This is a genomic window from Pseudomonas vlassakiae (assembly GCF_014269035.2).
GTDB lineage: Bacteria > Pseudomonadota > Gammaproteobacteria > Pseudomonadales > Pseudomonadaceae > Aquipseudomonas > Aquipseudomonas vlassakiae.
In genome coordinates, this window is sequence record NZ_JABWRP020000003.1 from 281,171 (window position 1) to 338,359 (window position 57,189).

Genomic DNA, 57,189 nt, shown 5'->3' on the forward strand with positions numbered 1-57,189 from the left:
CGACGGCATCGCCCGTGTCGAACCGGCCCTGGCCGGGGTGAAGGACATCCTTGCCGGCGCCCTGCGCCTGCCCAACGATCAGACCGGCGACTGCCAGTTGTTCACCACCAAGCTCGCCGAAATGGCCGTGAACCTGGGCGTGGAATTCCGCTTCGGTCAGGACATCCAGCGCCTGGACTTCGCCGGTGACCGCATCAACGGCGTATGGATCGATGGCAAACTTGAAACCGCAGACCGCTACGTGCTGGCCCTGGGCAGCTACTCGCCGCAGATGCTCAAGCCACTGGGCATCAAGGCCCCGGTGTATCCGCTCAAGGGTTACTCGCTGACCGTGCCGATCACCGATGCCGACATGGCGCCGACCTCGACCATTCTTGACGAGACCTACAAGGTTGCGATTACCCGTTTCGACAACCGTATCCGTGTGGGCGGCATGGCTGAGATCGCCGGCTTTGACCTGTCGCTGAACCCGCGTCGACGCGAAACGCTGGAGATGATCGTCAACGACCTTTATCCTCGCGGCGGCGACCTCAGCCAGGCCAGTTTCTGGACCGGCCTGCGCCCGGCGACCCCGGATGGTACGCCGATCGTGGGTGCCACTGCGTTCCGCAACCTGTTCCTCAACACCGGCCACGGTACGTTGGGCTGGACCATGGCGTGCGGTTCCGGCCGCCTGCTGGCTGACCTGATTGCGCGCAAGAAACCGCAGATCAGTGCTGAGGGCCTGGACATCTCCCGGTATGGCAACAGCCCGGAAGTCGCCAAGCACGGTCAGACCGCGCCTGCCCACCAGCAGTAAGGTCGCCTGTACCGGCCTCTTCGCGGCTAAAGCCGCTCCTGCAGGTATGTGCAATCCCTGTAGGAGCGGCTTCAGCCGCGAAGAACCCGACACCGTTTTCAACCTGTGAATCACCATAAGGCAGCCGCCATGCGTCCCGCCCGCGCTCTGATCGACTTGCAAGCCCTCCGCCACAACTACCGCCTGGCCCGTGAACTGTCCGGTGCCAAGGCCCTTGCCGTGGTCAAGGCCGACGCCTACGGCCACGGTGCCGTGCGTTGCGCCCTGGCCCTGGAGCCCGAGGCCGACGGTTTTGCTGTGGCCTGCATCGAAGAGGCGCTGGAGTTGCGCGCTGCCGGCATCAAGGCGCCGGTGCTGCTGCTCGAAGGCTTTTTCGAAGCCAGCGAACTGGCGCTGATCGCCGAGCACGGCCTGTGGTGTGTGGTGCATTCGCTGTGGCAGCTCGAAGCGATCGAGCAGACCCAGATACACAAGCCACTGACCATCTGGCTCAAGCTCGATAGCGGCATGCACCGCGTCGGCCTGCACCCCAAGGATTACCACGACGCCTACCAGCGCCTGCTGGCCAGCGGCAAGGTTTCGCGCATCGTGTTGATGAGCCACTTCGCCCGTGCCGACGAGCCGGAGGCCGATGCCACCGAGCAGCAGATCGCCGTGTTCAACGCCGCCCGCGAAGGCCTGGCTGCCGAATGCAGCCTGCGCAATTCGCCCGGTGTGCTGGCCTGGCCGCAAGCCCCGAGCGACTGGGTACGCCCAGGCATCATGCTGTATGGCGCCAGCCCCTTCGAAGCCGACCAGCCCCAGGCCGCACGCCTGCAGCCGGTGATGACCCTGCAATCACGCGTCATCAGCGTGCGCGAGCTGCCTGCCGGGGAACCAGTGGGTTACGGCGCCAAGTTCGTCAGCCCGCGGCCAACCCGCGTTGGCGTGGTTGCCATGGGCTACGCCGACGGCTACCCGCGCCACGCCCCCACCGGCACGCCGGTGGTGGTCGCCGGCAAGCGCAGCCAGCTGATTGGCCGCGTGTCGATGGACATGCTCTGCATCGACCTGACCGACGTGCCCGAAGCCACCGTCGGTAGCCCGGTCGAGCTGTGGGGCAAGCAGGTACTGGCCAGTGATGTGGCCACGCAGGCCGGTACCATTCCCTACCAGATCTTCTGCAACCTGAGGCGCGTGCCGCTGGACTATCACGGCGAATAAGGCGCCGAAGCGGCCAGCTTGAGGGGCGGTGTGTTGTAAATACTGAACGGCATTGCCATGATATCGTTCACATTCACCCCGCCATCTCACCGTTTCAGGAGGCGCAAGCTTTGGACGTCGGCGAACGACTGCAAGCCATCCGCAAGCTCAAGGGCCTTTCCCAGCGGGAACTCGCCAAGCGCGCGGGGGTGACCAACAGCACCATCTCGATGATCGAGAAGAACAGCGTGAGCCCTTCGATCAGCTCGCTGCGCAAGGTGCTCAGCGGCATTCCCATGTCGATGGTCGAATTCTTTTCGGTCGAGCTGGAGGCGCAAAGCCCGGCACAGATCGTCTACAAGGCCCATGAGCTGATCGACATCTCCGACGGCGCAGTGACCATGAAGCTGGTTGGCAAGTCACACCCCAACCGCGCTATCGCCTTCCTTACCGAAGTCTACCCACCCGGTGCCGACACCGGTGCCGAGATGCTCACCCACGATGGTGAAGAAACCGGCATCCTGCTCGAGGGCAGGCTCGAACTGGTGGTGGGCAACGAGATCTTCATCCTCGAAGCGGGCGACAGCTATTACTTCGAAAGTACCCGCCCGCACCGTTTTCGCAACCCGTTCGACGCGCCTGCGCGGCTGATCAGCGCGGCTACCCCTTCCAACTTTTGATCCAGCGCAGTGCATTGCTTCGGCAATACCCCTTTCCCGAGTAGGGTCGTTCCACGGTATCCGGGTTCCCGCTATACTTTTCAACGCTCGCATTACCGTGGCCGCGGGCGTGATTAGCCACCATGAGGGTGTTCGCGTGAACCAAATCAAGAAGATGCTGGCCATACCAGCAGCCGTATTCGCCCTTTGGGCAATGAGCGCAACCGCAGCGACCAACGACGAGCTTGCCAAACGCCTTGAGCCGGTCGGCCAGGTGTGTGTGCAGGGCCAGGAATGCAAGGGTATGGAAGTGGCCGCCGCAGCCGGCGGTGGTGGGGCCAAGACCCCGGATGAGGTGATTGCCAAGCACTGCAACGCCTGCCACGGGTCAGGCTTGCTGGGGGCACCGAAGATTGGCGATACCGCCGCATGGAAAGAGCGCGCCGACCATCAGGGCGGCCTGGACGGGATTCTGGCCAAGGCCATTACGGGCATCAACGCCATGCCGCCCAAGGGTACCTGCGCGGACTGCTCGGATGATGACCTGAAAGGGGCCATCAAGAAGATGTCCGGGCTCTGAGCCACCATTGAATTGCACCAAGCCCGCCTATTCCGGCGGGCTTTGTATTTGTGCTGCCAGTGCCGGCCCTATCGCGGCTAAAGCCGCTGCTACAGGTACAGCGCCGCGTGAGGCCCCTGCAGGAGAGGCTTTGGCCGCGACAGGGCCGGCACAAGCAACCAACCCGCTTGAGCCCGTGTCCAACCCCTGACCCCATGGATGATTCAGGAGGCCCCGATGCACCTCTGCTCCATCGACCAGGCCGTCGAGCACGTCCTCGACAAGTTGCCGGCCCACATCCACATGGGTCTGCCGCTGGGCCTGGGCAAGCCCAACGCCTTCGTCAATGCCCTGTACGCCCGGGTCCGCGACCTGCCTGAGCGCCAGCTGACCCTCTACACCGCGCTGTCGCTGGGGCGCCCGGCTCTTGGCGATGGCTTGCAACGGCGCTTCCTCGAGCCCTTCGTCGAGCGCGTGTTCGCCGACTATGAAGAACTCACCTACCTCGCCGACCTGCGCAACGACAGCCTGCCGCCGAACATTCGCGTCGAGCAGTTCTTCATGCAACCCGGCAGCCTGCTGCACAGCGAAACCGCCCAGCAGGACTACATCAGCAGCAACTACAGCCACGCCGCCCGTGACATCAACGCCAAAGGCCTGAACCTGGTCGCCCAACTGGTCGCTGCCACGCCCGAGAAGCCCGTCCACCTGAGCCTGGCCTGCAACCCCGACATCACCCTCGACCTGCAGCCGATGATCGCCAAGCGGCGTGCGGCAGGGGAAACCATCCTCATGCTTGGCCAGGTTCACAGCGAGTTACCGTACATGCCGGGCGATGCCGAACTGCCGATCGATGCGTTCGACCTGCTGATCGACGAAGCGGAGCAGCGTCGACTGTTTTCTACCCCCAACATGCCAGTCACCACGCAGGATCACTGCATTGGTTTGCACGCAAGCTCACTGGTGCGTGACGGTGGCACGCTGCAAATCGGCATCGGCGCCATGGGCGATGCACTGGCGGCGGCATTGCTGGCGCGCCAGGGCGACAACGCGGGCTACCGCGCCTTGCTCGACGAACTGGATGTCGGCCCCTGGCGGGCGCTGATCGAGCGCGAAGGGGGCCTGGAGGCCTTCGCCCAAGGTCTTTACGGTTGCAGCGAGATGTTCGTCAACGGCCTGCTGGCGCTGGTCGAGGCGGGCGTGGTGCGCCGCCCGGCGGATGAGCAGGGTGTGCTGGTGCATGGCGGTTTCTTCCTCGGCCCGCAGGCGTTCTACCAGCGCTTGCGCGAGATGCCGCTGGAGCAGCGCGCCCGGTTCGGCATGACCCGCATCAGTTTCATCAACGAATTGTACGGGCAGGAAGGCCTCAAGCGCCGCCAGCGCCGCGATGCGCGCTTCGTCAACACGGTGTTCGGCATGACCCTGCTCGGCGCCGGCGTGGCCGACCAGCTGGAAGATGGCCGGGTGCTTAGCGGCGTGGGCGGGCAGTACAACTTTGTTGCGCAGGGCCACGCCCTGGAGGGTGGGCGCTCGATCCTGCTGCTGCGCAGCTGGCGTGAGTCGGGGGGTGAGGTGACTTCCAACCTGTTCTGGAGCTATGGCCACTGCACCATTCCCCGGCACCTGCGCGATATCGTGGTGACCGAGTACGGCATTGCCGACTTGCGTGGGCAGACCGACAGTGAAGTGATTGCGCGGTTGCTGGCGGTGAGCGATTCGCGGTTCCAGGGTGAGCTAATGGCGCAGGCCAAGGGGGCAGGCAAGCTGGCCAGGGATTTCCAGCTGGATGTGCGGTTTACCAACAATACGCCGCAGCGGCTGGAGGCCATCAAGGCGCGTCATGCGCGGTTGTTCCCGGAGTATCCGCTCGGTACGGACTTCACGGCTGAGGAGCGGGATTTGTTGCGCGCGCTGAATTGGTTGAAAAGCAAATTCAAGCTGAGCGAGGTGCTGGAGCTGGGCAAGGCGGCACTGGAAGCGCCAGGGCCAGAGGGGTTTGAGGCGCACCTGGCGCGGATGCAGCTGGATCGGCCGCAGGGGTTGAAGGAGGAGCTGTATCAGCGTTTGCTGCTGGCGGGGTTGCAGGCCACAAAATGAACCTGAAGGCTCACCGTCCACGGTGGGACTGGGTTAAACCGCGAATGCGATGGCACATGCGAAATCGCATTCGCGGGTAAATCGGATCGCCGCACCGCCGCTCCCACAGGGACCGTGTGTGGGCTTACTCGATGAAGCTGACCACGCCACCTTCCAGCGACTTCACCCGGGCCAGCGATTCGACGCGGTAGCCCTGGCTGTCCAGCTCGGCACGGCCGCCCTGGAACGACTTCTCGATGACGATGCCCAGGCCGGCAACGGTGGCTCCGGCCTGCTTGATGATCGAGATCAGCGCTTGCGATGCCTTGCCGTTGGCCAGGAAATCGTCGATCACCAGCACGCGGTCGCTGCTGTTGAGGTGGCGCGGCGAGATGGCCACGGTGTTCTCGGTCTGTTTGGTGAAGGAATACACCGAAGCGGTCAGCAGGTTCTCGGTCAGGGTCAGCGACTGGTGCTTGCGCGCGAAGATCACCGGTACGCCCAGCTTCAGGCCGGTCATCACCGCCGGGGCAATGCCCGAGGCTTCGATGGTGACGATCTTGGTCACGCCGGCATCGGCGAACAGTCGGGCGAACTCGTCACCGATCAGCTGCATCAGCGCCGGGTCGATCTGGTGGTTGAGAAACGCGTCGACTTTGAGAACCTGATCGGAAAGCACGATGCCTTCTTCGCGAATCTTCTGATGCAGTGCTTCCACTGTGGTATTCCTCGATGTAACAAAGGTGGCCGCTAAAAGCGGCGAAGTTAAAGAGTAATGGTTGATCAGCGTTTGAGCATCGCCCGGATATCGGCCAGGGCGTTGTTGCCGCGAGCGGCCTTCACCTCGACCGGCGCATCGTCCAGGCCTTCCCAGGCCAGGTCGTCGGGGGGCAGTTCGTCGAGGAACCGGCTGGGCGTGCAGTCGATGATCTCGCCGTACTGCTTGCGCTTGGCAGCGAAGGTGAAAGCCAAGGTCTGGCGCGCGCGGGTGATGCCCACGTAGGCCAGGCGGCGTTCCTCTTCGATGGTGTCGGCCTCGATGCTGGAGCGGTGAGGGAGGATTTCCTCCTCCATGCCCATGATGAACACGTAAGGGAATTCCAGGCCCTTGGAGGCATGCAGGGTCATCATCTGCACACCCTCGGCGTTCTCTTCCTCTTCCTGCTGGCGCTCGAGCATGTCGCGCAGCACCAGCTTGCCGATGGCGTCCTCGATGGTCATGTCACCCTCTTCATCCTTCTCGAGGGTGTTCTTCAGCGCTTCGACCAGGAACCAGACGTTGCTGATGCGGAACTCCGCTGCCTTGTCGCTGGCGGTCTGCTGGCGGATCCAGTTCTCGTAGTCGATGTCGCGGATCATCTCGTGCAGCGCGGCGATCGGGTCTTCCAGGGCGACTTTGTGGCGTACCCCGTCGAGCCAGTGCTTGAAGCGTTGCAGGCGCTCGGTGTAGCGCGCATCCAGGTGCTCACCCAGGCCCAGCTCCTCGCTGGCGGCGTACATCGAAATGCCGCGCTCGGTGGCGTAGTTGCCGAGCTTTTCCAGGGTGGTCGAGCCGATTTCCCGGCGCGGTACGTTGATCACCCGCAGGTACGCGTTGTCGTCATCCGGGTTCACCAGCAGGCGCAGGTAGGCCATGAGGTCCTTGACCTCCTGGCGGCCGAAGAAGCTGTTGCCGCCCGACAGGCGATACGGCACCTGGTGGTGCTGCAACTTCAGTTCGATCAGTTTGGCCTGGTAGTTACCGCGGTAAAGGATCGCGAAGTCGCTGTACGGGCGGTTGGTGCGCAGGTGCAGGGTGAGGATCTCCATGGCCACGCGCTCGGCCTCGGCTTCCTCGTTCTTGCAGCGGATCACACGGATCTCGTCGCCTACGCCCATCTCGCTCCACAACTGCTTTTCGAAAGCATGCGGGTTGTTGGCGATGAGCACGTTGGCGCAGCGCAGGATGCGACTGGTGGAGCGGTAGTTCTGTTCGAGCATGACGATCTTCAGGGAGGGGTAGTCCTCCTTGAGCAGCATCAGGTTCTCGGGGCGTGCGCCACGCCAGGCATAGATCGACTGGTCATCATCGCCCACCACGGTGAACTGGTTGCGCATGCCGATCAGCATCTTCACCAGCAGGTACTGGCTGGCGTTGGTGTCCTGGTATTCGTCCACCAGCAGGTAGCGCACGCGGTTCTGCCAGCGTTCGAGCACGTCGGGGTGCTCCTGGAACAGCTTGACCGGCAGCAGGATCAAATCGTCGAAGTCCACCGCGTTGAACGCCTTGAGCGTGCGCTGGTAGTGGGTGTAGACGATGGCGGCGGTCTGCTCGCGGGGGTTGCGCGCCTTTTCCAGGGCTTCGGCGGGCAGGATCAGGTCGTTTTTCCAGGCACCGATCATGTTCTTGATCTCGTCGATGCCGTCGTCGCCGGAGTACTCCTTCTGCATGATGTCCGACAGCAATGCCTTGATGTCGGACTCGTCGAAGATCGAGAAGCCCGGCTTGTAGCCCAGGCGTTCATGCTCCTTGCGGATGATGTTCAGGCCCAGGTTGTGGAACGTGCACACCGTCAGGCCGCGGCCTTCCCCCGGACGCAGCAAGGTGGCGACCCGTTCCTTCATCTCGCGGGCGGCCTTGTTGGTAAAGGTCATGGCCACGATGTACTGGGCACGGATGCCGCAGTTCTGGATGAGGTGGGCAATCTTGCGCGTGATGACGCTGGTCTTGCCCGAGCCAGCACCGGCGAGCACCAATAGAGGGCCGCCGACGTAGTCACGGGCTTCCTGTTGCCGGGGATTGAGTCGGGACATGCTAGAAACCGGGGGTCGCCAGAAAATAGCCGCGCATTCTAACAGGCATGGACCACTTGTGGCGCGACCGTCTGACGTTTGAGTCAGACTTTTGTTCAGGCATGAGCATTAGTGAAACTAATGCTATTCACTGAAAAAATCGTAATTGCCGGTTTGACGACTTTCGCGCAGGATGCACGTCAAAATGCGACGGGCGGCACTGTAGGCAAAGGATATGTCTAAAAGTGAAAATCATTTTCACTATGCAGTAGCATATCCGACCTCTAACGCTATACCTTTCGAGCCTTTAAGGAGCCCGCTTGTCCACGCCTGTCGAACCTTTGCGTTTGCTGCTGTTGGCTGATGAGCCGGAATGGGCCGCCTTATTACGCGAGTGCCTGCTGCCGCTGGACGGTAGCGCAGTATTGCTGACCGCGCCGAACTGGGCGGCGGTCGATACCCTGTTCAGCCATGATCGCCAGGCCGTGGTGCTGGCCACGCCGGCGTTGCAGCCTGCACCCGGGCGTTGCGAACTGCCGACCATCCTGTTGCTCGACCACGAACCAGACACGTCGCCAACGGGTGTCAGCGACTGGCTGGTACGTGACCAGCTGAACGTCGATGCCCTGCGCCGCTCGCTGCGCCATGTGCGCGAGCGCGGTGTGCTGGTGGCGACGTTGCAGCGCCTGGCCGAGCAGGACCCGCTGACCGGCATCGCCAACCGCCAGGGTTTCCAGGCCTTGCTGACCACGCGCCTGGCGGAGAACGAAGGCCGCGGCGTGGCCCTCGGCCACCTGGACCTGGACAACTTCCGTCATGTCAACGACGCCCTTGGCCATCAGTGCGGCGACCGCCTGATACTGCAGGTGGTCGCGCGGCTCAAGCAGCAACTGGAGGCCGGTGACCAGCTGGCGCGGCTGGGCAGCGACGAGTTTGCCCTGCTGATCGACACGCGCCGCGATGCCAACCGCGCCGAATGGATCGCCGAGCGTATCGTCGAGGCGCTGGCCGAACCCTACTGGATCGACGGCGAAAGCCTGCTGCTTGGCTGCAGCCTGGGCCTGGCCCACGCCCGCGCCCAGGGCGGCCCTGACCCGCTGATGTGGCATGCGCACATCGCCATGCGCCAGGCCAAAAGTAGCCAGGGTTGCACCTTCCACGTATTCAACGAACGCATCAACCGCAATGCGCGCAGCCTGGCCGACCTGGAAAGCGAGCTGCGCCGGGCGCTGCGCCGCGACGAACTTGAGCTGCACTACCAGCCGCGGCTGAACCTGGCCGATGGCCGCATCGTCGGCCTGGAGGCCTTGGTGCGCTGGCGCCATGCCGAGCGCGGCCTGCTGCCGCCGAGCGAGTTCGTGCCGCTGGCCGAGCAGAGCGGGTTGATCGTGCCGTTGGGCTACTGGGTGATTTCCCGTGCCCTGCGCGATATGCAGGCGCTGCGCGAACAGGGGCTTGCGCCGCTGCACATGGCGGTGAACCTGAGCTTCCGCCAGTTCCAGGACAGCCAGTTGCTGGCCACCCTGAGCCGGTTGATCATCGAGCACAGTGTGGATGCGCGCTGGCTGGAGTTCGAACTGACCGAAACGGCAGTGATGCGCCGCAACGAGCTGGTGCGCCAGACCATGGATGCCCTGGGTCGCCTGGGTGTGCGCTTCTCGCTGGATGACTTTGGTACCGGCTTCTCGTCCTTCGTGCACCTGAACAGCCTGCCGATCACCTTGCTCAAGGTCGACCGCAGCTTCGTCGCCGAGATGGAGATGCGCGAAGAGAACCGCAAGCTGGTGCATGCCATGATCAACCTGGCGCACAACCTCAACCTGGAGGTGGTAGCCGAAGGCGTGGAAAGCCAGGAGCAGATGGACTTGCTGCGCGGGTTCGGTTGTGACCAGGTGCAAGGGTTCCTGGTCAGCAAGCCGCTGCCGGTGGGGGAGTTGATCGACTACCTGCTGCAGGCGTCCGGCCGCCCCCTCTTGGCTGCCCTGTAAGGCCGCTTCGCGGCGTTCGATGCCTCGATAAACCCGCTCCCACAGACTCATGCAGTCCCTGCTGGAGCGGGTTTACCCGCGAGACGTCCTCAAGTCAGGCCGCAGCGGCAGCCCCCACCCCGGCCTTGCCCAGCAACCGCTTCATCCGCCACTCGAAGCCAATGGTCAGCGCCACCGCCGCACAGGCCAGCCCCAACGCCAGCCCCCACCACACCCCTACGGCCCCGCCGCCCAGGGTGAAGGTGAGCAGCCAGGCACTCGGCGCCCCCACCAGCCAGTAGCAGCACAGCCCGATCAGGAAGGTGGTCTTGGCGTCCTTCAAACCCCGTATCGAGCCCATGGCTATGGTCTGCATGCCATCGAACAGCTCAAACCATGCCGCCACCATCAGCAACTGCACCGCCAGCTGATAGATCGCGGCGAAGCCGGGGTCGCTGCGGTCGATGAACAGCCCCACCAGCGCCTCCGGCATCAGCAGGAACAACGCTGCAAAGGCAAACATGATCGTTGCGCCGAAGCCGATCCCCACCCGCCCGGCGCTGCGTGCGGCCAACAGATTGCCGGCGCCGTAGTACAGGCCAACGCGCATGGTTACCGCATAGGACAGCCCGGTCGGCACCATGAACGCCGTGGAGACGATCTGCAGGGCAATCTGGTGTGCCGCCAGTTGCGTGCTGCCCAGCACGCCCATGCACAGTGCGGCGAAGGCGAACAGCCCGACTTCCACCATGTAGGTGCCGCCAATCGGCAGGCCCAGCCGCCACAGCTCGCGCAGGGCCGGCAGCGAAGGGCGCGACAGCCCTTTGCGCAGCGGATAGGCGGCATAGGCAGGGTGCCAGCGGATGTACAGCGCCAGCGCGATGGCCATGCCCATCGACACCACGGCCGTGACCAGGCCGATACCCATCAGGCCGAGCTTCGGCAGGCCGAACATGCCTTCGATCAGGGCGATGTTGAACAGGTAGTTGAGCACCGTGCCGACCAGGCTGATGACCATTACCGGGGTCGAGCGCCCTAGCGCGCTGGTGAAGCCGCGCAGGGCCATGAAGGTCAGGTAGCCGGGCAGGGCCAGTGGCAGCAGGGTAAGGAACTCGGCTGCCGAATTGACGTTCTCCGGCTGCTGGCCGAACAGCAGCAGTACCGGTTTCAGGTTCCACAACACCAGCGCTGCCACCAGTGCCAGGCCCCAGGCCAGCCACAGGCCGTTCTGCGCCAGGCGCGTGGCGCCCTCGATGTCGTTGGCACCCTTGCGAATCGCCACCAGGGTGCCGACTGCGGCGATCACGCCCAGGCAGAAGATCGACACGAACGAATAGCTCGCCGCGCCCAGCCCGCCACCGGCCAGGGCCTGCGGGCTGATGCGAGCCATCATCAAGGTGTCGGTGAGCACCATCAGCATGTGCGCCAACTGCGAGGCGATCAGCGGCCCGGCCAGGCGCAGCAAAGCCTTGAGTTCTGTGGTGGGCGCGACGTGCATGGGTGAGGTCCTTGTGCCTGATGCTGTGAGCGAGGGACGATTCTGAGGCTTCGGTCAACTTTGCACAAAAGGATAAATGCGATGGTTGGCATGAGTTGAACTCATGCATATATGATTCAGTGCATTCCATTCCCGACCCCGTATGACAGGTGCCCCATGTCCCGCCAGCTGCCTCCCCTGTATGCACTGCGCGCATTCGAAGCGGCTGCGCGGCTGAGCTCGTTCACCCGGGCCGGTGAAGAGCTGTCGATTACCCAGAGCGCGGTGAGCCGGCATATTCGCACCCTCGAAGAGCATTTCGCCTGTCGGCTGTTCGTGCGCAGTGGTCGCAGCCTGCAACTGACCGAGGCGGCCCGGGTGCTGCTGCCCGGTGTGCGCGAAGGCTTTGCTGCGCTGGAGCGGGCCTGCGATACCTTGCGTGGGGAAGACGACATCCTGCGCATGAAGGCGCCGTCGACCCTGACCATGCGCTGGCTGCTGGCGCGGCTGAGCCGCTTCCGGCACCTGCAACCTGGCAACGAGGTGCAACTGACCAGCGCCTGGATGGATGTCGACCATGTCGACTTCAACCAGGAACCGTTCGATTGCGCGGTGCTGCTCAGCGACGGCATGTTCCCGGCGGATTGGGAGGTGCGTCGGTTGTTTTCCGAGCTGTTGATCCCGGTGGGTGCGCCGGACCTGCTGAAGGAGGGGCGGTGGGACGAGCGGCGCTTGGCGAGCATCGAGTTGCTGCACCCGACGCCCGACAAGCGTGACTGGCGCGAATGGCTGGAGCGCATGGGCCTCAGCGACAAGGTGTCGCTCAAGGGCGGGCAAGTGTTCGACACTTTGGAGCTGGGCATGATCGCTGCTGCGCGGGGATACGGCATTTCAATGGGCGATCTGCTCATGGTCGCCGAAGATGTGGCCCAAGGGCGCCTGAGCTTGCCTTGGCCGACGGCGGTACCCAGTGGCATGGATTACTACTTGGTATGGCCGCGCACCCGGCCTGGCGGGGAGCGGCTGCGGCGCTTGAGTGTGTTTCTGCAGGAAGAGGCGGCGGCGATGGACTTGCCAGCTGTGGAAATCCTGCCACCGCTTTGACAGCCAGCAAAAGGCGGTACAGAAAGGGAAAACGTTTGCGAATACCCCGGTCCGACACTCAAGTATTCAGGTACGACGCCGATCCAATGGCACCAGCGTCCCGGAAGAGGGCGCGATTTCCCGACTAAAACAAGCGGGTGGTCAGCGTGATCAGGATGATCCCGGCCTCTTGTCAGGAGCTTCATCATGTCTCAACCGCGTGCCCGAATTGCTTCGCAGCTCGGTGTCGCCCTCGCCATCGTGCTGGCGTTGGTGATTTCCGGGAGTACCCTGTTCGCCCTGCGTGCGCTGGATGACGCCAACCTCGCCACCCGCCAGGCCCACCTGGCCAGCGAGGCGCGACTGCTGGCCGACCAGCTCGATACCTTTCACGGGTCTCTCAAGGACAACACCCAGCGCCTGAGTGGCCTGTTCGAGCGCCGCTTCGCCTCGGGCCTGTCGCTGCACCCTGGCGAAACCGTGCAGGTCGCCGGTCAAGGTACGCCCGCCCTGTACCTGGGCGACCAGCTGCTGAACAACGACTTCCAGGTGGTCGACGAATTCCAGCAGATGACTGCCGGCATCGCGACCCTGTTCGTGCGCAGCGGTGATGACTTCGTGCGCATCAGCACCAACCTGAAGAAACAGGACGGCACCCGCGCCATCGGTACCCAGCTCGACCGTCAGCACCCGGCCTACAGCAAGCTGCTGGCCGGGCAGATGTACGTCGGCCGCGCCGTGCTGTTCGAGCGCAACTACATGACCCGCTACGTGCCCGTCAGCGACAGCAGCGGCCGGGTGATTGCGGTGCTGTTCGTCGGCTTCGACTACACCGACGCCCAGAATGCCCAGTTCGCCAACCTCAAGCGCTTCCGCATCGGGGCAACCGGTTCGTTGGCCATTCGCGATGACCAGGGCCAATGGCTGGTGCCGCCTGCCAACGCCGACCAGGACCTGTTCAGTGCCAGCGCGCCGTTCGCCGAGGGCCCCTGGACCGTGGTGGCGAGCATGCCCAAGGCGGAAATCCGCGAGGTGACCTGGAGCGTCGGCCTGCGTCTTGCCATCGGCAGCCTGCTGGCGATGCTGCTGGCCGTGGCCGCCACCCTTTGGCTGCTGCGCCGCAAGCTGCGCCCGCTGGATGACCTGGTGCGTCAGGCCGAGGCACTGGGTGCCGGCGACCTGAATGCGCGCCTGAATGTGACCAGCCATGACGAGATCGGCCAGCTGGCCCGCAGCTTCAACCAGATGGGCGAGGCGCTGGCGACCATGGTCGAGCACATCCGCAGTGCTTCCGAGCAGGTCAGCAGCCGTGCGCGTTCGCTGTCCGGGTTGTCTACCGGTGCCTGTGAAGGCATGGACCAGCAGTCCGGCGAGATCACCAGCATGGCTGGTGCGGTGGAGGAATTCAGCGCGACGTCGATGAACATCGCCGACAACATGGCGGGTACCGAGCGCATGGCCCGTGACAACGCCCAGCAGACCCGCATCGGCCGCAGTGCCATGGACGAAGCGTCGAGTTCGCTGCGCCAGATCGCCGAAGCGCTGGGTGGCACCGCCACTGTCATGGACAGCCTCGGCGCTCGTTCGCAGGAGATCGGCGGTATCATAAGCGTGATCACCGCGATTGCCGAACAGACCAATCTGCTGGCATTGAACGCCGCCATCGAGGCTGCCCGGGCCGGTGAACAGGGCCGTGGATTTGCCGTGGTCGCGGATGAGGTGCGTGGGCTGGCCGCGCGCACGCGTCAGGCAACCGATGAGATTTCCGGGATGATCACCAGTATCCAGCAGCAGACCGGGCACGCCATCCATACCCTGGAGCAGGGTAACCTGCTGATGCAGGAAGGGCTGGCGCGCAACGACAAGGTCGCCGAAGCGCTGGCGCGGATCGATGAGCAGAGCCGTACGGCGGGTGAGCAGTTTGCCGTGATCAGCACGGCGACCCAGGAGCAGAGCAGCACGGCCACCGTGCTCAGCCGCAACCTGCAGAGCATTGCCCAGGCCAACAGTGAGCAGCGTGATGTAGCCAATGAGCTGGCCTTGACCGCGCGCGAGCTGGAAGGGTTGGCGGCGCAACTGCGCCAGGAAGTGGACCGCTTCCGCTGAGATTGGACGGGGCCGCTTTGCGGCCCATTCGCGGGTAAACCCGCTCCTACAAGTAGAGCGCAAGCCTCCAGCCTGTGGTGGTCCTGGGGGAGAGCGCAAGCCTCCAGCCTGTGGTCATCCTGTAGGAGCGGGTTTACCCGCGAATGGGGCGCAGAGCGCCCCCGGCAATCCTGAGCCTTACAACGAACCCAGGTTCAGCGCCTGGGCGCAAGCCTGCAACGAGCGGCGCTCGCTCTGCGCATACAGCGCCAGTTCATCCTGCACCTGCAGCCCCAGCGCCGCCTCGAAGGCCTCGCGGTTGGCATTGCTGCCATACTCGGCCTGGCCCTCATCCCCCAGGTTCGACTGGAAGATTCCCGCCGCACTCACCGGCAGGAAGTCCTCGTACACCAGTGCCTCGTAGTGCACATGGCCGGCCGCGATCAGGCCTTCCAGGGTGGTCGGGCGATCCGCCTGCTCCCGCGCGGCCAGGCCCTCCTCGGTAGCAAAGTAACGGAAGTAAGCCAGCCCCTGCTCACGCATCTGCGCCAGGTCATCCGGGAATGCAGCGAAGCTTTCCTGCAACAGCGCCATGTAGCGCTCGGCATTGGCCTCGGCTGGCGCTCCTCCCAAGGCGGCGCGGGTGGCATCGAGCAGCGTGTCGTACAGTTGGCGGCCCTTCGGCGTCAGTGCCGCACCGCGCTGTTCGATTTCGCCGAAACGTGCGGTGTGGCTACCCTGGTGGTCGCTGAATGCAACCTTCTCCTGCAGCGCCTTGAAGCTGGTCTGGCGCAGCAGGATCGGGTGGCGGCGAGTGGGTGGCCCTTCGACCACGGCTTTCGGCGGGATGCCCTTGGCCGGCATGCCGGCCTGGATCGCGTCGATGTCCAGGGTGCGTGGGGTCAGGTGGTTGATGTGCGGGCCTTTGAAGGCCACCACGTCGGCAATCAGGCGGTGCTGGTCATGCAACTGCTGATACTGCTCGGCCGTGACCGTGGCGTCCTGGTGCCAGCGGAAGGTGTGCAGGGCTTCACCAACGAACTCGCCGGCATCGGCCTCGTTCAGGCCGCCATCGCGCTCGCATCGTGCAATCAGTTCGAGTACCCGGGGGGTGAAAATCTGACGCTTGGCCAGGATGCCCTGCGCCAGTTCGCGCAGCGCCAGGTTGTCGATCAGCTCCAGGCGCAGCAGCGAGGTGAACACGCGGAACGGGCTGACATGCAGCGACTGCTCATGCACAGCGCGGAACGCGGTGGAGTGCACCGGCACGCCAGCGGAGCTGAGGTCGTAATAGCCGACCGGCGCCATGCCCATCACCGCGAACAGCCGGGCGATGGTGGCCAGCTCTTCGGCGGTGCCGACGCGGATGGCGCCGTGACGCTCCTGGTCCAGGCGTTCGATCTCGCCGGTCCAGCGCAGCGCCTCAGCCAGCTTGGGCTGCTCGGCCAGGACCCGCTGGTTGATTTCGCTGACCAGCTCCAGCAGCGTGCCGTACAGCGGCACTTCCTGTTTGTACATGAGCGACATGGCGGCAGAGAACTGCGCACGGATGCTGTCGGGGCTGACGAAATCGTGGGCGGGCATCGCTAGCTTCCTGGGTTAGGTTTGGACGCTTACATGAAAGCTGGGAATGCACCTGGCTCACAAGCGAAAAAAAGTGAGTCAGTCATTCCATTTTTGATCGACCTCAAGGGCCTCTCGCGGCTAAAGCTCCTACAGGTACTGCACGGCATTGCTCAGTACCCGGTGGGGGCAGCTTTAGCCGCGAAGAGGTCCTCAAGCGTGAAGCTGCTCGCGAATCCATTCCACCAGGGCCCGTACCTTCGGCACCTCCGCCGCATGCTCGGCATACGCCAGGTAGTGCTTACCGGCACTGGGCATCGCATGATTCCACGGAATGACCAAGCTCCCTTCCGCCAGCTCCTTGGCCACCAGATACCGTGGCACCAACGCTACCCCGCACCCGGCCTGCGCCGCACTCAATGCCATGTAGAACGTATCGAAGCGCGGCCCGTGGTAGGCACTGACACTGTGCAGCCCCAGCTCCAGGAACCACTCATGCCAAGCCTCCGGCCGCGACGTGCTCTGCAGCAACACCATGTCCGCCAACTCACCGGCATCGCCCAGCTTGCGCCCGGCCAACAGCTCCGGCGCGCACACCGGCACCACCTGTTCACCGAACAGCTCCACGCAGGTGGCCCCCGGCCAAGTGCCCTGGCCATAGAAGAACACCACATCCGCCGAGCCCTGCAGCAAGGCAAACGGTTCCATCTCGTTGCGGATGTCGAGGTGGATGTTGGCGTGCCGTTTGCCAAAGCCCTTGAGGTGCGGGATCAGCCAGCGCACGCCAAAACTGGGTTGAGTGGCTACTTTCAATATCTCGGTCTGCTCGCCGTAGGTGAGCACGTAGCGGCTGGACATGTCGACCTGGGTAAGGATCTTGTTGACCTCGGCCAGGTACAGGCTGCCCGCAGGCGTGAGTTGCAGGCGCCTGCGGATACGCAGGAACAAGTGGTGGCGCAGCATCTCTTCGAGCTGTGCTACCTGCTTGCTGACCGCGCTCTGGGTCAGGTGCAGCTCTTCGGCGGCGCGGGTAAAGCTCAGGTGACGGGCTGCAGCTTCGAAGCACTGCAGGGCGGTCATGGAGGGCACCAGGCGTTTGGACATAGCGTTCTCTGCGGCTCAAATCATTACCTGACGGAATGATATGCGGAATAAAGGTCGTTTGTTGCACCGGTGTGATCGGATTAATACTGATCCACATCATTTTTCCACCCCATCACCCGATGTAGGAGAAGCACAAATGGTTGCTGGATTGCTCGAGCGCCTTGGCGTTGCCGCCGAGGCTTACACCCAGGGCGACTACCCTGTTCACACGCCGATCGACGGCAGCCAGATCGCTTCGGTGAAACTGCTCGGCAAGGCCGAGACCCTCGCCCGCATCGATCAGGCTCAGAGCGCCTTCGAAGCCTGGCGCAGCGTACCGGCCCCGCGCCGTGGCGAGCTGGTGCGCCTGTTCGGTGAAGTGCTGCGTGAGCACAAGGCCGACCTCGGCGAGCTGGTCTCGATCGAAGCCGGCAAGATCACCCAGGAAGGCCTGGGCGAAGTGCAGGAAATGATCGACATCTGCGACTTCGCCGTCGGCCTGTCGCGCCAGCTGTATGGCCTGACCATCGCTTCCGAGCGCCCGGGTCACCACATGCGTGAAACGTGGCACCCGCTGGGTGTGGTCGGCGTGATCAGCGCCTTCAACTTCCCGGTTGCGGTATGGGCCTGGAACACCGCGCTGGCCCTGGTGGCTGGTAACTCGGTGGTGTGGAAACCGTCCGAGAAGACCCCGCTGACCGCACTGGCTTGCCAGGCGCTGTTCGACAAAGCCCTGAAAGCCTTCGGTGATGCCCCGGCGGGCCTGGCCCAGCTGGTGATCGGTGGCCGCGAAGCTGGCGAAGCCATGGTCGACGACCCGCGTGTACCGCTGGTCAGCGCCACCGGCAGCACCCGCATGGGCCGTGAAGTCGGCCCACGTGTGGCCGCCCGCTTCGGCCGCAGCATTCTGGAGCTGGGTGGCAACAACGCCATGATCCTGGCCCCGAGCGCCGACCTCGACCTCGCCGTGCGCGGCATCCTGTTCTCCGCTGTCGGCACCGCCGGCCAGCGCTGCACCACCCTGCGTCGCCTGATCGTGCACCGTTCGATCAAGGATGAAGTGGTAGCCCGCGTCAAAGCCGCCTACGGCAAAGTGCGCATCGGTGACCCTCGCAAGGACAACCTGGTCGGCCCACTGATCGACAAGCAGTCGTTCGATGCCATGCAGGGTGCACTGGCCAAGGCCCGTGACGAAGGTGGCCAGGTATTTGGTGGCGAACGCCAGCTGGCCGAGCAGTATCCGAATGCCTACTACGTGTCGCCGGCCATTGCTGAAATGCCGGCCCAGAGCGACGTGGTGCGCCATGAAACCTTCGCGCCGATCCTCTATGTGCTGGCCTACGACGACTTCGAAGAGGCCCTGCGCCTGAACAACGAAGTACCGCAAGGCCTGTCGTCGTGCATTTTCACCACCGACATTCGCGAAGCCGAGCGCTTCCAGAGTGCTTCGGGCAGTGACTGCGGCATCGCCAACGTCAACATCGGTACCAGCGGCGCCGAGATCGGCGGCGCGTTCGGTGGCGAGAAGGAAACTGGCGGTGGTCGTGAGTCTGGTTCCGATGCGTGGAAAGGCTACATGCGCCGCCAGACCAACACCGTGAACTACTCGCGCGAGCTGCCGCTGGCACAGGGTATCGTGTTCGACTGATGGAATGATGCTGCATGGCCGGGGGCCTAGCCCCCGGTTCGCGGGCAAGCCCGCTCCCACAGTGACCTCACAGCTTTCGAAATCTGTGAGGTCACTGTGGGAGCGGGTTTTACCCGCGAATGGGCTGCGAAGCAGCCCCTACAAGAACAACACTGCTGGAGCCGGGCCATGTCCGAACTGCGTCAACAATGCTTGTGGGAACACGTCAGCCAACCGACCGTCGCCACCCAGGCCCTGGCCGGCGAGCACAAGGCCGATGTCTGCGTGATCGGCGGCGGCATCACCGGCCTGTCGGCGGCCATCCACCTGCTCGAACAGGGCAAGTCGGTGATCCTGCTGGAGGCCTGGAAGATCGGCCACGGCGGCTCTGGCCGCAACGTCGGCCTGGTCAACGCCGGCACCTGGATCCGCCCCGACGACGTCGAGGCAACCCTCGGCCAGAGGCAGGGCAGTCGCCTGAACAAGGTGCTAGGTGAGGCTCCGGCTGAAGTGTTCGCCATGATCGAACGCCTCGGCATCGACTGCCAGGCCCGGCACAAAGGCACGCTGCACATGGCCCACAACGCTACCGGCATCGCTGACCTTGAGGCCCGCCACGAGCAATGGCGCCGCCGTGGTGCCGACGTCGAGCTGCTGACCGGCGCCCAGTGCCAGGAATACTGTGGTACCGACAAGATTTCCGCCGCGCTGCTCGACCACCGCGCCGGCACCATCAATCCGATGGGCTACACCCAGGGCCTGGCCGCCGCCGTGGCGCGCCTGGGCGGCAAGCTGTTCCAACAATCCTCGGTCGAAGGCCTTGAGCGCGATGGCGATGCCTGGCGGGTGAAGACCGCACGCGGCTCGGTACGCGCCGATAAGGTGGTGATTTCCACAGGCGCCTACACCGAAGGCGACTGGAGCAACCTGCAGAAGCAGTTCTTCCGTGGTTACTACTACCAGGTGGCGTCCAAGCCGCTGCAGGGCGCGGCAGCTGACAAGGTGCTGCCGCACGGCCAGGGCTCCTGGGACACCCGCACCGTGCTCAGCAGCATCCGCCGTGACGATCAGGGCCGCCTGTTACTGGGCAGCCTCGGCCGGGTCGACAACAAGCCGGCCTGGTTCGTGCGCAGCTGGGCCGACCGGATTCAGAGCCATTACTACCCGGAACTGGGCAAGGTCGAGTGGGAAATGCACTGGACCGGCTGCATCGACTTCACCCCGGATCACCTGATGCGGTTGTTCGAGCCGGCGCCGGGGCTGGTGGCGGTGACGGGCTATAATGGCCGCGGCAACACCACCGGGACCGTGATTGGCCGGGCGTTTGCCGAGTTCCTGCTCAAGGGCGAGGCGGACAGCCTGCCGATCCCGTTCTCGCCGATGAAGGGCGTGAGTGCGCCTTCGCTGCGTACGGCGTTCTATGAGTCCGGGTTCTCGCTGTACCACGCAGGGCAATGCCTGAGAGTTGTGCTGTAACCCCTGGCCTCTTCGCGCCGAACCGCTGCGAAGAGGCCGGCACGGGTTTACTTGTGCAACCAGCTAAGGAAGCCGCCTTTCTTGATCGAAACCGGCTTCTGCAGCAACAGCGACTCCCGACTCTGGCGCCGGAACCGTTGCAACTTGCTCAGCGCCGTCTGCACTTCCCCGCGCTGCTCCAGGCAGCTCTTCACCTGTTCCTTCTCGATCCGATACAGCACGCAACTGGTCAGGGTTCGGAACTCGGCAAACGATTTATCTTCATCGATGATCCCCTCGATCCCCAACACCTCACCTGGCCCCATGCGGCCGGCCTCCAGCAGCTTGTCACCATCGCGCACCGACGCTGAAACCACGCCGCTGCCAATCACCAGCAAATGATCGGACTGCTCGCCCACCTCGAGGATCACCTGGTCAGCCAGGTACTCCACCGCGGTCATGCGCTGGCTCAAGGCATCCCGCTCTTCGTCAGTCAGCGAGCGGAACACCCGCACCTCGTCCAACACTTCGCGTTGGCGGCTGCGCGGGGGCATCGCCAGGTCGACGTTCCACATCACCCCGCTGGCTTCCAGATGGCGGTGCGCCAGATCGAACAGCTGGTTACGGGCATCGGTCTTGCCGGCCATGTCCGCGATGAAGCCGCTGGCCTCGTACTCCACAGACTCCAAGGTCGAGGCCTTCACCGTGACCTTGGGCTTGGGTGAGGCGAGGATTGCGCTGGTGCCCTGCAGGGCTTTTTCCAGCGCATCGAAAACCCGCTTGGGGCGTACCTTGGCCGGCACCACCACACAGATCGATACCCCGTTCACATCGGCCGGGCGGCTGTGGTTGAGCAGCCGCGCCTTGGCCGCCACCGAGTTGGGGATCACCGCCAGGCTGCCACTGCCGGTGAGCAGGCGCGTGGCGCGCCAGTCGATATCCAGCACCTTGCCCTCGGTGCCGTCGATGGAGATCGAATCGCCAATCTGATAGGGCCGCGTGGTGTTCAGCACGATGCCGCTGAACACGTCGGCCAAGGTGCTTTGCAGCGCCAGGCCGATGACGATGGCCATCACCCCGGAAGTGGCCAGCAGGCCCTTCACCGGCAGTTGCAGCACATAGCCCGCCGCCGCGACCACGGCCGCGAGAAAGATCAGCGCCCCCAGCACATCCTGCAGCAGGCGCCCGCCGTGGCTGCCACGGGCGACCAGCAGCAAGCCGAACACTACCGTCACCGTGCGCGCGCCAAACAGCCACCAGCCGATGGCCAGTACCGTGGCGATGAGGTTGCGCGAGACGTCATCGGGCCACGGCGGCGGTTGCAGCGGGCTCATGCCAGCGGCCACCAGTACCGCGCTGAACAGCAGGAAGATCACTAGACGCGTACCGATGCGCCAGGCCCGACGCTGGATCGGGATCAACTGCCAGAGCACGAGGTCGAGCAGAATCAGGGCGGTGCCGAGCAACAACGGGGACGACTGGATGAACGCCAGCATGGAGGTCTCGGAGGTGAGAAGTGGGCTGTGCGTAGTAATAGAGCAGCTTGGTCGGGCAAGCAATGAGGCCAGCAAAACCACTGCCAACAGATCGTTCTTTAAATGGAACGCTAAAGCCAAAAAGCACTATCTACCGCGCCAAAGGTGATGGTTTTAATCTTCTCCCATCAACGCGAAACACCCCACTTACTGAACATCAAAACCCTTAGGAGCTACCACCATGACTAACTTCAAATACAACCGCCTGAACAAAGACGACGCCGCCGTTCTGCTGGTCGACCACCAGGCTGGCCTGCTGTCCCTGGTCCGCGACATTGAACCGGACGCGTTCAAGAACAACGTGCTGGCCCTGGCCGACCTGGCCAAGTTCTTCAACCTGCCGACCATCCTCACCACCAGCTTCGAGCAAGGCCCCAACGGCCCGCTGGTGCCGGAACTGAAAGCACTGTTCCCGGATGCCCCGTACATTGCCCGCCCTGGCCAGATCAACGCCTGGGACAACGAAGACTTCGTCAAGGCGGTGAAGGCCACTGGCAAGAAACAGCTGATCATTGCCGGCGTGGTGACCGAAGTGTGCGTAGCGTTCCCGGCGCTGGCTGCGCTGGAAGAAGAGTTCGAGGTGTTCGTGGTGACCGACGCTTCCGGCACCTTCAACGAAATGACCCGTGATGCCGCACACGACCGCATGAGCCGGGCCGGTGCGCAGCTGATGACCTGGTTCGGCGTGGCCTGTGAGCTGCACCGCGACTGGCGCAACGACATCGAAGGCCTGGCCACGCTGTGCTCCAACCACATTCCGGACTACCGCAACCTGATGACCAGCTACAACGCCTTCAACGCCAACAAGTAAGCCGCTTTCCCGGGCACCGCCAGACGGTGCCCGGCAAGGGCAGCACACCCATCCAATCCTCCGCCCGTCCGCCGTTGCAAAGTGGATGCGGGCAAGCTCATCCCAAGGAACGCCGATGAACACCGCACTCCAAGACAACCGCAACGTGGTGACCCTGGTCATCCAGCACAAGGCCCGTGCCGAGTCGCTGGCGGCCTACGAAGCGTGGCTCAAGCGCACGGTCAGTGCCGCCCGCAGGCAGCCGGGGCACCTGGACGTCAACGTTATCCGCCCTGACGAAGGCGGGCTGCACTTCACTACCGTGGTGCGCTTCGCCGACGCAGGCCTGCTGCAGGCCTGGGTCAACTCGGCCGAACGCCAGGCGCTGGTCAACGAAGTGTTGCCGTTGCTCGACGGCGGTGACCAAACCCAGGTGCACGAAGATCCGGAGTTCTGGTTCACCCCGCCGAGCGTCAACGCGGCGCAACCGCCGCGCTGGAAGCAGGCGCTGCTGACTTACCTGGTGATCTGCCCGATGACCATGGTCGTTCCCCATCTGCTGGCGCCATTGTTCGCGCGTTTCCCGCAGCTAGGCGGCCCGATCAGCGGCAACCTGATCGGCAACCTGTTCGTCATCCTGCCCGTGGTGTTCTACATCATGCCTTGGGTAACCCGCCGCTGCGCCACCTGGCTGCGCGGTTGAGCCAACGCCTTCAACGACGCTTTCAACTGCTCACTTTCAAGGAGATACCGACATGACCACTCTCGTTACCCGCGACGGCACTTCGATCTATTACAAGGACTGGGGCAGCGGCAAACCAGTGCTGTTCAGCCACGGCTGGCCACTGGACGCCGACATGTGGGACTCGCAGATGGAGTTCCTGGCCAGCCGCGGTTACCGCGCCATCGCTTTCGACCGTCGTGGCTTCGGCCGTTCGAGCCAGCCGTGGACCGGCTACGACTACGACACCTTCGCCGACGACATCGCCCAGCTGATCGAACACCTCGACCTGCGTGAAGTGACCCTGGTGGGCTTCTCGATGGGCGGCGGTGATGTCAGCCGCTACATTGCCCGCCACGGCAGCGAGCGGGTAGCGGGCCTGGTGTTGTTGGGTGCGGTGACGCCGGTGTTCGGCAAGCGTGATGACAACCCCGAAGGCGTCGACCTGTCGGTATTCGAAGGTATCGTTGCTGGCCTGCGTGCTGACCGTGCGCAGTTCATTGCCGATTTTGCCACGCCGTTCTATGGCCTGAACCATGGCCAACAGGTGTCCCAGGGCGTGCAGACTCAAACGCTGAACATTGCGCTGATGGCTTCGATCAAGGGCACCCTGGATTGCGTGACCGCCTTCTCGCAGACCGACTTCCGCCCGGACATGGCCAAGATCGATGTACCAACCCTGGTGATCCATGGCGATGACGACCAGATCGTGCCGTTCGAAACCACCGGCAAGCGGGCGGCGGAGCTGATCCGCGGGGCTGAGCTGAAGGTTTACGCCGGTGCGCCGCACGGGTTTGCCGTGACGCATGCGCAGCAGCTGAATGAAGACCTGCTGGCATTCCTCCAGCAGTAATCGGGGAGGCCTTCGCGGGCGCTGTGGGAGCGGGCGTGCCCGCGAAGAGGCCAGCCCTGGCAGCACAAAGCGTGAACAGGGCTAACCTTCTACAACCCACCGCACATCCATCCAAGCCCTGACCCTGTATCAGCCGGCATGCTCTGCAGTTGCGCCTGCCGCCGCCGTACCCAGACGGAGAAGCCCATGTCCCAGGACCGCAACGACAAGACCCGTCGGCAGTTCCTCGCCACCAGCACCGTGCTAGGTGCCGCCGGTGCCCTCTGGTCCGCATTGCCCTTCACCGGCCAAGCCGGTTCCGCCCACGCATCCACCCAAGGAGGTTCCATGACCGCCGACCTGATTCTGTTCAACGGCAAACTGCACACCGTTGATCGCGAAAAGCCCACCGCCACTGCCGTTGCCATCAAGGACGGCCGCTTCATCGCCGTGGGCAACGACGCCGAGGCCATGGCCCACAAGGGCAGCGCCACGCAGATCATCGACCTCAAGCAGCGCACGGTCATCCCTGGCCTTAACGACTCGCACCTGCACCTGATCCGGGGTGGCCTGAACTACAACCTGGAACTGCGCTGGGAAGGCGTGCCATCGGTGGCCGATGCCTTGCGCATGCTCAAGGACCAGGCCGCGCGGACACCGACGCCGCAATGGGTGCGCGTGGTCGGTGGCTGGAACGAATTCCAGTTCGCCGAAAAACGCATGCCGACGCTGGAAGAAATCAACCAGGCCGCCCCAGACACCCCGGTGTTCCTGCTGCACCTGTACGACCGGGCGCTGCTCAACCGCGCCGCGCTCAAGGCTGTCGGCTACGACAAGACCACGCCAAACCCACCGGGAGGCGAGATCCAGCGCGACAAGTTCGGCAACCCGACCGGCATGCTCATCGCCCGCCCCAACGCGATGATCCTCTACGCTACCCTCGCCAAGGGGCCGAAGCTGCCACTGGAGTACCAGATCAACTCCACCCGCCAGTTCATGCGCGAGCTGAACCGCCTGGGGCTGACCAGTGCGATCGACGCCGGTGGCGGTTACCAGAACTTCCCCGACGACTATTCGGTGATCCAGGAGCTGGCCGACAACAATCAGCTGACCGTCCGCATCGCCTACAACCTGTTCACCCAGAAGCCCAAGGAAGAGCTGGACGACTTCCGCAAATGGACCTCCAGCGTCAAGCTGCACAGCGGCACCGACTTCCTGCGCCACAACGGCGCTGGCGAGATGCTGGTGTTCTCCGCCGCCGACTTCGAGGACTTCCTCGAGCCGCGCCCGGACCTGCCGCAGACCATGGAAGAAGAGCTGGAACCGGTGGTGCGCCACCTGGTCGAGCAGCGCTGGCCGTTCCGCCTGCACGCCACCTACAACGAATCGATCACGCGCATGCTCGACGTGTTCGAGAAGGTCAATCGTGACATCCCGTTCAATGGCCTGCCGTGGTTCTTCGACCACGCCGAAACCATCACTGCGCAAAACATCGAGCGCGTGCGTGCGCTGGGCGGCGGCATCGCCATCCAGGACCGCATGGCCTTCCAGGGCGAGTACTTCGTCGACCGTTACGGCGCCAAGGCTGCCGAGCAGACCCCGCCGATCAAACGCATGCTCGAGATGGGTGTGCCGGTGGGTGCCGGTACCGACGCCACCCGCGTGTCCAGCTACAACCCGTGGACTTCGCTGTATTGGCTGGTCAGTGGCAAAACGGTTGGCGGTATGGAGCTGTACAAGGAAGGCCTGGACCGCGAAACCGCACTGCAGCTGTTCACCCAGGGCAGTGCCTGGTTCTCCAGCGAGCAGGGCAAGAAGGGCCAGATCAAGGTGGGCCAGCTGGCCGACCTGGCGGCGCTGTCGCTGGACTTCTTCAGTGTCGATGAGGAAGCGATCAAGGGCATCGAGTCGGTGCTGACCGTGGTTGATGGCAAGGTGGTGTACGGCGCGGCCGAATTCGACAAGCTCGGCCCGCCGCAGGTGCCGGTGTTGCCGGAATGGTCGCCGGTGGCCAAAGTCCCAGGGCACTGGCGTGTAGGCACGCCGTCGCTGGCGGCAGCCGTGCACCAGTGCTCGGGGCCGTGTGGGGTGCATGCGCACAGCCATGACAAGGCGCGTAAGTCGAGTGTGCCAGTCAATGACTTCCAGGGCTTCTGGGGGGCACTGGGTTGCTCGTGCTTCGCGTTCTAAGCTGATGTGATGTCGAAAGGAAGGGGCCGCGATGGCCCCTTTTTTTTGCTTTTGCCCAGCCTCGGCAATCAGCGCCGTCTGCTGACGGCATGAGCTCAGAAACTGCCTTTGAGCGGGTACTCGATGATCAGGTAGAGGCGGTCGATGTCATCGCCGGCCTGGGCCTGGTTGGCTCTGTGGCTGACGTGTGAAAACGACAGGCTGAGGTCTTTGGCTGCGCCCGACTGCACCACGTATTTCAGGTCGATGTCGCGTTCCCAGTGCTTGCCACCCTGGCCGTACTGGTCCACGTAGGCGCCACCCGCAGGTGCATGGCTGCCATCGATGCCACGGCCGCTGACATAGCGGCCCATCAGGCTCAGGCCGGGCGCACCGAGGGTGGCGAAATTGAGGTCGTAGCGCAGTTGCCACGAGCGTTCGCCGGGGCCGTTGAAGTCGGCGTACTTGATCGAGTTGGCCAGGTAGATGGAATCGCCGCCGACGAAGTCGAACGGGGTCTTTCCCTCGACCTTCTGGTAAGCCACGCTCAGCGCCTGAGCGCCGAAGCTGTATTTGGCCAGCACACTGTACGCGAGGGTGTCGATTGCTCCTGCGCTGGCGTTACCGGTATCGCGGGTCTTGTAGAAGTTGCCGTCCAGGCGCCAATTGCCTTCGGCCAGGTTCAGGTTGAGGTAGGCCTGGCGCCAGGTGTCTTCCAGCTCCCCGGCGTACAACGCGCCACCGAACGGGCCGTGCGGCGCGAAGGTGGCGCCGGCCAGGCTGATGGCCCGATTCTCCGTCGTCGCGCCATAGCCGCTGAAGTCATCATGCGTCGAGCTATTGTCCTGATTGTTGAAGGCAGTGAAACGGCCTGCCTGCAAACGCCAATCGGGCAGATCTGTGTTCTCCAGCAACCAGCCGGTGGCGTATTCCGGGTGCAGACGTTTGTCGCCTGTGTCGAACACTGGGGTCTCCACCATCATTTCACCGTAGTGCAGCTGGGTGTTGCCCAGGCGCAGCTTGAGTGCGGCGCCGGCACTGGCGTAGTCGGACTCGGCGCGACCATCGCTGTCGCGGGGCAGCAGGCCGGTGCCGGCATGGCCGCGGCCGCCGTCGAGCTTGAGACCGAGAAAACCGTGGGCGTCGAGGCCGACGCCGAGCGTGCCCTCGGTGAAACCTGAGCGAACCTCGCCGATGAAACCCTGGGCCCATTCCTGGCGGTAGTTCTGGCCGCTGGCGGAGGGCGAGCGAAAGTCGCTGTGCAGGAAGTAGTTGCGGCTGAGCAGCGACCAGCCGGGTTCATCAGCCTGGGCAATGGCGGGGCAGAGGGCGAGGGCGGCGAACAGGGCGCGGCCTGGCCCGTGATTGGCGCGGATCATGGAGGCTCCGAGGGGGATGATCCGGGACTGTGGCGCAATGACAGGCCAAGGGTCTTGCACGCGTGTGCTGGCGCTGCTGGTCGACATGCTGCTCAAGGAGCGTCAGGCCATGTCGCTGATCGCAAACTCCTCGGCCAGGTGATCGATCAGCGCCCGTACCGAGGGCAGCAACCCACGCCGCGACGGGAAGATCGCATGCACGATGCCGCAGCGCGGGTGCCAGTCCGGGATCAGCTCCACCAACCTTCCTGCCGCGAGGTCCTCGCGCACCGCCACCCGTGGCAGGTGCGCGATACCCACCCCGGCCACCACGAAGTGGCGCAGGGCAAACAGGTCATCCGTCACCATGCGCGGGGTATAGGGGATGACGATGCTGCGGCTGCTGTCCTCGCCCTGGAACAACTCCCACTGGTACTCCCGCTGGGCGCTGCCCCAGTGCAGGCTCGGCAGGGTGCTCAGCAACTGCGGGTCAAAGTTTTTTGGCAATTGCTCGAGGTACTGCGGCTGGCCGACCAGACACTGGGTGCTGTTGCTCAGCACTTTCATCACCATGTCGGTGTTCTCCAGCGGCGGGAAGCGCACCCGCAGGGCAATGTCGAAGCCCTCGTGCAGCAGGTCGACGCGGCGGTTGGTGCTCTCGATGAACAGCTCCACCTGCGGGTACTTGAGCATGTAGCGCGTCAGCATCGGCCCGACCCAGGAGTTGAGCAGGGTGGTCGGGCAACTGATGCGCACCAGGCCGCGCGGTTCGCTGCGGTTGCGCTCGATGATCTCTGCCGCGCCTTCGGCCTCCACGCGCATGGCCAGGCAGCGGTTGTAGTAGGCCTGGCCGATCTCGGTCAGTGAGCAGTGGCGGCTGGTGCGGTGAAGCAGGCGAACGCCCAGGCGCTCCTCAAGGTCGGCGATGCGCCGGCTGAGCTTCGACTTGGGCATGTCCAATGCCCGCCCGGCAGGGGCGAAGCCACCGTGTTCCACGACTTGGGTGAAGTAGTACAGGGAATTGAGGTCTTCCAATCATCGTTCTCCAAATGGAACGCTAAAGGCAATTTTCGCAGTCTACCGCCGTAAAGGTGATGATTTTAATCTGTGCCCATCAACGCGAAACACCCCAGATTGCTGAAAAATTCATAAACCTTAGGAGCACAGACCATGAGCAAATTCACCTACAACCGCCTGAACAAAGACGACGCTGCCGTGCTGCTGGTCGATCACCAGGCTGGCCTGCTGTCGCTGGTGCGCGACATCGAGCCGGACAAGTTCAAGAACAACGTGCTGGCCCTGGCCGACCTGGCCAAGTTCTTCAACCTGCCGACCATCCTCACCACCAGCTTCGAGCAAGGCCCCAACGGCCCGCTGGTGCCGGAACTGAAAGCACTGTTCCCGGATGCCCCGTACATTGCCCGCCCTGGCCAGATCAACGCCTGGGACAACGAAGACTTCGTCAAGGCGGTGAAGGCCACTGGCAAGAAGCAGCTGATCATTGCCGGCGTGGTGACCGAAGTGTGCGTAGCGTTCCCGGCGCTGGCTGCGCTGGAAGAAGAGTTCGAGGTGTTCGTGGTGACCGACGCTTCCGGCACCTTCAATGCCATGACCCGCGACGCCGCCCATGACCGCATGAGCCGGGCCGGTGCCCAGCTGATGACCTGGTTTGGCGTGGCTTGTGAGCTGCACCGCGACTGGCGCAACGACATTGAAGGGCTGGCCACGCTGTGCTCCAACCACATTCCGGACTACCGCAATCTCATCACCAGTTATAACGCGCTAATTGCTGGTAAGTAACATCGAGTAATTGAAACAGAATGGCCGGCCCCAACATAAGGCCGGCCTTTTTTGTTGCTCTTTGTTCCAGCCGTTGACCCATATCTCTGGCGTTGTTAGCGTTTCATCCGAGCGCAAAGCCAGTGGTCATTCAGGGGCAGTAACTGGATCAGGAACCCCGTCGATGGCTGGATCATCAGCGTAGGGTGAGACCCCCACACCTCGGCTTGAGGGTGTGTATAGGAATATCAAGCACCCGATGAGGGCCACTGGAGACAGTGGCCTTTTTGTATTTTGGTACCGCAACCCGCATCAGCACAGCTCCTTACGGAAGCGGCCTCAAAGCGGCTGTGGGGATGGTTTGGCTTCGGCTTTATCCCTTTTGGGAAATCTCCTACAGAGAGAACGGATGCCATAACGGCGCTAATTGAGATGGCCAAGAGCAGACTGGATAACCCGGAAATCTTTCAGGAGTATCTCCATGCGCTGCGGCAGTACGAGCTTGGAAAGTGTAAGGCTTAACCTTACACTCAAACAGCAATGATCAGGAGTTTCAGGCACAAAGGCCTGCGTCTGCTCCATCAGCAGCGTGACCCGTCTGGGGTGCGTGCAGATCATGTCAATCGCTTGCGACGCTTACTTGCTTCCCTTGAGGTCGCACAAGCGCCTGGAGACATGAACCGTCCTGGTAACCGCCTTCATCCTCTGCATGGAAAGCTGGACAGCTTTTGGGCAGTCAATGTCTCGGTAACTGGCCTCTGGTGTTCCGCTTCGTTGGTACTGATGTGGAGCTTGTCGATTATCTCGATTACCACTAGGAGGCTTCATTCATGCCTATGTTCGATCCTCCCCACCCAGGGGAATCCTTGCGAGAAGACGTGTTGCCAGCAATCGGCATGAACGTCACTGAGTTGGCCCGCCATCTGGGCTATTCAAGGGGGCAGTTATCCACAGTGCTCAATGGGCGCGCCGCCATTTCAGCCGATCTTGCGTATCGACTTGAGCTGGCAGGCCTTGGTCCTGCCCGGCAGTATCTTGCTGAACAGGCAGCTTACGACCTGTGGCAAGCCGCGCACCGTGAGCATCCACAGATAGCGCGGCTGGTGATTGCCTGACTACTCAGTCGGCATCCGAATCAAACAACCGCGCCAATTCCACTCGCGCCTCCTTGGCTGTTTGCATCACCTTGGCGCGGTCATCGCGCACGAGCCCCTGTGCCTCCAGCACTTCCTCGTCATGCTGGGCAAAGCGTTGAATCCGGTCTGCCGCCTGCTCGTCGCTCAAGCCCAGCCCGACCAGCGCCCGGCGGGTCATCTCCAGGCTGGAATAGAACGTCTCGCGAATCGGTTCTGCGCCCACATCCGCCAACTTGTGCACATGCTGGCGGTTACGCGCCCGGGCCAGCACTTTCAGGTGCGGGTACTGGCGCTTCACCCGGTCTGCGGTATGGATGGCGGCCTCAGGGTCGTCGATGGTGATGATGAAGTACTCCGCCTCACCGACCTTGGCCGCATGCAGCACTTCGGGGCGAAGGGGGTCGCCGTAGAACACCGGCACCTGCTCGAACATGCGCGTCATCTCGATGGCGTCCACCGAGGTTTCCAGGGCAATGAACGGGATCTTCTGCGCGCGCAGGATGCGCGCAACGATCTGCCCCATGCGGCCCATGCCGACGATCACCACGCGCGGCGTGCCGGCGTCGATGGCCTTGTACTGCTCGGGCACTTCACGCGCCGGTTGTGGGCGTTTGAGGGCGCGGGCGCAGCCGAGCATCAGCAGTGGAGTGATGGCCATCGACAGGGTGATGGTCATCAGCAGCAGGTCGTAGGTCTGGGTGTCGAACAGGCCCTGGTCCTTGCCCAGCTTGAACACCACGAAAGCGAATTCGCCACCGGCAGCCAGCACCATGCCCAGGCGCAGCGCGCTGGCGCTGTTCAAGCCACCGGCCAGGCGGCCGACGCCGATCAGCAGCACCAGCTTCACCGCCACCAGCAGTAGGGTCAGGCCCAAAAGCGCCAGCGGCATTTCCAGCAGCAGGCTGAGGTTGGCGCCCATGCCGACGCTGATGAAAAACAGCCCCAGCAGCAGGCCCTTGAACGGCTCGATCTGCGATTCAAGCTCGTGACGGTACTCCGAGTCGGCCAGCAGCAGGCCGGCGAGGAAGGCGCCCAGGGCCATGGAAATGCCGGCTTCCTCCATCAGCCAGGCGGTGCCGATCACCACCAGCAGTGCGGTGGCGGTGGACACTTCCGGCAGGCCGGTGCGAGCCACGGTGCGGAACACCGGGCGCAGCAGGTAGCGGCCGCCGATGATGACCACGGCGATGCTGGCGAATACCTTCAGGCCGTGTTGCAAGCTGTCACCGTGGCTGGTGTCCGGGCCGCTGGCGGCCAGCAACGGGACCAGGGCGATCAGAGGGATCGCGGCGATGTCCTGGAACAGCAGGATGGCGAACGCCAGGCGGCCATGGGGCGCATTGAGCTGCTTGGTTTCGGCCAGGCTTTGCAAACCGAGTGCGGTGGACGACAGCGCCAGGCCGAGGCCGAGCACGACGGCCGCCGGCAGCGACTGGCCGAAGCCGAACAGGGCAATGGCGCCGATCACCGCGCCGGTCAGCAGCACCTGGGCGGTGCCGACGCCGAATACCGACTTGCGCATCAGCCACAGGCGCTTGGGCGACAGCTCAAGGCCGATGATGAACAGCAGCAGGACCACGCCCAGCTCGGAAATGTGCGCGACGCTTTCGGTATCGCGGATCAGGCCCAGCGCCTGCGGCCCGATGGCCACGCCAGCGAGCAGGTAACCGATCACGGCCCCCAGTTGCAGGCGCTTGGCCAGTGGGACGGCGACGACTGCGGCGAGCAGGAAGATCACCGCGGTTTGCAGAAGGCTGCCTTCGTGTGGCATTGGCTCGTACTCCATGAGCTGCCGGGGCAGCATTTGAACAGGTTGACGGACCATTCTGGAGGTTGGTCATCGCTCAGACAATCTGCTGCCGGGAAGAAACATTGTCCCGTATGGGTTGACAGCCTCAGCTCCCACCAAACTGTGCCCGGTACTGCGCCGGCGTCATGCCGATCCGCTCACAGAACACCTTGCGCATATGCCGGTCACTGCCAAACCCGCATCGGGTCGCCACCACCTTCAACGGCAGATCGCCACATTCGAGCAGCTTGCGCGCCTGGTCGATCCGCGCGTTCTGCAAGTACTGCAGCGGCGTGATCCCGACCTCACGCTGAAAAATCCTGGCAAAGTTGCGTCCGCTCATGGCCACCAGGTCGGCCATCTTCTGCACCGTAAATGGCTGGTCGATGTGGTCGACGATGTAGGCCTGGACCCGGGCAATCGGCGAACCATCTCGGGGGACCGCCGCCAGCAGCGGCCCGTAAGGCGTCTGCCCGCCTTGGCGGTGACGTGCCACCAGCAGCACCTTGGCGACTTCCAGCGCCAGTGCCTTGCCGTGATCCTCGGCGACGATGGCCAGCGCCAGGTCGATGCCCGCCGTGATGCCACCGGAGGTGATCAGGTCGCGGTCCGTCACATAGATGTGCTCGGTCTCGACCCTGGCGTCGGGAAATGCCTGGGCCAGGCGCTCCACATAATTCCAGTGGGTAGTGCAGCGATAGCCGTCGAGCAACCCGGCACGCCCGAGCACGAAGGCCCCGGTGCAGATCGCGCCGAAGCGCCGTGCCCTGTCAACGGCGGCAGGCAGCCAGCGCTCGATCGCCGGCAGCGCGACGTGGTAGGCCCCCGGCCCACCCGGTACCAGCAGCAAGTCGATGCTGGCTGGCAATTGCTCCAGGCGCAGGTCGGCCATTACCTTCAGGCCGCAGGACCCGCGGATGGTCCCCTGGCCCTCGGCCACGGTCAGCAACCGATAATGGTTGTCTTCAGGCAGGAACCGGTTGGCAATGGCAAAGGCATCCATCGGCCCGGTCACATCCAGCATCAGCACATCATCGAACAGCACCATGGCCACGGTGCGTTGGGTGTGGTTTTCCTGCATACCTCTTTCGCCTTGAATGCTGACCGCTTGTGGCGGCATGAAGCTGAGTAAGAAACGCATCTTAAGGTATCGGCCAAGAGGCCAGGGCCAGCAGCGCACAATTAACAACAATTCAGGTTTGCCTCAGGACTTTGTCATGCCCCGGCGGCGAGACTTTCTGCATTGAACAGGAGAGTCGCCATGCACCCTGGGACGCCCCAAGCGCTTCTGCACACTCCCGGCGCGCTGACACCCGCGCGGCTGCGTCAGGCCAAGGAATTGATGTTGCACAGTTCGCTGTCGATCATCGAAATCGCCGCTGTATGCAACCTCACCCGCAGCCATTTTTCCCGTGCCTTCAAGGTCAATACCGGCCTCTCGCCCCAGGCCTGGCGCCTGCTGGCGCGCATGGAAAAGGCCAAGCGCCTGCTTGTCACCGAGGCGCCGATCACCCACGTGAGCCTGGAGTGCGGCTTCTGCGACCAGGCCCACTTCACCCGTGCCTTCAGCCGCCTGGTCGGCCAACCGCCGAAGGCCTGGCGCCGGGCGCAGGCATTTCCTTAAGCCGGCGCTATCCGCCGGTATAAGCCCTTGGGACAAGCCACCCGGTAAGTCCCGCTCCGTTTTCCCAACCCAAGGAGTCACCCCATGAGCCAACCTGATTACAAGCGCCTGAACAAGGACGATGCCGTGGTCCTGCTGGTCGACCACCAGACTGGCCTGATTTCGCTGGTGCAGGACTTTTCGCCCAACGAGTTCAAGAACAACGTACTGGCCCTGGGCGACCTGGCCAAGTTCTTCGGCCTGCCGACCATTCTCACCACCAGCTTCGAGCAAGGCCCCAACGGCCCGTTGGTGCCGGAGTTGAAAGAGATGTTCCCGGACGCGCCGTACATCGCTCGCCCAGGCCAGATCAATGCCTGGGACAACCAAGACTTCGTCAAGGCGATCAAGGCCACTGGCCGCAAGCAGCTGATCATCGCGGGTGTGGTGACCGATGTGTGCGTGGCGTTCCCGACGTTGTCGGCGCTGGCCGAGGGCTTTGAAGTGTTCGTGGTGACCGATGCTTCGGGCACCTTCAACGAGACCGTGCAGCAGGCGGCGTGGGTGCGCATGACCCAGGCGGGTGCACAGATGATGAACTGGTTCTCGGTGGCCTGTGAGCTGCACCGCGACTGGCGCAACGACATCGAAGGGCTGGGCAACCTGTTGTCGCAGCGGATCCCCAACTACCGCAACCTGATGAACAGCTATGCGGCGTTGAGCTCGCGTTGAGCTGAACCTGTACCGGCCCTTTCGCGAGTGTGCCCGGGAAAGGGCCGGTACAGGTCAAGAAGAACTCACAGGCAGCGTGAAGCGAATCCGGCACCCGCCGAACTCTGACACCAACGCCTGCAACTGCCCGCCATGGGCCTGCACCACCGAACTGCAGATCGCCAACCCCATCCCCAGCCCGGCTTGCTTGGTGGTATGGAATGGGTCAAACACCCGTGCCCGCTCCTCTGCAGCAATGCCAGGCCCGTTGTCATCGACGCAGATCTCGATCCCATCGCCGGTAACGACAGACGCAATCCGCAGCACCCCATCACTGCGATAGCCCGCCAGCGCCTCCAGCGCGTTGGTGATCAGGTTGAACACCAACTGCTGCAACTGCACCGGGTCGGCCATCACGCTCACCCCAGCCTGTAGTTGAGTCTGCACGTCGACCGTGTACTTGGCCGCGTCGGCCGAGGTCAGGCGCAGCACTTCGCGAATCAGCTCGTCTACCTTGACCACCTTGAGCTGCATCGGTGCCTGCTTGGCCAGCGAGCGCAGTGCGCGGACGATGTTGGCGGCGCGCTCGCTGTCGTTGCGGATATCTTCCAGGCCAGCCATCGCCTCTTCCAGGTTGGGTTCGGCACGCTTGAGCCAACGCAGGCTGGCCGCGGCGTTGGAGGCTATCCCCAGCAGCGGTTGGCTGATCTCGTGGGCAATGGACGCCGAAAGCTCGTTCATCACCTGCAGATGGGCGCTGCGCGCAAGTTCGGCGCGTGATCGGCGCAGTTCTTCTTCCATTTGCGCACGGACCTGGTTGTCCTCGGCCAGGCGGGTATACAACTTGGCGGTCTGTAGCGACACCGCCGCCTGCGAGGCGAGGATCTCCAGCATGGCCAGGCGCTGGCTGCCGAACAGGTTGGGCACCAGGCGGTTTTCCAGGTACACCAGGCCGATCAGGACCCCCTGGATCACCAGCGGCAGGCACAACACCGAGCGGGCATTGCGCGTGTGCAGCTCCTGGCGGAAGGCTTCGGGGCAATCGCTCTGGGCGTCGTTGAGTACCAGCGGCTTCTTGGTGCGCATGGTGGCGTTGATGATCGACCGTGGCGCCTGGGTCATGAACTTCTGGCAATTGTCCATATTCACGTGCAAGCCGGCATCGTCGATATAGGCGAGGGCGGCCATCTGGAACTCAGCGCCACTGACGATCAGCAGTGCACCGTGATCGGCGCCGGAATGCTGGGTGAGGTGACCCATCAGCGTTTCGATCAGGCCTTCGAGCAGCACTTCTTCGGACAACGCCCGCGCCGCCTCGATGCCGGCCTCCAGGTCCAGCTTGGCCTGCTGGGTGGCGCGGTAGGTCTCCTGAACGGGCTGGGTGCGCAGGAACGGGTGAAGGGCCTCCAGCTGGTGCACCTTGCCGGTCGCCCCCCAGATGTGGAAGCAATCGCGGGCGATGCGCAGGTGCAGGTTGGCGCCGGAGATCAATCCGCTGGGGATGCAGACCTCGGCCAGCTGTTCATGGGCCAGCGCCTGTTCGTGGATGAAACCGGCAGCGGTCGCGGCGATTTGCGCCTGGTCGAAGCAACGGATGGCCGTCAGGCCGTCGCCTTCGAGCTTGGCGATCACCCCTTCGATCAGCAGCAGCTTGTTGCGAAAGGTCACCGGGTTGAAACAGGCCCAGCGGCTGAAGCGCTCGCGCAGGGATTGCAGTACGGCCAGCTTGTCGGCCAGGCTGCCGGGGGCTTCCGGGCTGCCCAAGGCCAGGCCGCGGAACAGGTGATAGTCTGCCAGGTTGATGTGCGCAGGTGCCGCCCAGGCGTTGTCGCCCGCTGCGCTCAGGCTGCGCATGGCTTGCGCGATATCACCCAGGTAGAACGCTGACATACCGTTGAACAGGTGCTGGAAGAACAGCGTGGTGGGTGAGTCGACATGCAGGGGCGAGGCCGTGCCGGGCATTCCGCTCAGGCTGGCGACGAACCCCTGCTGGGCGTGCAGGATCTGTTCGATATCGCTGTAGCCGAAACTGCGCACAGTGGCCAGACCCTGTACCACTTCCTCGGCGACCTCCGGCAGGTAGCGGCCCATGAACAGTGAGTCGGAAACCAGATGGTTGCAGGCATAGCAGGTCATCGCCAGGTCGCCGCTCAAGCGGGTCGAATCAATGGCTTCCAGCGCCGTGCGGCGGGCGAACTCCATGGGTGAGGTCCAGGCGCTGACCTGATCCAGGGCCAGCAGGGCGCTGGTGAGATCAGCTTCGAAACCGTGTCGCTCGATCAGCTTCAGCGCTGCCAGGCAGCAGGCGTGGCCGTCGTGGTAGTTGCCGAAGCGATCGGCGATCATCACTCCGTACCAGGCCAGACCGTAGGTGCTGCCCGGGGCGACCCCCTGCAGCAACGACAGCTCCATGAGCTTGGCCAGGTGCAGGAAGCGGATATCGTCCTGCACGAAAAACGACGACGACAGGGTGGCCAGCAGGCCGATGGCAACTGCCACTTCCTCCGAGTCGGTGCGCGGTAGCGAGGCCAGGCAATGACGCCCTTTCTGTTCGATAAGGGCCTCTACCTGCGCATGGCTGGCCTCCACCTGCTGTGGGGCGACACCGCGAGCCAGGCTGATACCCAAAAGCTCGAGGCCGTCGACGGCGGTGGTGATGGCGGCCTGGTAGTCGCCGCGCAAGGTCTGCAGGCGTGCCTGCAGCTTGCATACCCGCGCACGGTCCAGCGGCGAGCATGCGCGCCGAAGGCATTCGGTGAGCCGCCCCTCGGCAGCGGCCATGCGCGACAGTTGCAAGTCGCACTCCGCCGCCATGCAGGCGATAGCAAAGGCATGGGTGGCGTGGCTTTGCGGCGTTGCGCCGTGGAGCAGCAACTGCTCGCACACCTGCAGATGAGCTGCCGATTGTTCACACGCACCGCTGTCGCGCGAGCGCAGCGCCGCTTCACGCAAAAGCTGCAAGAACACATCGCGTTCATCCGCTGCAAACCCGCGGGGGCTGGCGCGTTGCAGCTGACTGGCGATCTCGAAAACCACCTCCTGCAAGTCGTTGTGCCAAAGCTGGAGCATGGCTTGGGCAATGCGTGCATGCAGTTGAGCGCGATCACGCGAAGGCGTGAGTTGGTAGGCGGCTTCCATCACCCGGTCATGGGCGAAGCCCAGGCCTTTCTGACCCGGAAGCAGGAAACCCGCATCAACCAAGGCCTTCAACGGTTTGCCCGGCAGCGGTGCAAGCAGCAGGCGCAGTAGCCGCTCATCGCAGCGGCCGCCTGCCGCGCTGGCGACCCGCAGCACATCGCGCTGGGGGGCCGGCAGGCGTGCCAGGCGGTGGATCATCAGGTCGGCGACGTTGTCGGCGTAACGTTGCCGGGCCACGGCCTGCAGGCACCATGACCAGCGCATGGCCTGGGTGTCGAAAGTGAACAACCGGTCCTCGACCATGGCCCTGAGGATCTGGTTGATAAAGAACGGGTTGCCGGCGGTCTTGTCGTGTACCAGTCCGGCAACCTGCAACGCCTCGTCGGGGCTGACGTGGTAGCGCTCGCTGATCAGTTCGGTGACTGCACCGACGTCCAGTGGGCGCAGGTCCAGCGTGACGTTGCGCAGCGTTGCGGGCGTGGCCAGCGGCGCACCAGCCGTTGGCGTATCGTTGCGTCGGGTGAAGATCAGCAGCAGGTTGTCCGGCGTCCGGGCGAGCAACTGCGCCAGTAGCTGCCGTGTGCCATTGTCAGCGCACTGCAGGCCATCGAAACACAGCACCAGCGGGTGGCCGGGGCAGCTGAAGACCTGCAGGAACTCGACGATTGCCCGCTGTTCTTTCTGCAATGCCAGGCGCGTGGGCTGTTCTGGCAGCTCGGGCAGTGGGCCCAGGATCAGTTGCAGTTCCGGTGCCAGTTTGCCGAGCAATCGCCCGTGGCCTTCGATGCGCTGCAGGATCTCGCGGCGCAAGGTGTCGAGGTCCTGGCTGTTCTTGGCGAGCAGCTGGGTGGTCAGCGAGCCGAGGATTTCGACCCAAGGGGCATAGGGCACGACCTGGTCCGGGCTGTTGCACTTGCCGACCGCCCAGTAGCCTTCGGCATGCGCTTTGAGTGTGGCCTCGACCAGGCTGGATTTGCCCAGACCAGCAGCGCCGTTGATGAACAGCACCTGGGGCTTGCTGTCACGTCGCTGAGTATCGAGCATCAGGGCGATCAGCTTCTGTTCGGCAGTGCGGCCATACAGGCGCTCGCGACTGGGTGAAACCGGGTCGGCGCAGCCGGGCTCGAAGGGGGCGATGGCTTTGCTTGCGTCCCACTGCCGTTGGCAATGAGCCAGGTCCACGGCCAGGGCACGGGCGCTCTGGTAGCGGGCGTCGGGTTCCTTTGCCAGGGCCTTGGCCAGGATCCGGCTCAGTGGCAGCGGTACCTGGCTGTCGACCTCACAAGCCGAGCGTGGCTGAACGCCAGCGTGCAACTGGCGCCAGTGCTGGGCATCCCGCCCGGCCAGCGGCAGCTCGCCCAGCAGCAACTGGTAGAGAATCGCGCCCAGGGCGTAGATATCGCTGCGCCGGTCGCTGCTGCTGCCGTGGGGGCAGATCTGCTCCGGCGCCAGGTAGGCCCAGTTGCCGAGCGCGTTGCCCTGTTCGCTGATCAGCTCTGGAGTGTCGGCACGAAAACAGCCCAGCCGCACCCGCTGGTTCGCCTGCAGGCAAACATGTTCGGGCTGCAACGCACCGTGCAGCACATTGCGCTCGTGGGCCTGAGCCAGGGCGTCGGCCGCATTTACCGCGATATCGAAGAACAGAGACAGGTCAACCGGGCCTTCACTGATCAGGTCGGCGATGGAGCGGCCGGTCGGATACACCAGCAACGGGCCTTCGGCGCAGCGGACGAACGCTGAGGGGATGACCGCCCACTGCGGGTCCAGCTGCAGGCGGTAGTCACGCTCCAGGCGCTGGCAGGCTGCAGGCGCTTCGAGCGGGGCGCGCACGGCGATCCAGGCCTGGCGAGAGACGGGGTCGTGCAAGCGGAAATAGCTGAGTTCACCGTCCTGGCCCAGCTGCGTGATGTTGCAGCGACTCAGCCAGCCGTCGTCGATCGACTGCTCGAAATCGATAGGCCTGTTGGCGAGGCGTTCATCAAGCATAAAGCACCCCCTGCTAGCGACATCCTGGCGCACGAGTATACGCAGCCGCCCGCTCAAGAATGGGCGCTGCGGGCGGCTTGGCAGGAACGGGCACGCTGTTGTCCGTTATCAATACCTGGCGGCTGGAGGGCGCTTGTATAGTGAAGAGGCCACCTATCCCTCGGGATAATTGTCTGAATGCATAGGCTCGCCTAGGCTGCCCGAGGCTGCGCAGATGCCCATGCCCGCGAGAGGAAACCATGATCCGAATAGGCAACGCCCAGGTGTCGCTCGAGCGACGAGAAGCCTTTCTCGATGGCAAGCCGATCCTGTTGGGCGGGCGGGCATTCGAGGTGCTGGCCACGCTGATCAAGGCCAAGGGCCGGGTGGTTGGCAAGGATGAGCTGTTCAGCCAGGTGTGGGCCGGCACGGTGGTCGAAGACAACAACCTGCAAGTGCAGGTGTCGCTGTTGCGCAAGGCCTTCGGTGACCGCGGGCTGATTCAGACCGTGCCGCGGCGGGGTTACCGCCTGGCTGCGCAGGTCAGCTTCGATGTCCCTTGCCTGGCGCTGGGCCAGTCACCGTTGTGCGCCATGGCCGAAGCCAGCGAACCGTGCAACGACGTTGCCAACGTGCCTGTGCTGGTAGTGGATGACGACCCTTCGGTGCGCAAGGCGCTCGGTCGCCTGCTGGGGTCGCGGGATATTCCACACCGGTTGTTCGCCAGCGCCGAAGCGTTGTTCGACGCTCGCCTGGAAAGCCCCTGCGCCTGCCTGCTGCTGGATATGCACCTGGCCGACACCACTGGCCTTGAGGTTCAGGCTGCGTTGCGCCGGATGGCGCTACCCTGGCCGATCGTGTTCATGACCGGCTTCGGCACCATCCCCATGACGGTCCAGGCCATGCGCGCCGGGGCCGTCGAGTTCCTGACCAAGCCCTTCGACGAAGACCAGTTGCTGGTGCTGCTTGACTCGGTACGCGCACGCGCGGTGATCGAGGGGCGCAAATGGCAGCATGCGCGACAGGTCGAGGAAAAGTACCAGCACCTGACCCAGCGCGAACGCCAGGTGTTCTCGCTGGTGGTCGGCGGCTTGTCGCACAAGCAGATCGCCAGGGAAATCGGCACCAGTGAAGTGACCACCAAGGTGCACAAGAAGAACATCATGAACAAGATGCAATCCCGCTCGTTACTGGAGCTGGTAGCCATGCACAACGTCATCGAAGCCCGGCCCGGCGCATGAGCAGAGCGGTGTGCATCGTCGATGATGATGCTTCGGTGCGCAAAAGCCTGGGTAACCTGCTGCGCTCAGCGGGGTTCGAGTGCCTGGCGTTCGCGACGGGGGAGGTGTTCCTGGCCTCGAACCTGGTGCGCGAGGCAGGCTGCGTGCTGCTCGACCTGAAAATGCAGGGGATGAACGGGCTGGACGTGCAGCAGGAGCTGGTGCGGCGGGGTTGGCTTTTGCCAGTCATCTGCATGTCGGCGCACTGGGACGAGCGGGCGCTGCAGGCGGCGCTGCGCAACGGCGCACGGGGTTGTCTGGGCAAGCCGTTTTCCGAAGAGGTGCTGCTCAAGCTGGTCGAAGAGGCGTTGGCAGGAGAATGAGCACACCAGAACAATCAATCGCTGGGCAGGCGGGCGATGCTTGCTGGCTTGATAGAAACGCGAGACCTTTGCCATGCCACGCCTCAAGACCTTCCTCGAGCCGCAATCGCCGGCCTTGACTGCCAGCGGCCTGCTGTTCATGCGGGTGATGGCTGCCGGGCTGCTGTTTTCCATCCACGGGTTGCCCAAGCTGCTGGACTGGAGCGGAGAATTGCAGCGCATCGAAGACCCCTTTGGCCTGGGTGCGCCGCTGACCCTGGGCCTGGCGGTGTTTGCCGAGGTGGTTTGCCCGGTGTTGCTGGTGCTGGGCGTGGTGGCGCGGCTGGCCTGCCTGCCGGTGCTGGCAGTGTTGCTGGTGGCGCTGGTGGTGGTGCATCCAGAGTGGTCACTGGAGCATGGGCAGTTTGCCTGGTTGCTGGTGGCCCTGTATGGCGGGCTGGCATTGACCGGGCCTGGGTTGTACTCGGTGCCTGGATTGATCGGTCGAAACAGGATCTCCTGACCTTTTGGCGGCAAAGCAGCCCGAAAGCACTAACTGCTCCCCGGCCGGTACTGCAACGCCTCGGCCAGATGCCCCCGGCGGATCGCCTGGCTACCTTCCAGATCCGCCAGTGTACGTGCAACCTTCAACAGCCGGTGTGCCGCCCGCAGAGAAAGCGTTAGCCGCTCGCAGGCACTTTCCAGCCAAGCCTGGTCTGCCGCTGCCAGCTGACAATGGCTGCGCAACCCGTCGAGGTCCAGAAACGCATTGGCACAGCCTTGCCGTCGCTGCTGCACTTCGCGGGCCTCCGCTACCTTGGCGGCTACGTCGGCGCTGGTTTCCCCGCTTGGCTGGTGGCTGAGCGTGGTAGTCTCGCGGGCCACGGTCAGGTGCAGGTCGATGCGGTCCAGCAACGGCCCCGACAGCTTGTTGCGATACCGTGCGATCTGCTCGGTGCTGCAGCGGCAGCGGCCAGTCGGGTCACCCAGGTAGCCGCAAGGGCAGGGGTTCATCGCCGCCACCAGCTGGAAGCGCGCCGGAAAACGCACCTTGTCGCGCGCCCGGGCAATCACGATCTCGCCCGATTCCAGCGGTTCGCGCAGCACTTCCAGCACGCGCCTTTCAAACTCTGGCAGTTCGTCGAGAAACAGCACGCCATGGTGCGCCAAGGTGATTTCGCCTGGCTGCGGCCGGCTGCCGCCGCCTACCAGCGCCGGCCCCGAGGCCGAATGGTGCGGGTGGCGAAACGGCCGCTGCGGCCAGCTGCTCAGCGGCGTATGGCCACTGACCGACTGGATCGCCGCGACTTCCAGCGCCTCATGCTCATCCAGCGGCGGCAGCAGGCCGGGCAGACGGCTGGCGAGCAATGTCTTGCCCGTACCGGGTGGCCCGGTGAACAGCAGGTTATGGGCGCCGGCTGCGGCCAGCAGCAATGCCCGCTTGGCCGCGACCTGGCCCTGTACCTCGCTGAGGTCCGGATAAGGCTGTTGCTTCAGGACCAGGCCATTGGCGGCAAACGGGGCTAGTGGCACCTGCCCGTTGAGGTGCGCCACCAACTCGAGCAGGTGCCCCACTGCATACACCACAAGCCCGCCGGCCAGGCTGGCTTCCTCGGCATTTTCCCGGGGCACCACCAGCGCCCGGCCGGCCTCGCGCGCCGCCAATGCTGCTGGCAACACGCCCTGCACCGGGCGCAATTTTCCCGACAGGGCCAGCTCGCCCAGGCATTCCATTTCCGCCAAGGCAGGCATCGGCACCTGGCCATCGGCGGCGAGGATGCCCAGGGCGATAGCCAGGTCATAACGCCCGCCGTCCTTGGGCAGGTCGGCCGGGGCGAGGTTCTGAGTGATGCGCCGCTGCGGGTAATTCAGCCCGGAATTGACGATAGCGCTGCGCACACGGTCCTTGCTCTCCTTGACCGTGGTTTCCGGCAGGCCGACCAGGGTGAGGTGGGGCAGGCCATTGGCCAGATGCGTTTCGACGCTGACCGCCGGGGCCTGCACGCCGACCTGGGCGCGGCTATGGACGATGGCGAGGGACATGGACGCTCCGTTGTCGCTGGATACAAAGCCGCTGCCTGCGGGTTGTCACAGCCTAGTGAGTTTCTGCAAGGCCGGCGCAAGAGAAATGCGACTCAACGTTGCACGACAGGTTTTTCCCCTGCTTTTCACGTCCTGGCAAATACTGGATCCAATACTTTGCGAAGATCCCGGCTATGGCTTAGTGTTCAAGAGCGACTGTTGTTGCCTGTGGATGGCAACGCGACCCTTAAATGGACTTAAGGTACTGCCCGTGCAAACCCTCATTCGCACCCGCCAGCAGCTCCGAGAACGGATGCAGGCCAATGAATACGCTGAGCTCAACCGCCTTTACGATGCGCTCCAGGCGCAATGGCTGCAGGCGCCAGCCGGTGAGTGCCCGGTCTACCTGGAAGCTGTACAAGGCCACCTGCTGGACTGGGACGCACAGGGCGGCAAGGCCCTGACACAAACCCTCAAGGCGTGGATCGACGCCACGCCCAAGGCTTATCACCCGCATGTGGTGATGGGTTTTCACTGCTTCAGCCGTGCCTGCCAGATCCGTGGGCCGGCTGGCTGCCATGAAGTGTCCGAAGAACGCTGGCTGGCTGCTGAACAGGCGTGCGAGCAGGCCGCGGCGCATTTCCTGCGTGCCATGGCGCTTGGCGCACAGCCGGTGGCGGCAGTGATCGGCATGCTGCACATCAGCTCGCGCCTGGGCGAGCCAGGCTGGCTGGTCGAACTGTTCGATGGCCAGGTGGCGCGTTATCGGCCCAGCGCACATGCCGATGTGGAGGTGCAGGAGGCCGCTGCGCCATTGTTGGTCAAATTCGGCCTGACGCCTTTGCAGGTGCTGCCGCAGGCATTGCCTGCCAGCTTGAGCGCGCGCTTGCACGAGCGGGGCGAGAGCGCCCGGGATTACTGGCTGCGCCATGCGCTGGCCTGGTTCACCGGCTGCTTCGAGGCGATCGAGGCCTATGCCACTTACCTGACCCCACGCTGGGGAGGCAGCGATGAGGCGGTCGATGCACTGGCCAGTGGGCCGCTGTGCCACGCTTGGCCTGAAGCACAGCGCAATGCGATCCGTTGGCTGGCTCTGCAAGAGACATTCTGGCTGCCGCCTGCCAGGCAACTGCCGCAGATCGCGGCTTGGCAAACAACCTTTGCCCAATGGGCACAGCGCGAACTCCGGCCCAAGGAGCGTGCCACGCTGCTGGCCTGGCGTGGGGCACTGAGGCGCTATTCGGTGCGTGACTACGCCGGGGCGATGCGCGACTTTGCCGATAGCGTCGCGCTCTACCCAGACCACGGCTTCGTCGCGACCATTGGCGAGCCTTTCCGCAGTCTGGTGTGCCTGGTGCTGTTTCACGAGGCGGAGGACGATTCGCAGGTGCTGCGCACCGTCATCGAGCGGCTGTGCGATGACCGCCGACAGGCAGCGGCCTGTGCGCTGCGGGCTGTAGGGCACCAGTTTGGACTATGGGGCTTTGGGCAATCTGCCGAGCAGGCACGCACGTGGTTGCGCATGGCGGTCAGGCGCCAGTGCGGCGGCGACGAGCAGGGCTTCGATGTGCTCGATGTGCCGCGCCTGCTCTGGGCTGCCAGCCTGCATGAGGCCGCGTATTTCCTGTATGAAACCTGTGCGGAGCTGAAACTGCCGAATGCTGCCATCGCGCTGTACGATCTGCACCGTGGCTGGTTGGACAACACGCCCGCGCATTACCTCGATGGCAAGGCTGCTGAGCACTGGCTGCTGTGCGCGGCGGAGTCTGGCCACCTGCAGGCCAGGTTCGAGCTGGCCTGCCAACGCATGGGCGCCCTCAAAGGGCTGGAGGACCGCAAAGCAATGCTGGCGGTCAAGCGGCTGCTGCTCGACGCCATGGGCGAGCCGAACATCCATGCCAGGGCGCAGTTGCAGTTAGCCATCTTGTTGCGCCAGTACGGTGATGCGCGAGAGCGTGTCGAGGCGGTGAGCTATCTGCTGCAGTTGGCCGAGCACCCCGATGCCTGTACCGCCGCGCGAGCCTGCGCGGAACTTGGGCTGGCGTGGATGCAGGGCTGCGGTACGCGCAAGCAGAGTCGCTTCGCGGCAATCGAATGGGTTGATCGTGCCGTTGCGCTGCAGTCGAGCGATCCGCTCATCGAGGAAATACAGGCCGAGATCCGCAATTCGCACAGCCGGGTGAAGACGCTGTTCACGGTGTGCGGTGCGGCGTTGTTCCGTGGCGGCTTGCGTGCCAGCGAGCTACCGCCCAAGGCCAGCGGCCAGCACCGGGCTTCGGCCTGATTGAAACGGGGTGCTGCATGCAGCACCCGTGTTTTACCGGGCGCCTTGCTTGGCGATTGTCATTCCTGCGCAGCGCTTGGCAGCCGGGCTTCCAGCTCAGCCACTTGCTTTTCCAGGGCTTCGAGTCGGGCGCGGGTGCGGGCCAGGACGACCATCTGGCTGTCGAATTCTTCGCGGCTGACCAGGTCCAGCTTGCTGAAGGCCCCTTGCATCAACACTTTGAACTGGCTTTCCAGTTCGGCGCGGGGCTGGGCGGTATCGCTGCTGAACAGGCGCGAGGCCTGGTCGCTCAGGGCGTCGAGAAGGGCTTTGGGCGCGAGCATGTTCGGCTGTCCACTGAAACTGAGAAATGGCCCGCAGTGTAGCACGGGCCAAGCTGCATCCTGGACTGCGGGCCACTGCACGCTTTTTGAGCAGTTGGCCGGGCCAGCCTGCACCGAAGTTGTGCATGATTGCCATGCTGGCGACTGGCCAATCCCGACTGATTCACATAACCCGCTGTTTTCCGCTGCTTTAACGGAACTGGCAAGGTTTCTGCAAAGACCTGTACGAGCCATGCACTGATGCAGTTCCTTGTGACCAGGCAGTGCGCACGCGGAGCCGGATGCCGACGACGCGTTACAAAGCCAACCGCTGCGCTTAGACTTGAGACGGGTTTGTTTTCCTGGGGCAAGTCCACCAAATCGGGAGAGAGTTTCATGAAGCTAGTCACAGCCATCATCAAGCCGTTCAAGCTGGACGACGTGCGCGAGTCGCTGTCGGAAATCGGCGTGCAGGGCATTACCGTCACCGAAGTCAAAGGTTTCGGCCGGCAGAAGGGCCACACCGAGCTGTATCGCGGCGCGGAGTACGTGGTCGACTTCCTGCCCAAAGTGAAGATCGACGTCGCCATCGACGACAAGGACCTTGATCGAGTGATCGAAGCCATCACCAAGGCGGCCAACACCGGCAAGATCGGTGACGGCAAGATCTTCGTGGTGAATCTGGAGCAGGCGATCCGCATCCGTACCGGCGAAACCGATACCGACGCGATCTAAGCGCCGAAAAAGCCTCACCAAACCCAACGCCCCAGGAGAAAACAACATGACTCTGCGTAAGATCGCAGGGCTAGGAGCCCTATTGTCCCTCGTAATGCCCGGGCTCGCCCTGGCAGAGGAAGCAGCTGCCCCGGCGCTGAACTCCGGCGACACCGCCTGGATGCTCACCTCGACAGCGCTGGTGCTGTTCATGACCATTCCAGGTCTGGCCCTTTTCTACGGCGGCATGGTGCGTTCCAAGAACGTGCTGTCGGTGATGATGCAGTGCTTCGCCATCACTGGCCTGATCAGCATCCTCTGGGTCATTTATGGCTACAGCATGGCCTTCGATACCACCGGTATGGAAAAGGGCGTGCTCAACTTCAATTCGTTCGTCGGCGGCTTCTCCAAGGCGTTCCTGAGCGGCGTCACGCCGGCCAACCTGACTTCGGCCACTGCATTGTTCCCTGAAGCAGTGTTCATCACCTTCCAGATGACCTTCGCCATCATCACCCCGGCACTGATCGTCGGTGCCTTTGCCGAACGCATGAAGTTCTCGGCGATGCTGGTGTTCATGGGCATCTGGTTCACCCTGGTCTACGCGCCGATCGCGCACATGGTCTGGAGTGGTGACGGCGCGCTGCTGTGGGACTGGGGCGTGCTCGACTTCGCTGGTGGCACCGTGGTGCACATCAACGCCGGTATCGCTGGCCTGGTCTGCTGCCTGGTCATGGGCAAGCGCAAAGGCTACCCGACCACCCCGATGGCTCCGCACAACCTGGGCTACACCTTGATGGGCGCGGCCATGCTGTGGATCGGCTGGTTCGGCTTCAACGCCGGTTCCGCCGCCGCCGCCAATGGCACTGCCGGCATGGCCATGCTGGTGACCCAGATCGCCACCGCTGCTGCTGCGCTGGGCTGGATGTTCGCCGAGTGGATCTTCCACGGCAAACCCAGTGCCCTGGGCATCGCCTCGGGTGTGGTCGCCGGCCTGGTCGCCATCACGCCGGCCGCCGGGACCGTGGGCCCTATGGGCGCCCTGGTGATAGGCCTGATCTCCGGTGTGGTCTGCTACTTCTGCGCCACCACCCTCAAGCGCAAGCTGGGTTATGACGACTCCCTGGACGCCTTCGGCGTGCACGGCGTCGGCGGCATCATCGGTGCCATCCTGACCGGCGTGTTCGCAGCACCGGCCCTGGGCGGCTTCGGTGCAGTCACCGATATCGGTGCCCAGGTCTGGGTTCAGGCCAAGGGCGTGATCTTCACCGTGGTCTATACCGCCATCGTCACCTACGTGATCCTCAAGGTGCTGGATGTGGTGATGGGCCTGCGGGTCAACGAAGAAGAAGAGTCGGTCGGCCTCGACCTGGCTCAGCACAACGAACGCGGCTACAACCTGTAACCGCGACGCTGGTAAAACTTGCCCGGTTCGCCGGGCATTTTTTTGTCTGTTTTTTGCCATTTCGCGCAGTGCAAACGGTTTATCACTCACGTTCGCGACGTAGGCCAAAAACTTACAAGTCTTCGGGCATTTATGGTGCTTTGCTTTTTTCACGAGCGCGCTAGAATGCGCGCCAAAGAGTGTTGGGTGAGTAGTCCCCACGCTTCTCCAGCCTTTGCTAGGCTTGCCAATAGCGTGTGGCCAGCAGGGTTCAAGGATTTGTCAGGTCTTGCCAGGAGTGGGGCCTGCTGGGTGCCGCCTCCCATCAGGAGCGCCGACCCAAGGGCAGTGGCCTAACCCACGGCCAGTTGAATTTTCACTGGTGGCTGCCGGTCTACGGCTGCACCGGTCTATAACTAACCTGCTTTTCGCAAGTCATGAGGTAGAACATGAGCGACGACGATCTGGAAAATGATGACCTCGAAGTAGGCGACGAAGACGAGGCTGATGAAGGCCTCGAAGCGGCGGCTGACGATGGCGTGGAAGATGTTGGCGATGACGACAGCAGCCCGGCACCGACTGCCAAGGGCAAATCCAAGGCCGCTGTCTCGGTAGACGAGATGCCGAGCATGGAAGCCAAGCAGAAGGAGCGTGATGCCCTGGCCAAGGCGATGGAAGAATTTCTTTCGCGCGGTGGCAAGGTGCAGGAAGTCGAGGCCAACGTGGTCGCCGACCCGCCCAAGAAGCCGGACAACAAGTACGGCAGCCGCCCTATCTGAGTGGCTGAATACAAAAAAGCCCGCCGTCGCTGCGGGCTTTTTTGTGCCTGGTGTCCTGCACGGCCCCAGTCAACGCCAGCGCGCGAGTACCTCGGGCAGCTGGGACAAGCGCTGGATCTCTGCATCCGGCGCCCGGTCACCCGCCCAGGCCTTGCCCTGCGGGTTGAACCACACGGCGCGCAAACCTGCGCGCTGGGCGCCGGCGATGTCGTCGCCCGGGTGATCGCCAATATGCACCGCCGCGCTGGCCTCAGTTTCGCCACGCTTGAGGGCTTCGATGAACGGTGCCGGGTCCGGCTTGCCGATGCCCAGGTCCTCCGCACACAGGGCGAAGCGGAAGTAATCCGCCAGCCCCAGTCGGCGTATATCGGCGTTGCCGTTGGTGACCACGCCCAAGGTGTAGTGACGGCGCAGGACTTCCAGTACCGGCTGTACCTCGGGGAACACTTCGACCTGGTGGCGGGCATGCAGGAAAACTTCAAAGCCCTCGTTCGCCAATTCCTGCGCCTGCTTCTCGCTGTAGCCGACTTCCTCCAGGGCGTGGAACAACACACGTCGGCGCAGGGCGCTGATGCGGTGCTTGAGGCCCGGCTCGGCTTGCACCAGACGTTCGCGGATGGCGAACAGGTGCTCCACCGGCACGCCGCCGAGGACTGGGGCGTTGGCTTCGAGCCAGTCGCGCAGCACGACCTCGGCACTGGCAATCACGGGCGCGGTGTCCCACAGCGTGTCGTCGAGGTCGAAGGTGATCAGCTTGATGCTCATGAGTCTGTGCCTTTGCTGCGTTTGGCCCGAGGGTGGGCACTGTCGTACACCGCGGCCAGGTGCTGGAAGTCCAGGTGGGTATAGATCTGCGTGGTGCTGATGTCGGCGTGGCCGAGCATTTCCTGCACCGCACGCAGGTCCTGGGACGATTCCAGCACGTGGCTGGCGAAGGAGTGGCGAAGCATGTGCGGGTGCAGGTGCTGGCCTAGCTCGCGCTCGCCGGCAGCCTTGACCCGCAATTGGATGGCCCGTGGGCTCATGCGATTGCCCTGGCGGGTGATGAATACCGCGCTGTCACGCGGCGCGCCGATGCCACGCAGCTTGAACCAGGCCTGCAACGCCTCACGGGCCTTGCGCCCGACCGGTAATACGCGGGTCTTGCTGCCCTTGCCGAGTACTTGCACCAGGCCGGCAGCCAGGTCGAGCTGCTCGAGGTCGAGGTTGTTCAGTTCGGACAGGCGCAGGCCGGAGGAATAGAACAATTCGAGGATGGCCTGGTCACGGCGGGCGATAAAGTCGTCATCGACGCCGCCATCGAGCAGCTGCAGGGCTCGGTCGGTGTCCAGTACCTTGGGCAGCCGGCGTTCGCCCTTGGGCGCGCTCAGGCCATTGGCCGGATCATGCTGGCACAGGCCCTCGCGATTGAGGTAGCGGTACAGGCCGCGCACCGCCGACAGCAATCGCGCCAGGCTGCGCGATGACTGGCCGTGATGGTGCAAGCGGGCGATAAGCTGGCGCAGCTGCTGAATCTGCAGGGCGCCCCAGCCGGCGATGCCCTGGCTGTTGCAATATTCGATGACCTTGTCGAGGTCGCGGCGATAAGCCAGCAGGGTGTGTTCGGACACCTGGCGCTCGTTGCGCAGGTGTGCGCAATAAGCCTCCAGCTGGCGTTCCATCAGCGCACCGGACGCAGGGTCTGGGTCACGCGCGGCACCACGCGGCCAAGCACTTCGGCGATGTAGCCGAGGAACAAGGTGCCGACGCTGCTCTTGTAGTGCTGCGGGTCGCGGCTGCCGATCGCCAGCACGCCATGCAGCCCTTGATATTCGAGGGCGGCAACCGCACTGGAGCCGACCTCCTGCTGCTGCTCCTTGCCGAACAGGAAGGCCAGCTCGTGCTCGCGCAGGTTGCCGCTGACCGTCTTGCCACCGCCCAGCAGGCCACCGATGGCTTGCTGAGCTTCGGCATTGCTGACCCAACGGCCTACGGGCGCTGCGTTGTCGCCGAACAGGATCAGGCTGACGAAAGGCACCTGGAATTCCTGGCGCAGGCTGTCTTCGACGGCCATCACCACTTCTTCCAGGCTGCCGGCGTCGAGCAGGTCGAGGATCAGCCGACGGGTCTTGTCGAACAGCCGGTCGTTGTCCCGGGCCACGTCCATCAGTTGCGACAGGCGATGGCGCATCTCGATATTGCGGTCGCGCAGCAGCTTGAGCTGGCGTTCCACCAGCGACACGCTGTCACCGCGCTGGTGGGGGATGCGTTGGTCGATCAACAGCTCGTCGTGCTCGGCGAAGAAGGTGGGGTGAGCGCGCAGGTAGGCGACCACCGCTTCGGCATCGAGCTCATCGGGCTGCTGGGGTACTGGCTGATCGGTCATGGCGGTTACTCGCTTAGAGACGAACCTGTCCTTCGAAGACGCGTACGGCTGGGCCGGTCATCAACACGGGCTTGCCTGGGCCGGCCCATTCGATATGCAGGCGGCCACCGGGCAGGTCGAGGGACACCGGAGAGTCCATCCAGCCCTGGCTGATGGCGGCGACAGCTGCGGCGCAGGCGCCGGTACCACAGGCCTGGGTCTCGCCGGCACCACGCTCCCACACCCGCAGGTTGGCGCGATGGCGGTCGATGACCTGGAGGAAGCCGGCATTCACCCGCTGCGGGAAGCGCGGGTGGTTTTCGATTTTCGGGCCCAGCTCATGGACCGGCGCGGTGTGCACGTCATCGACGCGCAGCACGGCATGCGGGTTGCCCATGGACACGGCGGCAATCGAATACACCTGGCCGTCTACCTCCAGCGGGTAGTTCACTGCCTGTTCGTCGGCAATGAAGGGGATTTCTGCCGGGACGAAGCGCGGCGGGCCCATGTCGACACACACCTGGCCGTCGTTCTGCACGTCCAGCTCGATGATGCCGCCCTTGGTTTCCACGCGGATGCGCTTTTTCGCGGTCAGGCGCTTGTCCAGCACGAAGCGGGCAAAGCAGCGCGCGCCGTTGCCGCACTGCTCGACCTCGGAGCCGTCGGCGTTGAAGATCCGGTAGCGGAAGTCCACTTCCGGGTTGCTCGGCGCCTCGACGATCAGCAGCTGGTCGAAGCCGATACCGGTGTGGCGGTCACCCCACTGCTTGGCGTGCTTGGGCTGGATGTGCGCGTGCTGGCTGACCAGGTCGAGGACCATGAAGTCGTTGCCCAGCCCATGCATCTTGGTAAAGCGCAGCAGCATGGGCTCACTCCGGCAGCAGGCTTTCGCCAGCGTACAGTTCGGCGATGGTCTCGCGGCGGCGGACTTCGAAAGCCTGGTCGCCGTCGACCAGGATTTCCGCACAACGGCCACGGGTGTTGTAGTTCGAGCTCATGACGAAACCATAGGCGCCCGCCGACTGTACGGCCAGCAGGTCACCTTCGGCCAGGTTCAGCACGCGGTCCTTGGCGAGGAAGTCGCCGGTTTCGCAGATCGGGCCTACCAGGTCATAGGCACGGCCTTCGCCCGCCCGCGGCGTGACCGCGCTGACGCCCATCCAGGCCTGGTACAGGGCCGGGCGGATCAGGTCGTTCATCGCTGCATCGATGATGGCGAAGTCCTTGTGTTCGGTGTGCTTGAGGTATTCCACGCGGGTCAGCAAGGCACCGGCGTTGGCCACGATGTAGCGGCCTGGCTCGAACACCAGGGCCAGGTCACGGCTGCCGACGCGCTCACGGATGGCCTTGATGTAGTCGGCCACCAGCGGCGGCTCTTCGTCGCGATAGCGCACGCCAACGCCGCCGCCCAGGTCCAGGTGACGCAGGTGGATGCCGCACTCGGCCAGGCGATCGACCAGGACCAGCAGGCGGTCCAGGGCATCGAGGAACGGGTCGACGGTAGTCAGCTGCGAGCCGATGTGGCAGTCGACACCCACCACGTCCAGGTTCGGCAGCTGCGCAGCGCGCACGTAGATGGCTTCGGCGTCGGCGATGGCGATACCGAACTTGTTCTCTTTGAGGCCGGTGGAAATGTACGGGTGAGTACCGGCATCGACGTCCGGGTTCACGCGCAGCGAGATCGGCGCAACCTTGCCCATCTCGGCGGCTACCACTTGCAGGCGTTCGAGTTCGTCGGTGGACTCGACGTTGAAGCAGTGCACGCCGACTTCCAGGGCGCGGCGCATGTCTTCGCGGGTCTTGCCGACGCCGGAGAAGACCACGCGATCGGCGCGGCCGCCAGCGGCCAGCACGCGCTCGAGTTCACCGCCGGAGACGATGTCGAAACCCGCCCCCAGGCGCGCCAGGACGTTCAGCACGCCAAGGTTGGAGTTGGCCTTGACGGCGAAGCAGACCAGGTGATCGGTACCTTGCAGGGCATCGGTGTAGCTGCGGTACTGGGCTTCGATGTGGGCGCGCGAGTACACGTAGGTCGGGGTGCCGAAGCGTTCGGCGATGGCCGACAGGGCGACGCCCTCCGCGAACAGTTCACCGTCGCGGTAGTTGAAAGCGTTCATCTGAATTCCTTACTGCTCTGGCGTCTGCTCGGGCTGGATTGGCTGCTCTTCCTGCGGCTGGACCGCTGGAGCATGCTGGTGCTGGTGCGACTTTTTCGGGCCTTTGCCGTCCTTGCCGTCTTCTGGCAGGTACAGGGGGCCCTTCTGACCGCAGGCCGAAACGAGGCAGGCAACCGCGACCAGCGCCGCGAGCGAGGAAATCAGGCGCTTCATGGGTGAAATCCTTTGAAATATGCAGTATTGCGCCCGAGTATACCGAGCGACCGGCGGATTGCCTATGCAAGAGCCGGTCCGTCGGGCGGGCTATGCTCAGGGGCGCTCGCCACGGTAATGGGGCCGGTGGCGAGCGCGGCTAAACCTTTGCATTCATGGCCCGGCGCCCGTATCTTGCCGGCTTGCCCGTAAAGCAGCCAATTCGAGGTTCCTGCAATGAGTTTGAGCGAAGCGCGTTTCCATGATCTGGTCGACGCGACCCAACAGGCCCTGGAAGACCTGTTCGACGAGAGCGGCCTGGACCTGGACATGGAAAATTCTGGCGGCGTGCTGACCGTCAAGTTCGAAGGCGGCGCCCAGCTGATCTTCAGTCGCCAGGAACCGTTGCGCCAGCTGTGGCTGGCCGACCGTTCCGGCGGCTTCCACTTCGACTACGACGAAGAAAGCGGCAAGTGGGTGTGCGAGAAGAGCGAAGAACTGCTGAACGAAATGCTCGAGCGTATCGTCTGGGAGCGGGCCGGCGAGAAGCTGGACTTCGACGAGATCTGACATGACCAGCCAGGCGCGGCCACCCAAGCCGCTGTACAGCAACGTCAGCCCGGCGGTGCCGTCGCCCTGCATCAGCGTCTGCCGGCTGGATGAGCAGCGGGTGTGCACCGGCTGCCATCGGCATGTCGAGCACATTCGCGAATGGCGCTCGGCCGACGACGAACGGCGCCGGCAGATCTGCCGCGAAGCCCAGGCCCTGCGCGCACGGGCTTGAGTATTTGCCCGGCTGTGGTAGTGTCGGGTTGTGCGTCGGTGACGCAAAAGCATCCACAAACCCCGCCCTTGGGCGGGGTTTTGCTTTATCTGCCCGCAGCAAACCGCCTGTTCAAAGGAGTCTGACTGGATCATGAGCACCAAGCCTTCCCTCATCCTCACCCGATTGGACGTACAACGTCTCGAGCGCCTGATCGACAGCCTCGACGAGAACACGCCGGGTGTGCTCGCCTTGCAGGAAGAGCTGGACCGTGCCGCTCAGGTGGTCGGCCATGAGGAAGTGCCCGCCGGAGTGGTGACCATGAACTCGCGGGTGCATTGCCGTGAGCAAGCCAGCGGCAAGGACTACCACCTGACCCTGGTGTACCCGAAAGATGCCGGTGGAGAAGGCACGGTTTCGATCCTCGCGCCGATCGGTTGTGCGCTGCTGGGCTTGTCGGTGGGCGAGCAGATCGACTGGCCGGCACCGGGGGGCAAGACCCTGAAACTGAAGTTGCTGGCAGTCGAGTACCAGCCTGAAGCGGCTGGCGATTTCGACCTCTGAGATCCTTGGGCTGCGCAGCAGCCCTTGAATTTTCAAGGTTTCAGAGAGGCCTGCAATTTCGCCAGTCCATCATTCAGCGCCTGCTCCAGCTCGCGCTTGTAGCGCAGGTAGAGGCAGGTCGACCCCTGCTCGTCCTCGAGCAGCTCGGACAGGTCCAGGTCGGTGATGTAGCAGCGGTAGTGCCCGGCACTGCGGCGCTGGCCAAGGATCTGCCGGGCGACCACCTCATACAGTTGGTCGCCATGCTCCAGCTCGGAAAATTCCTGCTGGTCGCAATACAGCGTCACATGCACCCCATCCCCCGCGCCGGCCTGCAGAATGGCCTGAACCTCGTAATAGGGTTGGTCGACGCCCGCACTGGGTGCCGGGCGAGGCTCGATGCTGCGTGCCTTGCCTGGGCCTGAAGGCAGCAGCTGGGCGTAGTGGATAGCCGGTGAAGCCTGTTGCAGATGGTCGAGTGGGAGGCGGGCATCGTGGCGCACCGCCACCGAACGCAGAAAACGTTGTAACGGCAGCAGCAGATGGCTTTCGTCAAACAATGGCAGGCGCTGTTGCCACAGGGCGTTGTATTCGTCCAGCACGTACAGGTCGGCCCAGCCATCGAGCAGGCGGTAGAACACCTGGATGCAATTGCGCCGACCTTGTTCCAGTAACAGAGGCAGGTCGCAGTCCTGCAGCGCATTGCCATCCAGGTGCAACGGGCTGTAGCGGCTGCGCACTTCGCCCAGGTGATCGAGCACGGCATCATGCCCCGCCAGGGTCGCCAGGCTGACTTGGCCGGGCAACAGCTCAAGGACGTGGGTGTACTGCGCCACTTGCAGCAGGTAGCGGTGATTCAGGCCCTGGTCGAGCAGCAATTGCGCCGTGTCGAAGATCTCCTCGACCCGCTGAGCGATGGCCTGGGCGCGGTTGTGGCAGAAACAGCGCACCCGCACCTGCGGGCGGTGGCTGCGCTGGCCAAGGCTGTTGAGGAAATCCCGCAGGCAGCGCAGTAGCGCGTGATCACCGTCGTAGCGCTGCACCAGCACTTCATTCCAGCTGTTGAGCGTGACTTGGTCGAGGGTCAGCACCAGGTTCTCGCGCACACCGGCATAGCTCAGCGAGTCGGTGCGCTCGGTGGTCATCAGGATGTTCAGGTCGCGGTGATGGCGCAGCGGATCGACACCGACATTGACCAGCAGCAGGATCTCGTCCGCCACGCTCGGCTGCAGCAGGCGTTCTTCGCTGACGCTGGCCAGGGGCAGCGGAATACTCTGCTGCAGGCTGCCCAGCAAGTTGAACAGCTCGAATTCGCTGAGGTCGCTGTCGCCGGGGTGCAGCGCCAGGCGTGTGGTGTGGTCGATGACGCCATTGCGGTGGGCCCAGGTCAGCAGCTCGAGCAACTCACGGCAGCGCTTGATCGGGCTGAAATGCTCCCATTCGTATACGCCCAGGTTGCCGTTGTACAGGCCCCAGTGATGGCTGCCAGGCTCCTTGCGGTTCGGGGACTGGACCAGCGTCATGGTGTCTTCGGCAATGTCCGGGGCAATGCCCGGGTTGATCACTTCGATCTTGCCGGCGCGGCGCTCGAAGGCGGCGTACAGGCGCCGGCCCAGGACATTCAGGTCACGCTGGTCGGCGCGGCTGGTGGCACCCTGGTTCTGCGCGAACTGGCCGAGGAAGCGATAGCTATGGTTGAGCTCCGCCACCAGCTCACGGCGTTCGAGGGCGACCTGGCGCACCTTCCACTGGCTGCGGCTGTCGAGCATGAGCAACTGGCGTTCGTCCCAGCCCCACTCATAGGTCAGGCGCTGCAACAGTTGGCGCTGCCAGCCGTTGTTACGGCTGCGGTCCAGGCCACTGAGCTTCTTGTTGACCTTCAGGTAAAGGCTGCGCCTGACCAGCTCGAGCCGAGCGGTTTCCCCGCGTTGCTGCAGATAGCGCTCGATGCGCCGGTACACCATCACATAGGGGTCGAGTTCGTCGAGGTTCAGATGGTTGGCGAACACCGCCTGTTTATAGTCCAGGCACAGGCAGCGCACGGTCGGGTGCTCACTGGCATAGACTTCGGTCAGCAGCAGCTTGAGCAGTGACTTGTAGGGCGAATCGATGCCCTTGAACAACTGCCAAAGCCCGGCGCCGAGGTACTCGCCTGGTGGAATATGGGCAAGGTTGCCGAGGTCCAGGGCGTCCTGATTGCGGATGAAACGCTTGGACAGCAGGGTCTCGGTGTAGGCCTGATAGTTGTGCTCT

48 protein-coding genes and 2 pseudogenes (2 of these 50 only partly in view) are annotated in these 57,189 nt (G+C 63.8%); 30 read left to right on the forward strand and 20 right to left on the reverse strand.

Annotation, left to right across the window (positions count from 1 at the left end; genetic code table 11):
• From dadA to HU738_RS05620, 5 genes are all read left to right on the forward strand, one after another.
• On the forward strand, positions 1 to 799 hold the 3' portion of the coding sequence (gene dadA, locus HU738_RS05600; RefSeq protein ID WP_186601473.1) for a D-amino acid dehydrogenase. The gene continues 506 nt to the left of window position 1, outside the view; only the last 799 of its 1,305 coding nucleotides appear in the window; its start codon lies off the left edge, out of view; it ends in the stop codon at positions 797 to 799.
• Between the two features lie 129 nt (positions 800 to 928).
• Positions 929 to 2,002, forward strand: coding sequence for an alanine racemase (gene alr, locus HU738_RS05605; RefSeq protein WP_176508475.1), 1,074 nt, complete (start codon positions 929 to 931; stop codon positions 2,000 to 2,002).
• A gap of 110 nt (positions 2,003 to 2,112) precedes the next feature.
• Positions 2,113 to 2,661, forward strand: a complete 549-nt coding sequence (locus HU738_RS05610; protein WP_176508474.1) for a cupin domain-containing protein — start codon at positions 2,113 to 2,115, stop codon at positions 2,659 to 2,661.
• Positions 2,662 to 2,815: 154 nt separating this feature from the next.
• Positions 2,816 to 3,220 carry a c-type cytochrome gene (locus tag HU738_RS05615; RefSeq protein WP_186601636.1) on the forward strand — a complete coding sequence of 135 codons (405 nt, stop codon included), beginning with the start codon at positions 2,816 to 2,818 and terminating at the stop codon, positions 3,218 to 3,220.
• Positions 3,221 to 3,436: 216 nt separating this feature from the next.
• Entirely contained in the window at positions 3,437 to 5,296 is a 1,860-nt protein-coding gene (locus HU738_RS05620; RefSeq protein WP_186601472.1) for an acetyl-CoA hydrolase/transferase C-terminal domain-containing protein, read from the forward strand.
• 124 nt (positions 5,297 to 5,420) lie between these two features.
• Here the strand turns inward: HU738_RS05620 and HU738_RS05625 are convergent, their stop codons facing one another.
• Positions 5,421 to 5,993, reverse strand: coding sequence for a xanthine phosphoribosyltransferase (locus HU738_RS05625; RefSeq protein WP_003253535.1), 573 nt, complete (start codon positions 5,991 to 5,993; stop codon positions 5,421 to 5,423).
• A gap of 65 nt (positions 5,994 to 6,058) precedes the next feature.
• Positions 6,059 to 8,068 (reverse strand): DNA helicase Rep, encoded by a 2,010-nt coding sequence (rep, locus tag HU738_RS05630; RefSeq protein ID WP_054886748.1) that lies wholly within the window; start codon positions 8,066 to 8,068, stop codon positions 6,059 to 6,061.
• 299 nt (positions 8,069 to 8,367) lie between these two features.
• Here rep and HU738_RS05635 point away from each other — a divergent pair, with 299 nt between their 5' ends.
• A complete protein-coding gene (locus HU738_RS05635; RefSeq protein ID WP_176508472.1) occupies positions 8,368 to 10,035 on the forward strand; it encodes a putative bifunctional diguanylate cyclase/phosphodiesterase in 1,668 nt (555 codons plus the stop codon).
• 94 nt (positions 10,036 to 10,129) lie between these two features.
• On the opposite strand, the gene HU738_RS05640 is transcribed toward HU738_RS05635, so the two are convergent.
• Complete coding sequence (locus tag HU738_RS05640) at positions 10,130 to 11,512, reverse strand: NorM family multidrug efflux MATE transporter (RefSeq protein ID WP_186601471.1); 1,383 nt, start codon at positions 11,510 to 11,512, stop codon at positions 10,130 to 10,132.
• A 156-nt stretch (positions 11,513 to 11,668) separates the two neighbouring features.
• Here HU738_RS05640 and HU738_RS05645 point away from each other — a divergent pair, with 156 nt between their 5' ends.
• The 3 genes and pseudogenes from HU738_RS05645 (at position 11,669) to HU738_RS26290 (ending at position 14,680) form a co-directional block, all read left to right on the forward strand.
• On the forward strand, positions 11,669 to 12,595 hold the full coding sequence (locus HU738_RS05645) for a LysR substrate-binding domain-containing protein (protein WP_186601470.1): 927 nt from the start codon (positions 11,669 to 11,671) through the stop codon (positions 12,593 to 12,595).
• A 186-nt stretch (positions 12,596 to 12,781) separates the two neighbouring features.
• Positions 12,782 to 13,822 (forward strand): annotated as a pseudogene (locus HU738_RS26285) (Cache 3/Cache 2 fusion domain-containing protein); the annotation flags it as partial.
• Positions 13,823 to 13,957: 135 nt separating this feature from the next.
• A complete protein-coding gene (locus HU738_RS26290) occupies positions 13,958 to 14,680 on the forward strand; it encodes a methyl-accepting chemotaxis protein (RefSeq protein ID WP_390898714.1) in 723 nt (240 codons plus the stop codon).
• Positions 14,681 to 14,857: 177 nt separating this feature from the next.
• Here HU738_RS26290 and hglS read toward each other — a convergent pair whose 3' ends face one another.
• A complete protein-coding gene (gene hglS, locus HU738_RS05655) occupies positions 14,858 to 16,243 on the reverse strand; it encodes a 2-oxoadipate dioxygenase/decarboxylase HglS (RefSeq protein WP_186601468.1) in 1,386 nt (461 codons plus the stop codon).
• A gap of 192 nt (positions 16,244 to 16,435) precedes the next feature.
• A complete protein-coding gene (locus HU738_RS05660; protein ID WP_186601467.1) occupies positions 16,436 to 17,326 on the reverse strand; it encodes a LysR family transcriptional regulator in 891 nt (296 codons plus the stop codon).
• 136 nt (positions 17,327 to 17,462) lie between these two features.
• Between HU738_RS05660 and amaB the strand changes: the two genes are divergently transcribed.
• Positions 17,463 to 18,953, forward strand: a complete 1,491-nt coding sequence (gene amaB / locus HU738_RS05665; protein WP_186601466.1) for an L-piperidine-6-carboxylate dehydrogenase — start codon at positions 17,463 to 17,465, stop codon at positions 18,951 to 18,953.
• Between the two features lie 168 nt (positions 18,954 to 19,121).
• On the forward strand, positions 19,122 to 20,408 hold the full coding sequence (amaA, locus tag HU738_RS05670) for an L-pipecolate oxidase (RefSeq protein WP_186601465.1): 1,287 nt from the start codon (positions 19,122 to 19,124) through the stop codon (positions 20,406 to 20,408).
• A gap of 47 nt (positions 20,409 to 20,455) precedes the next feature.
• On the opposite strand, the gene HU738_RS05675 is transcribed toward amaA, so the two are convergent.
• Positions 20,456 to 21,883 carry a mechanosensitive ion channel family protein gene (locus tag HU738_RS05675; protein ID WP_186601464.1) on the reverse strand — a complete coding sequence of 476 codons (1,428 nt, stop codon included), beginning with the start codon at positions 21,881 to 21,883 and terminating at the stop codon, positions 20,456 to 20,458.
• A 220-nt stretch (positions 21,884 to 22,103) separates the two neighbouring features.
• Here HU738_RS05675 and ycaC (HU738_RS05680) point away from each other — a divergent pair, with 220 nt between their 5' ends.
• The 4 genes from ycaC (HU738_RS05680) (at position 22,104) to HU738_RS05695 (ending at position 26,455) form a co-directional block, all read left to right on the forward strand.
• Positions 22,104 to 22,733 (forward strand): isochorismate family cysteine hydrolase YcaC, encoded by a 630-nt coding sequence (gene ycaC / locus HU738_RS05680; RefSeq protein ID WP_186601463.1) that lies wholly within the window; start codon positions 22,104 to 22,106, stop codon positions 22,731 to 22,733.
• Between the two features lie 115 nt (positions 22,734 to 22,848).
• Positions 22,849 to 23,415: an antibiotic biosynthesis monooxygenase gene (locus tag HU738_RS05685; protein ID WP_186601462.1), complete on the forward strand. Its 567-nt coding sequence runs from the start codon at positions 22,849 to 22,851 to the stop codon at positions 23,413 to 23,415.
• A gap of 52 nt (positions 23,416 to 23,467) precedes the next feature.
• Complete coding sequence (locus tag HU738_RS05690; RefSeq protein ID WP_186601461.1) at positions 23,468 to 24,286, forward strand: alpha/beta fold hydrolase; 819 nt, start codon at positions 23,468 to 23,470, stop codon at positions 24,284 to 24,286.
• Between the two features lie 327 nt (positions 24,287 to 24,613).
• Entirely contained in the window at positions 24,614 to 26,455 is a 1,842-nt protein-coding gene (locus tag HU738_RS05695; RefSeq protein ID WP_186601634.1) for an amidohydrolase, read from the forward strand.
• A 95-nt stretch (positions 26,456 to 26,550) separates the two neighbouring features.
• Here the strand turns inward: HU738_RS05695 and HU738_RS05700 are convergent, their stop codons facing one another.
• Positions 26,551 to 27,813 carry an OprD family porin gene (locus tag HU738_RS05700; RefSeq protein WP_186601460.1) on the reverse strand — a complete coding sequence of 421 codons (1,263 nt, stop codon included), beginning with the start codon at positions 27,811 to 27,813 and terminating at the stop codon, positions 26,551 to 26,553.
• 102 nt (positions 27,814 to 27,915) lie between these two features.
• On the reverse strand, positions 27,916 to 28,827 hold the full coding sequence (locus tag HU738_RS05705; RefSeq protein ID WP_186601459.1) for a LysR substrate-binding domain-containing protein: 912 nt from the start codon (positions 28,825 to 28,827) through the stop codon (positions 27,916 to 27,918).
• A gap of 135 nt (positions 28,828 to 28,962) precedes the next feature.
• Here HU738_RS05705 and ycaC (HU738_RS05710) point away from each other — a divergent pair, with 135 nt between their 5' ends.
• From ycaC (HU738_RS05710) to HU738_RS05720, 3 genes and pseudogenes are all read left to right on the forward strand, one after another.
• On the forward strand, positions 28,963 to 29,592 hold the full coding sequence (ycaC, locus tag HU738_RS05710; RefSeq protein WP_186601458.1) for an isochorismate family cysteine hydrolase YcaC: 630 nt from the start codon (positions 28,963 to 28,965) through the stop codon (positions 29,590 to 29,592).
• A 519-nt stretch (positions 29,593 to 30,111) separates the two neighbouring features.
• Positions 30,112 to 30,389, forward strand: a pseudogene (locus HU738_RS05715) (type II toxin-antitoxin system RelE/ParE family toxin).
• Positions 30,390 to 30,401: 12 nt separating this feature from the next.
• Entirely contained in the window at positions 30,402 to 30,686 is a 285-nt protein-coding gene (locus HU738_RS05720) for a HigA family addiction module antitoxin (protein ID WP_152959070.1), read from the forward strand.
• A gap of 4 nt (positions 30,687 to 30,690) precedes the next feature.
• On the opposite strand, the gene HU738_RS05725 is transcribed toward HU738_RS05720, so the two are convergent.
• Together HU738_RS05725 and HU738_RS05730 are read right to left on the reverse strand one after the other, a co-directional pair.
• Positions 30,691 to 32,478, reverse strand: coding sequence for a monovalent cation:proton antiporter-2 (CPA2) family protein (locus tag HU738_RS05725; protein WP_186601457.1), 1,788 nt, complete (start codon positions 32,476 to 32,478; stop codon positions 30,691 to 30,693).
• A gap of 124 nt (positions 32,479 to 32,602) precedes the next feature.
• Complete coding sequence (locus HU738_RS05730) at positions 32,603 to 33,577, reverse strand: GlxA family transcriptional regulator (RefSeq protein WP_225923402.1); 975 nt, start codon at positions 33,575 to 33,577, stop codon at positions 32,603 to 32,605.
• A gap of 180 nt (positions 33,578 to 33,757) precedes the next feature.
• On the opposite strand from HU738_RS05730, the gene HU738_RS05735 reads away from it, so the two are divergent.
• Together HU738_RS05735 and ycaC (HU738_RS05740) are read left to right on the forward strand one after the other, a co-directional pair.
• The gene (locus HU738_RS05735; protein WP_176509199.1) at positions 33,758 to 34,120 is read left to right on the forward strand and encodes a helix-turn-helix domain-containing protein; all 363 of its coding nucleotides are present in this window, start codon (positions 33,758 to 33,760) and stop codon (positions 34,118 to 34,120) included.
• An 84-nt stretch (positions 34,121 to 34,204) separates the two neighbouring features.
• Positions 34,205 to 34,831, forward strand: a complete 627-nt coding sequence (gene ycaC, locus HU738_RS05740; protein WP_054886474.1) for an isochorismate family cysteine hydrolase YcaC — start codon at positions 34,205 to 34,207, stop codon at positions 34,829 to 34,831.
• 54 nt (positions 34,832 to 34,885) lie between these two features.
• Here the strand turns inward: ycaC (HU738_RS05740) and HU738_RS05745 are convergent, their stop codons facing one another.
• Positions 34,886 to 39,934, reverse strand: a complete 5,049-nt coding sequence (locus tag HU738_RS05745) for a trifunctional serine/threonine-protein kinase/ATP-binding protein/sensor histidine kinase (RefSeq protein ID WP_186601455.1) — start codon at positions 39,932 to 39,934, stop codon at positions 34,886 to 34,888.
• 239 nt (positions 39,935 to 40,173) lie between these two features.
• Between HU738_RS05745 and HU738_RS05750 the strand changes: the two genes are divergently transcribed.
• From HU738_RS05750 to HU738_RS05760, 3 genes are all read left to right on the forward strand, one after another.
• Complete coding sequence (locus HU738_RS05750; protein ID WP_186601454.1) at positions 40,174 to 41,154, forward strand: response regulator; 981 nt, start codon at positions 40,174 to 40,176, stop codon at positions 41,152 to 41,154.
• Positions 41,151 to 41,516, forward strand: coding sequence for a response regulator transcription factor (locus tag HU738_RS05755; protein WP_186601453.1), 366 nt, complete (start codon positions 41,151 to 41,153; stop codon positions 41,514 to 41,516). Before HU738_RS05750 ends, HU738_RS05755 begins: the two co-directional genes overlap by 4 nt.
• A 73-nt stretch (positions 41,517 to 41,589) precedes the next feature.
• Entirely contained in the window at positions 41,590 to 42,018 is a 429-nt protein-coding gene (locus HU738_RS05760; RefSeq protein WP_186601452.1) for a DoxX family protein, read from the forward strand.
• 29 nt (positions 42,019 to 42,047) lie between these two features.
• Here the strand turns inward: HU738_RS05760 and HU738_RS05765 are convergent, their stop codons facing one another.
• The gene (locus tag HU738_RS05765) at positions 42,048 to 43,538 is read right to left on the reverse strand and encodes a YifB family Mg chelatase-like AAA ATPase (protein WP_176509193.1); all 1,491 of its coding nucleotides are present in this window, start codon (positions 43,536 to 43,538) and stop codon (positions 42,048 to 42,050) included.
• 250 nt (positions 43,539 to 43,788) lie between these two features.
• Between HU738_RS05765 and HU738_RS05770 the strand changes: the two genes are divergently transcribed.
• Entirely contained in the window at positions 43,789 to 45,801 is a 2,013-nt protein-coding gene (locus HU738_RS05770) for a DUF4034 domain-containing protein (RefSeq protein WP_186601451.1), read from the forward strand.
• 59 nt (positions 45,802 to 45,860) lie between these two features.
• Here the strand turns inward: HU738_RS05770 and HU738_RS05775 are convergent, their stop codons facing one another.
• The gene (locus HU738_RS05775) at positions 45,861 to 46,124 is read right to left on the reverse strand and encodes an accessory factor UbiK family protein (protein ID WP_054886467.1); all 264 of its coding nucleotides are present in this window, start codon (positions 46,122 to 46,124) and stop codon (positions 45,861 to 45,863) included.
• A 375-nt stretch (positions 46,125 to 46,499) separates the two neighbouring features.
• Here HU738_RS05775 and glnK point away from each other — a divergent pair, with 375 nt between their 5' ends.
• The 3 genes from glnK (at position 46,500) to sutA (ending at position 48,977) form a co-directional block, all read left to right on the forward strand.
• Positions 46,500 to 46,838 (forward strand): P-II family nitrogen regulator, encoded by a 339-nt coding sequence (gene glnK / locus HU738_RS05780; protein ID WP_002555808.1) that lies wholly within the window; start codon positions 46,500 to 46,502, stop codon positions 46,836 to 46,838.
• Positions 46,839 to 46,884: 46 nt separating this feature from the next.
• A complete protein-coding gene (locus HU738_RS05785) occupies positions 46,885 to 48,219 on the forward strand; it encodes an ammonium transporter (protein WP_176509191.1) in 1,335 nt (444 codons plus the stop codon).
• Positions 48,220 to 48,647: 428 nt separating this feature from the next.
• Positions 48,648 to 48,977 carry a dormancy-specific transcriptional regulator SutA gene (sutA, locus tag HU738_RS05790; protein ID WP_186601450.1) on the forward strand — a complete coding sequence of 110 codons (330 nt, stop codon included), beginning with the start codon at positions 48,648 to 48,650 and terminating at the stop codon, positions 48,975 to 48,977.
• 69 nt (positions 48,978 to 49,046) lie between these two features.
• Here the strand turns inward: sutA and HU738_RS05795 are convergent, their stop codons facing one another.
• Genes HU738_RS05795 through lptM form a run of 6 tightly spaced genes read right to left on the reverse strand, consistent with a single transcriptional unit; the run spans position 49,047 to position 53,651 of the window.
• A complete protein-coding gene (locus HU738_RS05795; protein WP_186601449.1) occupies positions 49,047 to 49,742 on the reverse strand; it encodes an HAD family hydrolase in 696 nt (231 codons plus the stop codon).
• Positions 49,739 to 50,638: a tyrosine recombinase XerC gene (gene xerC / locus HU738_RS05800; RefSeq protein ID WP_099813893.1), complete on the reverse strand. Its 900-nt coding sequence runs from the start codon at positions 50,636 to 50,638 to the stop codon at positions 49,739 to 49,741. The genes HU738_RS05795 and xerC overlap by 4 nt, the downstream gene beginning before the upstream one ends.
• Positions 50,638 to 51,342, reverse strand: coding sequence for a DUF484 family protein (locus HU738_RS05805; protein WP_186601448.1), 705 nt, complete (start codon positions 51,340 to 51,342; stop codon positions 50,638 to 50,640). The genes xerC and HU738_RS05805 overlap by 1 nt, the downstream gene beginning before the upstream one ends.
• Positions 51,343 to 51,355: 13 nt before the next feature.
• On the reverse strand, positions 51,356 to 52,186 hold the full coding sequence (gene dapF, locus HU738_RS05810) for a diaminopimelate epimerase (RefSeq protein ID WP_054886461.1): 831 nt from the start codon (positions 52,184 to 52,186) through the stop codon (positions 51,356 to 51,358).
• Positions 52,187 to 52,190: 4 nt separating this feature from the next.
• Entirely contained in the window at positions 52,191 to 53,438 is a 1,248-nt protein-coding gene (gene lysA, locus HU738_RS05815) for a diaminopimelate decarboxylase (protein WP_186601447.1), read from the reverse strand.
• Positions 53,439 to 53,447: 9 nt separating this feature from the next.
• Entirely contained in the window at positions 53,448 to 53,651 is a 204-nt protein-coding gene (lptM, locus tag HU738_RS05820; RefSeq protein WP_054886459.1) for an LPS translocon maturation chaperone LptM, read from the reverse strand.
• Between the two features lie 216 nt (positions 53,652 to 53,867).
• Between lptM and cyaY the strand changes: the two genes are divergently transcribed.
• The 3 genes from cyaY to rnk all read left to right on the forward strand — a co-directional run bounded on the left by cyaY (position 53,868) and on the right by rnk (position 54,957).
• Positions 53,868 to 54,200: an iron donor protein CyaY gene (cyaY, locus tag HU738_RS05825; RefSeq protein WP_054886458.1), complete on the forward strand. Its 333-nt coding sequence runs from the start codon at positions 53,868 to 53,870 to the stop codon at positions 54,198 to 54,200.
• A gap of 1 nt (position 54,201) precedes the next feature.
• Complete coding sequence (locus HU738_RS05830) at positions 54,202 to 54,414, forward strand: DUF1289 domain-containing protein (protein ID WP_176509186.1); 213 nt, start codon at positions 54,202 to 54,204, stop codon at positions 54,412 to 54,414.
• A gap of 132 nt (positions 54,415 to 54,546) precedes the next feature.
• Positions 54,547 to 54,957, forward strand: coding sequence for a nucleoside diphosphate kinase regulator (gene rnk, locus HU738_RS05835; RefSeq protein WP_186601446.1), 411 nt, complete (start codon positions 54,547 to 54,549; stop codon positions 54,955 to 54,957).
• 32 nt (positions 54,958 to 54,989) lie between these two features.
• Here the strand turns inward: rnk and HU738_RS05840 are convergent, their stop codons facing one another.
• On the reverse strand, positions 54,990 to 57,189 hold the 3' portion of the coding sequence (locus HU738_RS05840; protein WP_186601445.1) for a class I adenylate cyclase. 665 nt of this gene lie beyond the right edge of the window; 2,200 of the gene's 2,865 nt are visible here — the last part of the coding sequence; its start codon lies beyond the right edge, outside the window — the gene reads right to left on this strand; its stop codon occupies positions 54,990 to 54,992.

Coding starts and splice junctions, on each gene's coding strand:
- glnK (WP_002555808.1), top strand. CDS start 46,500: ATGAAGCTAGTCACAGCCATCATCAAGCCGTTCAAGCTGGACGACGTG.
- HU738_RS05700 (WP_186601460.1), bottom strand. CDS start 27,813: ATGATCCGCGCCAATCACGGGCCAGGCCGCGCCCTGTTCGCCGCCCTC.
- HU738_RS05795 (WP_186601449.1), bottom strand. CDS start 49,742: ATGAGCATCAAGCTGATCACCTTCGACCTCGACGACACGCTGTGGGAC.
- rnk (WP_186601446.1), top strand. CDS start 54,547: ATGAGCACCAAGCCTTCCCTCATCCTCACCCGATTGGACGTACAACGT.
- cyaY (WP_054886458.1), top strand. CDS start 53,868: ATGAGTTTGAGCGAAGCGCGTTTCCATGATCTGGTCGACGCGACCCAA.
- HU738_RS05720 (WP_152959070.1), top strand. CDS start 30,402: ATGCCTATGTTCGATCCTCCCCACCCAGGGGAATCCTTGCGAGAAGAC.
- HU738_RS05730 (WP_225923402.1), bottom strand. CDS start 33,577: ATGCAGGAAAACCACACCCAACGCACCGTGGCCATGGTGCTGTTCGAT.
- HU738_RS05675 (WP_186601464.1), bottom strand. CDS start 21,883: ATGCTGGCGTTCATCCAGTCGTCCCCGTTGTTGCTCGGCACCGCCCTG.
- HU738_RS05785 (WP_176509191.1), top strand. CDS start 46,885: ATGACTCTGCGTAAGATCGCAGGGCTAGGAGCCCTATTGTCCCTCGTA.
- HU738_RS05750 (WP_186601454.1), top strand. CDS start 40,174: ATGATCCGAATAGGCAACGCCCAGGTGTCGCTCGAGCGACGAGAAGCC.
- HU738_RS05645 (WP_186601470.1), top strand. CDS start 11,669: ATGTCCCGCCAGCTGCCTCCCCTGTATGCACTGCGCGCATTCGAAGCG.
- lptM (WP_054886459.1), bottom strand. CDS start 53,651: ATGAAGCGCCTGATTTCCTCGCTCGCGGCGCTGGTCGCGGTTGCCTGC.
- HU738_RS05760 (WP_186601452.1), top strand. CDS start 41,590: ATGCCACGCCTCAAGACCTTCCTCGAGCCGCAATCGCCGGCCTTGACT.
- HU738_RS05620 (WP_186601472.1), top strand. CDS start 3,437: ATGCACCTCTGCTCCATCGACCAGGCCGTCGAGCACGTCCTCGACAAG.
- HU738_RS05660 (WP_186601467.1), bottom strand. CDS start 17,326: ATGTCCAAACGCCTGGTGCCCTCCATGACCGCCCTGCAGTGCTTCGAA.
- hglS (WP_186601468.1), bottom strand. CDS start 16,243: ATGCCCGCCCACGATTTCGTCAGCCCCGACAGCATCCGTGCGCAGTTC.
- alr (WP_176508475.1), top strand. CDS start 929: ATGCGTCCCGCCCGCGCTCTGATCGACTTGCAAGCCCTCCGCCACAAC.
- HU738_RS05735 (WP_176509199.1), top strand. CDS start 33,758: ATGCACCCTGGGACGCCCCAAGCGCTTCTGCACACTCCCGGCGCGCTG.
- dapF (WP_054886461.1), bottom strand. CDS start 52,186: ATGCTGCTGCGCTTTACCAAGATGCATGGGCTGGGCAACGACTTCATG.
- HU738_RS05725 (WP_186601457.1), bottom strand. CDS start 32,478: ATGCCACACGAAGGCAGCCTTCTGCAAACCGCGGTGATCTTCCTGCTC.
- HU738_RS05640 (WP_186601471.1), bottom strand. CDS start 11,512: ATGCACGTCGCGCCCACCACAGAACTCAAGGCTTTGCTGCGCCTGGCC.
- HU738_RS05695 (WP_186601634.1), top strand. CDS start 24,614: ATGACCGCCGACCTGATTCTGTTCAACGGCAAACTGCACACCGTTGAT.
- HU738_RS05775 (WP_054886467.1), bottom strand. CDS start 46,124: ATGCTCGCGCCCAAAGCCCTTCTCGACGCCCTGAGCGACCAGGCCTCG.
- HU738_RS05690 (WP_186601461.1), top strand. CDS start 23,468: ATGACCACTCTCGTTACCCGCGACGGCACTTCGATCTATTACAAGGAC.
- HU738_RS05830 (WP_176509186.1), top strand. CDS start 54,202: ATGACCAGCCAGGCGCGGCCACCCAAGCCGCTGTACAGCAACGTCAGC.
- HU738_RS05685 (WP_186601462.1), top strand. CDS start 22,849: ATGAACACCGCACTCCAAGACAACCGCAACGTGGTGACCCTGGTCATC.
- amaB (WP_186601466.1), top strand. CDS start 17,463: ATGGTTGCTGGATTGCTCGAGCGCCTTGGCGTTGCCGCCGAGGCTTAC.
- sutA (WP_186601450.1), top strand. CDS start 48,648: ATGAGCGACGACGATCTGGAAAATGATGACCTCGAAGTAGGCGACGAA.
- HU738_RS05745 (WP_186601455.1), bottom strand. CDS start 39,934: ATGCTTGATGAACGCCTCGCCAACAGGCCTATCGATTTCGAGCAGTCG.
- HU738_RS05765 (WP_176509193.1), bottom strand. CDS start 43,538: ATGTCCCTCGCCATCGTCCATAGCCGCGCCCAGGTCGGCGTGCAGGCC.
- amaA (WP_186601465.1), top strand. CDS start 19,122: ATGTCCGAACTGCGTCAACAATGCTTGTGGGAACACGTCAGCCAACCG.
- ycaC (WP_186601458.1), top strand. CDS start 28,963: ATGAGCAAATTCACCTACAACCGCCTGAACAAAGACGACGCTGCCGTG.
- ycaC (WP_054886474.1), top strand. CDS start 34,205: ATGAGCCAACCTGATTACAAGCGCCTGAACAAGGACGATGCCGTGGTC.
- rep (WP_054886748.1), bottom strand. CDS start 8,068: ATGTCCCGACTCAATCCCCGGCAACAGGAAGCCCGTGACTACGTCGGC.
- HU738_RS26290 (WP_390898714.1), top strand. CDS start 13,958: ATGGCTGGTGCGGTGGAGGAATTCAGCGCGACGTCGATGAACATCGCC.
- lysA (WP_186601447.1), bottom strand. CDS start 53,438: ATGAACGCTTTCAACTACCGCGACGGTGAACTGTTCGCGGAGGGCGTC.
- HU738_RS05615 (WP_186601636.1), top strand. CDS start 2,816: ATGCTGGCCATACCAGCAGCCGTATTCGCCCTTTGGGCAATGAGCGCA.
- ycaC (WP_186601463.1), top strand. CDS start 22,104: ATGACTAACTTCAAATACAACCGCCTGAACAAAGACGACGCCGCCGTT.
- HU738_RS05755 (WP_186601453.1), top strand. CDS start 41,151: ATGAGCAGAGCGGTGTGCATCGTCGATGATGATGCTTCGGTGCGCAAA.
- xerC (WP_099813893.1), bottom strand. CDS start 50,638: ATGGAACGCCAGCTGGAGGCTTATTGCGCACACCTGCGCAACGAGCGC.
- HU738_RS05805 (WP_186601448.1), bottom strand. CDS start 51,342: ATGACCGATCAGCCAGTACCCCAGCAGCCCGATGAGCTCGATGCCGAA.